The sequence below is a fragment of the Stieleria bergensis genome, from assembly GCA_007745635.1.
Taxonomy (GTDB): Bacteria; Planctomycetota; Planctomycetia; order Pirellulales; family Pirellulaceae; genus Stieleria; species Stieleria bergensis.
This window is the reverse complement of sequence record CP036272.1, coordinates 1,015,013-1,065,232: the sequence shown is the minus strand read 5'-3', so window position 1 is coordinate 1,065,232 and position 50,220 is coordinate 1,015,013. Positions and strand designations below refer to the sequence as shown.

39 protein-coding genes (1 of these 39 running past the window's edge) are annotated in these 50,220 nt (G+C 55.3%); 21 read left to right on the top strand and 18 right to left on the bottom strand.

The features are described 5' to 3' along the window. Positions 1-247 precede the first annotated feature (247 nt). Positions 248-1,639, bottom strand: coding sequence for a YdjY domain-containing protein (locus SV7mr_RS03450; protein ID WP_145269249.1), 1,392 nt, complete (start codon positions 1,637-1,639; stop codon positions 248-250). Positions 1,640-1,969: 330 nt separating this feature from the next. Between SV7mr_RS03450 and SV7mr_RS03445 the strand changes: the two genes are divergently transcribed. Together SV7mr_RS03445 and SV7mr_RS03440 are read left to right on the top strand one after the other, a co-directional pair. Continuing rightward, a complete protein-coding gene (locus SV7mr_RS03445) occupies positions 1,970-3,841 on the top strand; it encodes a hypothetical protein (RefSeq protein ID WP_145269247.1) in 1,872 nt (623 codons plus the stop codon). A 26-nt stretch (positions 3,842-3,867) separates the two neighbouring features. Then, positions 3,868-4,581, top strand: a complete 714-nt coding sequence (locus tag SV7mr_RS03440; RefSeq protein ID WP_145269245.1) for a YggS family pyridoxal phosphate-dependent enzyme — start codon at positions 3,868-3,870, stop codon at positions 4,579-4,581. A 131-nt stretch (positions 4,582-4,712) separates the two neighbouring features. Here SV7mr_RS03440 and SV7mr_RS03435 read toward each other — a convergent pair whose 3' ends face one another. Further along, on the bottom strand, positions 4,713-6,053 hold the full coding sequence (locus tag SV7mr_RS03435; RefSeq protein WP_145269243.1) for an ATPase, T2SS/T4P/T4SS family: 1,341 nt from the start codon (positions 6,051-6,053) through the stop codon (positions 4,713-4,715). 168 nt (positions 6,054-6,221) lie between these two features. Continuing rightward, positions 6,222-7,424 (bottom strand): type IV pilus twitching motility protein PilT, encoded by a 1,203-nt coding sequence (locus SV7mr_RS03430; RefSeq protein ID WP_145269241.1) that lies wholly within the window; start codon positions 7,422-7,424, stop codon positions 6,222-6,224. Positions 7,425-8,104: 680 nt separating this feature from the next. On the opposite strand from SV7mr_RS03430, the gene SV7mr_RS03425 reads away from it, so the two are divergent. The 3 genes from SV7mr_RS03425 to SV7mr_RS03415 all read left to right on the top strand — a co-directional run bounded on the left by SV7mr_RS03425 (position 8,105) and on the right by SV7mr_RS03415 (position 10,333). Continuing rightward, on the top strand, positions 8,105-9,109 hold the full coding sequence (locus SV7mr_RS03425) for a sugar phosphate isomerase/epimerase family protein (RefSeq protein WP_145269239.1): 1,005 nt from the start codon (positions 8,105-8,107) through the stop codon (positions 9,107-9,109). Positions 9,110-9,153: 44 nt separating this feature from the next. Then, complete coding sequence (gene thiS / locus SV7mr_RS03420; protein ID WP_145269237.1) at positions 9,154-9,357, top strand: sulfur carrier protein ThiS; 204 nt, start codon at positions 9,154-9,156, stop codon at positions 9,355-9,357. A 136-nt stretch (positions 9,358-9,493) separates the two neighbouring features. Beyond that, entirely contained in the window at positions 9,494-10,333 is an 840-nt protein-coding gene (locus SV7mr_RS03415) for a thiazole synthase (RefSeq protein ID WP_145269235.1), read from the top strand. An 80-nt stretch (positions 10,334-10,413) separates the two neighbouring features. Here SV7mr_RS03415 and SV7mr_RS03410 read toward each other — a convergent pair whose 3' ends face one another. The 3 genes from SV7mr_RS03410 to SV7mr_RS03400 form a co-directional block, all read right to left on the bottom strand. After that, the gene (locus SV7mr_RS03410; protein ID WP_145269233.1) at positions 10,414-11,679 is read right to left on the bottom strand and encodes a hypothetical protein; all 1,266 of its coding nucleotides are present in this window, start codon (positions 11,677-11,679) and stop codon (positions 10,414-10,416) included. Positions 11,680-12,167: 488 nt separating this feature from the next. Next, positions 12,168-12,407, bottom strand: coding sequence for a hypothetical protein (locus SV7mr_RS03405; protein WP_145269231.1), 240 nt, complete (start codon positions 12,405-12,407; stop codon positions 12,168-12,170). A gap of 1,229 nt (positions 12,408-13,636) precedes the next feature. Beyond that, positions 13,637-14,302: a hypothetical protein gene (locus SV7mr_RS03400; RefSeq protein WP_145269229.1), complete on the bottom strand. Its 666-nt coding sequence runs from the start codon at positions 14,300-14,302 to the stop codon at positions 13,637-13,639. A gap of 350 nt (positions 14,303-14,652) precedes the next feature. On the opposite strand from SV7mr_RS03400, the gene rpmB reads away from it, so the two are divergent. Beyond that, complete coding sequence (gene rpmB, locus SV7mr_RS03395; protein WP_145269227.1) at positions 14,653-14,919, top strand: 50S ribosomal protein L28; 267 nt, start codon at positions 14,653-14,655, stop codon at positions 14,917-14,919. 79 nt (positions 14,920-14,998) lie between these two features. Then, the gene (gene gatC / locus SV7mr_RS03390; RefSeq protein WP_145269225.1) at positions 14,999-15,286 is read left to right on the top strand and encodes an Asp-tRNA(Asn)/Glu-tRNA(Gln) amidotransferase subunit GatC; all 288 of its coding nucleotides are present in this window, start codon (positions 14,999-15,001) and stop codon (positions 15,284-15,286) included. A 68-nt stretch (positions 15,287-15,354) separates the two neighbouring features. Here the strand turns inward: gatC and SV7mr_RS03385 are convergent, their stop codons facing one another. Both SV7mr_RS03385 and SV7mr_RS03380 read right to left on the bottom strand, forming a co-directional pair. Then, a complete protein-coding gene (locus tag SV7mr_RS03385) occupies positions 15,355-17,082 on the bottom strand; it encodes a Na+/H+ antiporter NhaC family protein (RefSeq protein WP_145269223.1) in 1,728 nt (575 codons plus the stop codon). A 68-nt stretch (positions 17,083-17,150) separates the two neighbouring features. Next, on the bottom strand, positions 17,151-18,353 hold the full coding sequence (locus SV7mr_RS03380) for an anti-sigma factor family protein (RefSeq protein ID WP_145269221.1): 1,203 nt from the start codon (positions 18,351-18,353) through the stop codon (positions 17,151-17,153). Between the two features lie 532 nt (positions 18,354-18,885). Here SV7mr_RS03380 and SV7mr_RS03375 point away from each other — a divergent pair. Both SV7mr_RS03375 and SV7mr_RS03370 read left to right on the top strand, forming a co-directional pair. Beyond that, positions 18,886-21,684 carry a PSD1 and planctomycete cytochrome C domain-containing protein gene (locus SV7mr_RS03375; protein ID WP_419188040.1) on the top strand — a complete coding sequence of 933 codons (2,799 nt, stop codon included), beginning with the start codon at positions 18,886-18,888 and terminating at the stop codon, positions 21,682-21,684. A gap of 48 nt (positions 21,685-21,732) precedes the next feature. Then, positions 21,733-23,196, top strand: a complete 1,464-nt coding sequence (locus tag SV7mr_RS03370; protein ID WP_419188038.1) for a DUF1501 domain-containing protein — start codon at positions 21,733-21,735, stop codon at positions 23,194-23,196. 201 nt (positions 23,197-23,397) lie between these two features. On the opposite strand, the gene SV7mr_RS03365 is transcribed toward SV7mr_RS03370, so the two are convergent. Then, entirely contained in the window at positions 23,398-24,030 is a 633-nt protein-coding gene (locus tag SV7mr_RS03365) for an RNA polymerase sigma factor (protein WP_145269217.1), read from the bottom strand. A gap of 450 nt (positions 24,031-24,480) precedes the next feature. Between SV7mr_RS03365 and SV7mr_RS03360 the strand changes: the two genes are divergently transcribed. The 3 genes from SV7mr_RS03360 (at position 24,481) to SV7mr_RS03350 (ending at position 27,401) form a co-directional block, all read left to right on the top strand. Beyond that, positions 24,481-26,196, top strand: coding sequence for a permease (locus SV7mr_RS03360; protein WP_419188037.1), 1,716 nt, complete (start codon positions 24,481-24,483; stop codon positions 26,194-26,196). Further along, positions 26,196-26,570 (top strand): hypothetical protein, encoded by a 375-nt coding sequence (locus SV7mr_RS03355; RefSeq protein WP_145269215.1) that lies wholly within the window; start codon positions 26,196-26,198, stop codon positions 26,568-26,570. Before SV7mr_RS03360 ends, SV7mr_RS03355 begins: the two co-directional genes overlap by 1 nt. A gap of 87 nt (positions 26,571-26,657) precedes the next feature. Beyond that, positions 26,658-27,401, top strand: coding sequence for a class I SAM-dependent methyltransferase (locus SV7mr_RS03350; RefSeq protein WP_145269213.1), 744 nt, complete (start codon positions 26,658-26,660; stop codon positions 27,399-27,401). Positions 27,402-27,412: 11 nt separating this feature from the next. Here the strand turns inward: SV7mr_RS03350 and SV7mr_RS03345 are convergent, their stop codons facing one another. Further along, on the bottom strand, positions 27,413-28,123 hold the full coding sequence (locus SV7mr_RS03345; protein ID WP_145269211.1) for an SDR family NAD(P)-dependent oxidoreductase: 711 nt from the start codon (positions 28,121-28,123) through the stop codon (positions 27,413-27,415). A 686-nt stretch (positions 28,124-28,809) separates the two neighbouring features. Beyond that, entirely contained in the window at positions 28,810-30,486 is a 1,677-nt protein-coding gene (locus tag SV7mr_RS03340) for an RNA polymerase sigma factor RpoD/SigA (RefSeq protein ID WP_145269209.1), read from the bottom strand. 618 nt (positions 30,487-31,104) lie between these two features. On the opposite strand from SV7mr_RS03340, the gene SV7mr_RS03335 reads away from it, so the two are divergent. The 4 genes from SV7mr_RS03335 to SV7mr_RS03320 all read left to right on the top strand — a co-directional run bounded on the left by SV7mr_RS03335 (position 31,105) and on the right by SV7mr_RS03320 (position 38,437). Next, positions 31,105-34,179 (top strand): [protein-PII] uridylyltransferase family protein, encoded by a 3,075-nt coding sequence (locus SV7mr_RS03335; protein ID WP_145269207.1) that lies wholly within the window; start codon positions 31,105-31,107, stop codon positions 34,177-34,179. 62 nt (positions 34,180-34,241) lie between these two features. Next, positions 34,242-36,014: an L-arabinonate dehydratase gene (araD, locus tag SV7mr_RS03330; protein WP_145269205.1), complete on the top strand. Its 1,773-nt coding sequence runs from the start codon at positions 34,242-34,244 to the stop codon at positions 36,012-36,014. A 289-nt stretch (positions 36,015-36,303) separates the two neighbouring features. Next, complete coding sequence (locus SV7mr_RS03325) at positions 36,304-37,050, top strand: metallophosphoesterase (protein WP_145269203.1); 747 nt, start codon at positions 36,304-36,306, stop codon at positions 37,048-37,050. A 298-nt stretch (positions 37,051-37,348) separates the two neighbouring features. Continuing rightward, on the top strand, positions 37,349-38,437 hold the full coding sequence (locus SV7mr_RS03320; protein ID WP_145269201.1) for a potassium channel protein: 1,089 nt from the start codon (positions 37,349-37,351) through the stop codon (positions 38,435-38,437). 78 nt (positions 38,438-38,515) lie between these two features. Here SV7mr_RS03320 and SV7mr_RS03315 read toward each other — a convergent pair whose 3' ends face one another. After that, positions 38,516-39,079: a VanZ family protein gene (locus SV7mr_RS03315; protein ID WP_145269199.1), complete on the bottom strand. Its 564-nt coding sequence runs from the start codon at positions 39,077-39,079 to the stop codon at positions 38,516-38,518. A 166-nt stretch (positions 39,080-39,245) separates the two neighbouring features. Between SV7mr_RS03315 and SV7mr_RS03310 the strand changes: the two genes are divergently transcribed. The 3 genes from SV7mr_RS03310 (at position 39,246) to SV7mr_RS03300 (ending at position 42,340) form a co-directional block, all read left to right on the top strand. After that, positions 39,246-40,142: a 3-keto-alpha-glucoside-1,2-lyase-like domain-containing protein gene (locus tag SV7mr_RS03310; protein WP_145269197.1), complete on the top strand. Its 897-nt coding sequence runs from the start codon at positions 39,246-39,248 to the stop codon at positions 40,140-40,142. 27 nt (positions 40,143-40,169) lie between these two features. Continuing rightward, positions 40,170-40,649 carry a tRNA adenosine(34) deaminase TadA gene (gene tadA, locus SV7mr_RS03305; RefSeq protein ID WP_145269195.1) on the top strand — a complete coding sequence of 160 codons (480 nt, stop codon included), beginning with the start codon at positions 40,170-40,172 and terminating at the stop codon, positions 40,647-40,649. Positions 40,650-41,053: 404 nt separating this feature from the next. Next, a complete protein-coding gene (locus tag SV7mr_RS03300; RefSeq protein WP_145269193.1) occupies positions 41,054-42,340 on the top strand; it encodes a hypothetical protein in 1,287 nt (428 codons plus the stop codon). Positions 42,341-42,573: 233 nt separating this feature from the next. Here SV7mr_RS03300 and SV7mr_RS03295 read toward each other — a convergent pair whose 3' ends face one another. The 4 genes from SV7mr_RS03295 to SV7mr_RS03280 form a co-directional block, all read right to left on the bottom strand. After that, on the bottom strand, positions 42,574-42,759 hold the full coding sequence (locus SV7mr_RS03295; protein WP_145269191.1) for a hypothetical protein: 186 nt from the start codon (positions 42,757-42,759) through the stop codon (positions 42,574-42,576). Between the two features lie 282 nt (positions 42,760-43,041). Beyond that, positions 43,042-43,764, bottom strand: coding sequence for a TIGR04283 family arsenosugar biosynthesis glycosyltransferase (locus SV7mr_RS03290; RefSeq protein WP_145269189.1), 723 nt, complete (start codon positions 43,762-43,764; stop codon positions 43,042-43,044). Between the two features lie 38 nt (positions 43,765-43,802). Further along, positions 43,803-44,945 carry an LptF/LptG family permease gene (locus tag SV7mr_RS03285; protein ID WP_145269187.1) on the bottom strand — a complete coding sequence of 381 codons (1,143 nt, stop codon included), beginning with the start codon at positions 44,943-44,945 and terminating at the stop codon, positions 43,803-43,805. 2,023 nt (positions 44,946-46,968) lie between these two features. After that, entirely contained in the window at positions 46,969-47,172 is a 204-nt protein-coding gene (locus SV7mr_RS03280) for a hypothetical protein (RefSeq protein WP_145269184.1), read from the bottom strand. Positions 47,173-47,417: 245 nt separating this feature from the next. Between SV7mr_RS03280 and SV7mr_RS03275 the strand changes: the two genes are divergently transcribed. Further along, positions 47,418-48,626, top strand: a complete 1,209-nt coding sequence (locus SV7mr_RS03275) for an aminotransferase class V-fold PLP-dependent enzyme (protein WP_419188036.1) — start codon at positions 47,418-47,420, stop codon at positions 48,624-48,626. Positions 48,627-48,647: 21 nt separating this feature from the next. After that, the gene (gene coaD, locus SV7mr_RS03270) at positions 48,648-49,166 is read left to right on the top strand and encodes a pantetheine-phosphate adenylyltransferase (protein ID WP_145269182.1); all 519 of its coding nucleotides are present in this window, start codon (positions 48,648-48,650) and stop codon (positions 49,164-49,166) included. 77 nt (positions 49,167-49,243) lie between these two features. Here coaD and SV7mr_RS03265 read toward each other — a convergent pair whose 3' ends face one another. Together SV7mr_RS03265 and SV7mr_RS03260 are read right to left on the bottom strand one after the other, a co-directional pair. Continuing rightward, positions 49,244-50,089, bottom strand: a complete 846-nt coding sequence (locus tag SV7mr_RS03265) for a sugar phosphate isomerase/epimerase family protein (RefSeq protein ID WP_145269180.1) — start codon at positions 50,087-50,089, stop codon at positions 49,244-49,246. Positions 50,090-50,210: 121 nt separating this feature from the next. Then, positions 50,211-50,220, bottom strand: the 3' end of a protein-coding gene (locus tag SV7mr_RS03260) for a sugar phosphate isomerase/epimerase family protein (RefSeq protein ID WP_145269178.1). Its footprint extends 905 nt past the window's final position; the window shows 10 of its 915 coding nt (coding positions 906-915); its start codon lies off the right edge, out of view; it ends in the stop codon at positions 50,211-50,213.

The following is a 50,220-nucleotide window of genomic DNA, read 5'->3' as shown; positions in this document are numbered from 1 at the left end:
TCTGCCGTCGGCCGCAGTTGCTTTAGCCTCTTCGCTACGCTCAGAGGCTAAAGCAACTGCATCTGTAGTGTCCAACGAAACACCACTAGAATGTAACATACAAGGGTGTTGCTGAAAGAATTCGTTGACTGAACTCTCCCGCTGACGAGAGAGTGTTGCTGCAAGAACCGTGGCGACGCCAAAATGGCTGCTGGGGCCCGTGCTAACGGCCGGTCTGTTTCCATCTGATCGCGATTAAACCGGCGGCTTATTTCTCATCTGCCTCGGTGGCGTTGGCGGCCTCTTCGGCCTCCGCCAGAGCCTTGGCTTCCTTCAACTTTTTCTTACGCTCCGCGCGAGCCTCTTCCAGCCCCTTGGGATTGATGACCAATGTCTCGGCGGTTGGCTTTTGCAATTGATCTGCGGGCGTGGGATTTGGATCATCGGTTGGCTGAGGGACAGGGACCATGATCATTCGGATTGGAGTGTATCGCTCTGGGATCTGCTTGGACATGGGTTCAAACTGCAACAGATCCGTCTCCGCACTACTGGCCATGCTAATGTCCAGCATCGCGCTGGCAAAGTTTGAGACACAAATCATATCACCTGAATCAGCTAGGTAGCGTTCCTTGCCGGAATCTGGATCTTTCCAAAAGCCACTGCCGGCAAAAACCCACTCGGCGTCCAGTGCTTTTTGAGTCTTGGAATCCAGGACCCACTGCCTCGCATCCACGACTTGGAATGCGCCATCCTGATCGTACCAGCAGACCCAAATGCGGATGACTTGACCCGTTGGCGATTCAAACTGAGGTCGAAACTTAGCCGGTGTTCCAGGATTCGCGTCCGCAGCCAAGAGGGCCGCGTGCACATAACTGGGACGGGCCAGGACAGCAACCAACGATTCATGTTCCTTGGTGCCAACCGGGCAGGCAAACATCTCCAACGCACCTTCACGCAGTGCGACATAGCCGTCGACATAGACGCGGTGCTTGCCGGGGTCGACCCAAAGCCGACTGGTGCGTGACAAAGGCTTGGCACCAGCAGGCGGCATGAACGCTTTGGCAGCAATCTCATCGGGCGTCGGATCTTCGCTTTCCCAAGCGTAAATGATCTTGTTTGGTTGCCCGATACTGTTATCGCTTTCCTCTAACTTGCCATTGTCGGTGGTGTCCTCTGGTTGGGGCATCGACAATCCAGGCTTATCGGGTTCGTCTGCCTCAGGCGTCTCTGGCTTGTTTAGATCGGCCATGGTGGAATTGGTCTCGTTAGGATCCGATAAGGTGATCGGGCTGTCCTTGTCCTCAGCTGCTGGCATGTCAGCCGCAGTGTCAGTCGCCGCAGTGTCAGTCGCCGCAGTGTCATCGGGGGGCAGATCACTTGGCACGTCCGTTTCGGTCGCCGCTTCATCGCTGTCCGTCGCCGGATCGGCTGGGCTGGTGTCGCTTGCTGCATCCGTGTCGCTTGCTGCATCAGGCGCTGTGTCTGCCGCTGTGGTTTCCTTCCCCGGCGTCGACTCTGGCTTTTCAGCTGGCTGATTACAGGCAACGAGCGGCACCAGCAAGAACGCAACCAGCAAGGGCCAACCGCTGAACCGAGCGTGTGACATTCTGGTGGGCGACTTCGTGATGCGCGTCAAGTGATTCAATTCGACCTTGCTCATGGCCATGCATTCCCAATCCAGAGGTGATGTTCCAACACAATTCGCTGCCAAACAGCGTTGCGAGCTTGCATTGTCTAATAAATTGAAGTTCCTGTACACGACAATCCTGCTGTCATCGCAAGGGTTTTGGCTCATTTCCGGTCCTGTTTTCGCGACACTCAAGCGGTCGAAATCCACTGACGTTGAGGGAAACCAAACGACCCAGGGAACTTGGCAAAGCTATTCTTTTTCGGCATGATGCGTTAACCTTGCCAGCAGATGCTTGCGTGATGAACCCACCCCCTGTACTCAACCCACTGCCTGCCCGACTGAACTGATGAGCACCACTCGATGAGCACACCCTGGGAAAAGCTGATTCAACAAATTCAGATTGAGGTGCAATCAACGGGAGCTCGGCAAATTTTCGGCTCGGCGACTCAGGGTGCGGCAGCCTACCACTGGGGCACTTCGCTAGCCACCGCAGCATCGAATGCGTCGCTTGCGATGCCAGAGACAAGCCAGGCCCTCCCCAGTGATGCAGCCTTGAGCGGCCCTGAATTCGCAGTCTTAGCAAAACTAGCCTGTGACCAGACGCTTGACGAAGCGGAACGGCCGATTGATTTGGCGGCTCAGTTGCTCGAGTCTTTCCGACAAGCCGAATGGTCGAACTCGCCTCGATCGTCATGGCAACCACTGATCATGCACGTCGTCTTGGCCGGTGCGCTGGCTCAGCTAACCGACACCGAACAGGGACACTGGTGGGACTTGCTTGGCCTCTGCCATGAATGCGTCGAACAAACCCATGACCGCACTGACCACCCAGTGGATCGGCTGATTGGCGTCGGCGAGTTAGGGCTGACCTTGTCATGGCGACTCTCAGCCAGCCCCAGTTGCCAACGCCTACGTGCTGTAAGCATCGCAGTGATCACAGAGGCCTGTGATCACTGGGACCAACTGGTCACAGAAACAATTGCGCAGCCACATGAACTGCGATTGGTGCTGGCCTCGCTGTTGCGATGCCGCATGATTGCACAGGCACTCAACCTGACTGTCCAAAACCAACGGTTTGCCGATTGCCTCACTCCCGCACTGATTGAATTGTCAACCTGGGCAGCTGCATTAACGGGACAGGATGGCCGGCAAGCCTTCTACACCGGCGACAAGCTGACCGAAGATTCAGGCGCCAACGGACTGTTGATTCAGGCTGCTAATCTGGAACCGGAATCTCTGCTGCCGGCAATGCGTGCCTCATGCGGGCAAAGCAAGACCGGGGGAAAACTCGCCTGGCAGGTCAGTTTGCCGGAGTCAATGCTGCATGACGAGCACGCCAAGATCGCCTGCATGCTGCCTGAGTGGGATGTCCGTCGCGGCCGCTGCATTGTGCGTTATCGGGAACCGCAAACGCAGTGGGAATTGTCAGCAGGCAAGCGAGCGGTCTTTACTGGCGCCATTGAAACTCAGGTGATCATCGACGGCCAGCCGATGCAACTGGACCAGGACTGGGAAGCGACTTGCGAGTACAGCGATGACGACGTGCACTACCTCGAGATCGAGCAACCTCTGGGTGCAGACCACTTGCTGCAGCGGCAGTTTTGCCTGATTCGGGAAGAACAAGCCATCTATTTTGCCGATGCAATCGTGCATGCCGATCCGTCGCCAGCTGGTACATGTGATGCAGAGCGAAGCAAGATCGAGTACCAAACGCGGATCCCGCTGGCTCCTGAGATGTCCTGTCGATTCGATCCCGACACGACAGATGGACTGATCGGGACTTGGTCCGCAGCACCAACTCAGAAGGATGCCACCTTTCGCCCTCGCGCCTTGCTGTTGCCACTGTTTGCCGATGAGTGGCGACAGAGCTTTTCCAATGCTCCGGTCACCGGCACGATCCAACAGACCGAAGACGAGCACTTGCTGATTCAGTCAACCGGCCAAGGACAATTGTACACACCACTGTGGATCGACATGCGGCGAAAACGGTTTACCAAAGCGCGAACGTGGCGGCAACTGGATGTCTGCTACCAACTGGCGAGCGTTGGACCTGATCAAGCTGCAGGATTCCGAGTACAAATTGGTAAACAGCACTGGATCATGTATCGATCAATGGGCGAGGCTGTGCCGCGAACGTTTTTTGGTAAACAGATGATCGCGGACTTCTACCTGGCTCGCTTCAATCCGCGCGAGCGTTCCTATGAAGATCTAGTGACCGTTGATGACAGCTGACATTCTCCTTTACGGCCTGTTCTAAAATGACTTCGCAATCTCAGTCGCTTCAGCAGATCACTGATAATTGGCAACACGTTTCAGCAAACGTGAAGGCGGCCGCAAAAGCTGCTGGCCGTGACCCAGAATCCGTCACCCTTGTTGGCGTGACCAAGTATGTGGATGCCAGCTTAGCGGGTGACCTAGTGACTGCTGGATGCCATGACCTGGGTGAAAACCGGCCCCAGATGCTCTGGTCCAAAGCAGAAAGCCTTGCCGAATTGGGGCCAATCACCTGGCACATGATCGGCCACGTGCAAACCAACAAACTGCGCCGCATGCTGCGTTATCGCCCGTTGATTCACTCGGTGGATAGCCCGCGTCTGCTAGAAGCGATTGAACAAGAGTCCGAACATCAACAGTGCACGACCGATGTTCTGCTGGAAGTCAACATCAGTGGCGATGCCGCCAAAACGGGCTTGGCTCCCGAGACCGTCAAGGAACTGCTGAAGCAATCGCAGAGCCAATCGGTTCGCGTGATGGGACTGATGGCGATGTCAGGCCTGGGCAGCGACCAAAACGCCGCGTTGCAACAGTTTCAACAGGTCGCCCAGTTACGCGACGACCTGCAGCAGTCCACCGGGATTGAACTTCCCGAGCTATCGATGGGAATGAGTGGCGATTACGAGCAAGCGATTCAAGCCGGCGCAACGTTGGTGCGAATCGGATCGGCATTGTTTGCAGGATTGCTGGACCGCTAGCAATGTGCAAAAGCGGCATCCTGCAGTGGCTTGCAACAGCTGCCCGAGACTTGCGTTAGACAACACCGCGCTGTTCAGACGACCACACGTGTTCTACTTGCCGCCTGCAACTGGCTTGCCATTCCAACTCACTATCCCTTGGCAAACGCTCGTTTCAGTTCATCCAGCCCCGTTAAACCGCGAGCCACGGCCAAGACAGCTTCGGTCTGCACGTTGTGAAACCCTTCCGCTTTGGCGATGGCGGCCAGCTGTGCCAAGTTCTGTGTCTTGGTGATCGCATCACGGAGTTGCGGCCCGGGGAGCAGCAGCTCAAAGATTCCGACACGTCCCAGATAGCCTCTACCATGACAAATGTGACAGGGAGCGATCGGTGCGGGACGACCGTTCTCGTCCACTTGCTGCTCAATGGGTGGCGGCACAAAGGGCTGATACAGCATCGCCACGCGGCCTTGTGGAATGCCCAACTGATGCAACAACTGAGGCGTGGGCTGAAAGCCCATTTTGCAGTTATCGCAAAGCCGCCGCACCAAACGCTGGCCGAGCACGCAACTGATATTCTGAGCAATCTCCTGGCGCTGCTCGGGATAGGTTGCAATCAGTCGCACCAATCCTTCGATGGCGCTACTGGCAGCGGTTCGAGTGACAACCATCTTGTCGTCTTTGTCCAGCATGCTTAACGCCAGATCCATCGCATCAGCTGGAACCGGCTCGGGAAAGACAAACACATCAGGTTCTTTTAGAATCGATTTTCGCAACGATTCCCTGGCGTCGATCCCAGTATCACCTCCGAACAAGTTCGGATTGATGTTAATGATTTCTGGCTCTGGGTTGGCCTGATCTTCAAAGGACTGGAAGTCGCGCATCAACCGGTCTGCCGCGTTCATGCAAACGTTCCAGGTCGTCGTCAAACCTTCGCTCTTAGGCGCGGTGATCAGAATCACCTTGCCTTCATCATTCAATTGCTGCTTGAAGGAAGCGACCATTTTTTCCCGCATGCCGATGTCTTCCAACTTCTCGAACGGGACTTTCAGCGGATCCAGCCGAAGCAAGGCTCGCTCGCCGGTCGGCACACCCTGGGACTGCAGAATCAAATCGTATTTTTCCTTGCCCAACTTCACGCCCAATTTGCCCGTCTGTGCACTACGTCGATCGGCAGGATTCAACAGACAAAGCATTTTCAACGCATACAACATCGCGTCGCCAGTCTCGCGATCATAGGGCGGAATCTGCTCCCACTGGCCATCGACCATGTAACGAATGCTGCAGCCAGCGGCGGTGAAATCCATCAGCACCTGAGTGGCTCGAAACTGCAACGCATGTCCCAACTGCCCAGCGGCGATGAAATAGCCAGCCCCCTGACGAGCGCTCACCAAAAGCGCCTGCGATTGACTGGAATCACTGGCCTTAGGACTGAATTCGACCGGTGCAACGGTTTGCCAAAGTTGTTGTGGTTCGTCTGCTTGCTTGGCCATTTTGGAAATCTAAAAAACGGTATGGAACGATGCTGCAGGCACCGATCATTTAACGGGAAGTCCCGGCGACCAGTCGCTGACCGGCAAGGTCAGCTGTTGAACGAAGTCGCTGGACAATTTTGGAAGAAACAGCTCGCCTCAAACCGGCGGGCCAGAAAACAAAACAACCTAAAGAATCCCAGGAGCCTTCACATCGATCCCCTTGAGGGCCATCTTCAGAGCGTCCTTGTTCGGAGCGACGGCGAACGCGGTGGGACGATCAATCAATTCATCATCGATCAACCCCTTAAGGCTCATCGTAAAATCTTGCATGCCGTCTTCAGCACCAATTCGAATCGCATCGGGCAGCTTTTCGTCCGAGCCTTCCAGGACCAACTTTCGAATCGTTGGATTAAAGGTCATCACTTCACAAGTCGGCACACGCGAGACACCGGGCTTGATGCTACGCAACAGTTTTTGAGCCACGATGCCCTTCATGTTGAATGCAATCGCACTGCGGATCGCTCCGTGCATTTCTTCAGGGAACAAGTCCAAGATTCGTCCGATCGTGGTCGAAGCACTGGAGGCGTGAATGGTGCCAAACACCAAGTGCCCCGTTTCCGCTGCGTGGATCGCAGTCATGAAGGTCTCTTCGTCACGCAGCTCGCCAACTAGAATGATATCGGGATCTTCCCGAACAGCATGCTTCATCCCGATGTTAAAGTCCTTAACATCCTGTCCCATTTCACGTTGATTGATCAAGCACTTATCTTCAGTGAAGATAAATTCGATCGGATCTTCCAGCGTCAAAATGTGCTTTCGATAGATCGAGTTGATGTAGTTCAACATCGACCCAATGGTTGTACTTTTTCCTGACCCCGTCACACCCGCCAGCAGGACCATGCCTTGGTCATAGTGACACAATTTTTCAATCGAGTCAGGCAGGAAGAGGCCACGGAAGTCAGGAATGAAGTTATTGATCCGACGAGCGACCAGCCCGATGCTACCGAGGGCGGTCAACATGTTGATTCGGAACCGCCAATTCACACCGTCGACTTGGCATAGATAGGCGAAGTCAGCACCGCCTTCCTCTTCGAAGATTCGCAGGTTTCGCTCGTCCATCATGGGCAGCAGCAGATCTACCATCTCCTCGGCGTCGATGGGAGGTCGGTTCAAGGCCTTTAGCTCGCCACCCACTCGCACCATCGGCGGCTGACCGACCTTGAGGTGCAAGTCACTGCCTTCGAGCTTGACCAAGGCTCGGAAAATCTTATCCACCTCCAATTCCTGACGTTTTTTCAACAGGCTGCGTCGCAATCGATCAGCAATCGATTGCGCGGTGGTGGAGCGTGGTGTGGAGGCAGCAGCTGGCTTTGCGTTGGAATGAGCCATGGTGTTTTCTTAAATGAACGTGGTCGCCGTCAGGCCGAGATGATTGGAACGAGACAGTCGGTGAGAACGAATCGTCGCAGAAGCGACCTGAAAAGTGAAGTCAGAAGAGCGAATCTTGAAATGACAAGATTTTAGGATCAGGCAAGGTCTCTGCCGAGTCAATCACCTGCTCCATTGGCGAATATTGTAGATCAACACCGTCATCTCTCAACGGACTCTTGCCCCCCGAACTCAATGCTTTGACAAAGATTGCCGCCCATTGGCCTGAAAAACCGATCGTTTTGGCGGCAAAATGCCTCCGTCTGAAACCAGCACGCCAACCAGACGGCGTCGATCACGTCATTAGGCGTCAAGCGGCTTTCGAGGGGACCGTTGTGTTGACCAGGGTGGCATCCCCAAATCGGCAGGTGCTGGTGGGGGAACTGGCTGGCTGTGTGGCGGACTGGGGGCTTTTCTGGCCGGCCTAGCAGTGAGGACTGGCTGAGGTTTTCAGCAAGACGCCCCACGCTCGGCCGTCCCTATTGACTCATTCGGCACAGCTTCACGAGTGACTGAGCTGAGCCTTGGAATTCGCTGAGCGACGTTGATTTTCGGTCTACTCTGTTGCAGATGTCGGCGTTTGGACACACAATATCGGCTTTGATACTCCCTCCCCTCGATCATTTTCTTTGGAGACCTCCATGGCGCGTCCCGTCACGTTATTTACCGGGCAGTGGGCAGATTTACCCTTCACCGAGATGGTGGCCAAAACCAAGAGTTTTGGCTATGACGGCATCGAACTGGCGTGCTGGGGCGACCACTTCGAAGTTGACAAAGCCATCGCCGAAGCGGACTACTGCGACAACAAACGTCAAGCGTTGGATGACGCGGGGCTGCAATGCCACGCCATCAGTGCTCACTTGGCTGGGCAAGCTGTTTTGGACAACATCGACGAACGCCATCAAGCCATCCTGCCCGATTATGTGTGGGGCGATGGTGATCCAGCGGGCGTCAATCAGCGTGCGATCGAGGAACTGAAACAAACCGCTCGCGCGGCTCAGAAGTTTGGCGTCGAAGTTGTCAACGGATTCACTGGCAGCAGCATTTGGCATTTGCTGTATTCCTTTCCACCGGTTCCACCGTCGATGATTGACGCTGGATTTGACTTGTTCGCTGAGCGATTCAATCCGATCATGGACGTGTATGGCGAATGTGGCGTGCGGTTTGCTTTGGAAGTTCACCCGACTGAGATCGCGTTTGACATCTACACCGCTGAGCGTGCTTTGGAAGCATTGGACAACCGTCCCGAATTTGGATTTAACTTCGACCCCAGCCACTTGATCTGGCAGGGCATTGATCCGGTGAAGTTCATCCGTCGCTTCCCCGACCGCATTTACCACGTGCACATCAAGGATGCGATCGTGACTCTCGATGGTGCCACCGGCATCAACTGCAGCCACCTGAACTTTGGCGACGCTCGTCGTGGTTGGGACTTCCGCAGTCCCGGACGTGGTGGCGTGAACTTTGAAGAGATCATTCGAGCACTGAACGAGATCGACTACCAAGGTCCTCTCTCGATCGAATGGGAAGACAGTGGCATGGAACGCGAGTACGGCGCTGCCGAAGCGTGCGAGTTCACCAAGAAGCTGGACTTTTCGCCCAGCAACCGTGCCTTTGATGCCGCGTTCGACGAAGCGAACGACTGATTTTTGAACTTATTTGCTCCCTCGCCTTACTTCATTAGAGCCCTATGATTTCCATCACTGTCAATGGTCGCGATGTCAACATCGAACACCCGATGTCGGTGCGTGAACTGCTAGAGACGGTGGAAGTGCCACCGAACTACCTGGCCGTCGAGGTCAATGCGGAAGTGGTGGCTCGCGAAGCGTATGGCGAGCAAATGGTCAACGAAGGTGACGACGTCGAGGTCGTCACCTTGGTCGGTGGTGGTTGACGCTTGGAGCTGCCGCCGCTTTAGTTGCCGTGACTTGAAGCGGCAGAGCTGGATGACAGCTGTTCGATCTTCAGCATTGTGACTACAACAAAGCAGCTCCATCCAGACATCACCACAACATCTTGCAGCGACAACCATGACGCAATCTGAGGCACCTCTCGTCGTTGGCGGGCATACGCTAGCCAGTCGTTTGATCGTCGGCACTGGTCGCTATGACACGATGCAGCAAATGCGTGACTCGCTGGACGCCAGTGGAGCCGATTGTGTGACAGTGGCTGTTCGTCGTGAGCGTTTGTACGAGCGTGGCGGCCAGAACATCCTGGACTTTATCGACCTGGATCGCTACACCCTGCTGCCCAACACCGCGGGTTGCTACACCGCGGCCGATGCGATCCGGGCCGCCAAACTGGGGCGTGAAATCTTGCGAACCCTTGGCAACCCTGGTGCCGATTGGGTGAAGCTGGAAGTGCTTGGCGACAGCAAAACGTTGCTGCCCGATCCCACTGAAACCGTCACTGCTTGCCGGGCCTTGGCCGACGATGGCTTTCAAGTGCTGTGCTATACCAGTGACTGTCCCGTGACCGCACAGCGACTGAAAGCTGCTGGAGCTGCCAGCGTGATGCCAGCTGGAAGCCCCATTGGTAGCGGCCAAGGATTGCTGAACCCCAACAACCTGCAAATCATTCTGGAATACCTGAAAAACGATGATCCAGATTATCCAGTGATCATTGATGCCGGCGTTGGCACGGCTAGCGATGTGGCGCAGGCGTTCGAACTTGGTGGCGATGCCGTCTTGCTAAACACCGCGATCGCGCACGCGCGTGATCCAATTCAAATGGCACGTGCAATGAAACACGCAGCAATAGCGGGACGCGATGCCTATCTTGCCGGTCGCATTCCGAAGCGACTTTACGGGACCGCCTCTAGCCCCAGCGAAGGTGTGATCAGCACGCGCCCCTATGGAAGCGAAGCCTAAACACTGCGTGGTTGCAGTGGCAGACGCGACCGGGACGAAGCAGCTTGGACGTGACTTATGCGCGCGAGGGTGATCGCTTTTCAGCCATCGTCTTGGTCCTCGTCTTCCTTCGACTTCCCCAAAGGCTCAAAGTGAACGACGCTTTGAATGCCACGGGCGAGCCGACCAAGAAGCGTGAAGTAGACGAAAAAGACGGCCACGATGAGGCAGCCAAAAACCGCCATTCCGAACGAGGTGCCGCTAAGGTAAACCAACAATCCGATGGTCACCAACAGCATGAAAGCTGAAAGCAGATAGAACGTGCCCCAGTCCTCGCCGCGATGATTGATGGACTTGATCACCGTTGGTGACACGATGCCAGTCATGCTTTGAGCGTCAAGCATCGACAGCAGAACGATGGGAAACATAGAAAACATTGCCGCTAAGCTGAGCCCTAAGACCAGCGTGTTGCTGAATCCAAACAGGAATGCCAGCAGTCCAATCGGCGCCACGGTGACAGCCATCGCGCTCAACACCGCCCCCATCGTATCGAACCACTCGGATGGATCCATGGTCGGCCATTCATCAATCTGATCGTGCCCATTGGCGGTGGCCATCATAATGGCAAAGGATGCGACCAGGACGATCACCAAAATGACGAAAATGATTGGCAACGTGAACACCGTGATCAGCCAATGAATGGAGGTGGCGAGAAACGTGAACGCTCCCATCATCGCCCCCAGAAGGATCAAGTGTGCGATGACGCCTGGGTCTTTCATCCGTATGCCGATGGAGTGCATCCAGCCACCTTCAGGGTCTTCGTCAGCGGAGAGACTGACGAACTTGGTGCTTTCCGGCTTGGCGGCCTCCTCGAGGAGTTGGTCAGCATTCTTGACCCAGGGGTCATTCTCCGCGCCCCGACTGATCTGCGACTCAGGTGCCAGCGCGAACGATTCAAGTTCACTCGGCGAGGTTTCCTTTGCTTGCTTGATCGGCGGGGGCTTGGGGATTGTCAGGTCGCTGTGACAGTCACTGCAGCGCAGTTTGTCCCCTTCATTGGCGCGTTTGGCGGTGATTCGAGAATCACAAACGGGGCAAGAAAAAGTGAAATGCACTTCAGCCTGCGGACTGATCGCGGTCGGCGGTTCAGCGGAAGTCGATGGCAGCGAAGGAGAGGCGAAAGCTTCATCAAGCAATGGATCAGCTACCGGGGAGTTGACGGGTGTTGATCGCGGCGAAGCCACCTTGGGCGAGTCAGGCAAGGCTTGCAGTTGAATGTCATCAAGGTCAAATGGGTCCGCGCCAGTCTCTTCAGCAGTTGCCGAAGCCCAATCGCCAGACCCCTGAGCGGGGGACTCGACAGGCATAATGGGATCGATGGGCGGCAGATCGGCGAAGAGATTTGGTTCGCCGGGATTAGCGCCGAAAAGCAGAGGGGTGGGGGTATTTACGGCGGCCGCTGGAGAAGGATCCGTGATTGGCAGTTCGGCGTGTCGATCAGCCAACGCATGCTCACCCTGGGAGACAGACCCCGGCCTGGTGTCAGGATGCGAACCCTGGGGGCCGGTGGCAAGCGGCGCATTCTGGGAGAATTCATTTCCCATGGGGCCAGACCCCTCACCGCTTCCGTCATTTCCCGTGGGGCCAGACCCCTCACCGCTTCCAGATCCGGCGGGGACAGTCCCCGGTTTTGCGTCAGAATGCGAAGGCTGGGAGCCGGTGGCAAGCGACACATTCTGGGAGGAGACATTCCCCGTGGGGCCAGACCCCTCACCGCTTCCAGATCCGGCGGGGACAGTCCTCGGTTTTGCGGTCCCAGACCCCTCATCGCCTGTCCCTGGATCAGATTCGAAAATCAACCAGCCTTCATCATCCCCAGCACCATCCGCCCCAGATCCACCGGGGACAGTCCCCGGTCTTGCGTCAGAATGCGAAGGCTGGGAGTCGGTGGTAAGCGGCGAACTCTGGGAGGAGTCATTCCCCGTGGGGCCAGCCCCCTCATCGCTTCCAGATCCGGCGGGGACAGTCCCCGGTTTTGCGTCAGAATGCGAAAGCTGGGAGCCGGTGGTAAGCGGCGAACTCTGGGAGGAGTCATTCCCCGTGGGGCCAGACCCCTCATCGCTTCCCGACCTCGGTTTTGCGGTCCCAGACCCCTTATCGCCTGTCCCTGGATCAGATTCGAAAATCAACCAGTCTTCATCATCCCCAGCACCATCCGCCCCAGATCCACCGGGGACAGTCCCCGGTTTTGCGTCAGAATGCGAAGGCTGAGAATCGGTGGTAAGCGGCGAACTCTGGGAGAAGGCATTCCCCGTGGGGCCAGACCCCTCATCGCTTCCAAATCCGGCGGGGACAGTCCCCGGCTTTGCGTCAGAATGCGAAGGCTGGGAGTCGGTGGCAAGTGGCGAACTCTGGGAGGAGTCATTCCCCGTGGGGCCAGACCCCTCATCGCTTGACCCCTCATCGCTTCCAAATCCGGCGGGGACAGCCCCCGGTTTTGCGTCAGAATGGGAAGACTGGGAGCCGGTGGTAAGCGGCGAACCCTGGGGGAAGTTACTCCCCGTGGGGCCAGACCCCTGTTGAGATTTCAGCTTCGATTCGGTGGGGATAGCCCCCTTGGAATCCGATGCGGTGGAATCCGACGCGGATGGCGGGATTTGATCCGACCGCGGGCCAATCTCAAGATCGTCCAGAATCAACCAGTCGTCATCATCCCCTGCCGAGCCTGACGGCGGACCGCCTGCACCTAGCCGACTGGGCGCTAAAAAACTTTGCTGACACTTGGGGCACTGAACACGCGCCCCCGCCTGAGACACCGACACGCTCACTCGAACGAAACACTTCGGACAGGAAACAACTTGTGACATGCAATCGCCGTAAGGATGCTAATGAACGCTGCCGGATGAACAGACAAGGAATCAACGCGGTACGAAAAGTTCGGACTGGCCGAAAAACGAACGAGGCACCGTGTCGGTCACCGCTTCCCATTATGGCAGACTCTGGCGACATCGCTAGCAATCCATCTCTTAATCGGCCGGCAACCGCAGCGCCGCAAAGAAGTTCAGCTGCGGCAATCGATGCCAATCGACAACCCAAGTCACTAGACTGGCCAATCAACCCAAGGACCTCGCGGCCCTGACGACACCGCAACGTTCGTCGAACTTGCATGGAGGCAGATTAGCCATGCCAAATCAGGCAAGAAATGCCTAAGAAATGCTCGGAATTGGCCCGAAAACTAACAGAATTGACGCCTCAGCGTCAACCGAAATCCACTGCCCTGCCCGCTCGACAATTTGGAGCGGGAACGCTTTCCCCGTCGGCAGCCTATCGCTTCAGAATGAGCTGACGCACTGCTCGGAACGCTGACTTCTGTTTCTTACGCACTTCGATTCGATCTCCAGGCCGCAAACCGTAATCGGTGGTTGGAACGACTTTCCCATTGGAAAAGTCGACAGCCATCCGAACACCCTCAATGGCCCCGGGTGCCTTACGGAACAGGGCGACGTCCAGCATGCCCAAACGATTTTGAACACCCGTTTCCCGCAACAATTCGCTGACGAAGACGCTGCGTCCATCATCTGGCAGGGGCAACAAACGAAATGGAACCTCATCACCGTGAATCTGCAGCACGATGGAGTTCTGTGCCTCCGCCTGCTGAATCTTGGCATATGACTCCATCGACATCGATTCGCTGGTTGCCATTGACGGTGTCAACATGGCTCCATCGACATGCCGAAATGGCGACGTTTGAGCAGCTGTCTTGGGAAAAAGAATGTCATCGCTTGGCAAGATGTCTTGCATCGCAGGCAGCGTTAAATCGCCACTCGCTCCGGGCGTTTTCTCGACCAAGGACTGACAACCGGTGGACAAACAGAACAATCCGACCAGCAAGCCAGTCGCTGCCTGAGCGTGCAGGCGAAAACCACAAGCCGCGCGGGCAGCTGAATGTGGTGAAAAACTAAGCCAAGTCCATTTGGGTGTCCGAAACATCTCTTTTTCGCTCGGTGGGGAGGTACCGGAGGCTCGCTGATTCCGATTAGGAGCCCTAGGAAACCTTTTCGGGAGTCGGGTCAACAAACTTAAACCGATTCGCCAGATTTCCTAAAGAAAGATCTCATCGAGAATGCCCACAATTAGTTCTTCCGTGTTCGCCCCTTGGTTTGTATAGTCTTGGACCCTTCGCGCCGCGTTTTTGGCCCCGCCCTCGAAAAACACCCCAAACGGTGGTAAGCGAGCCAGAAACAAGAGCGTTCAATGAGCGAAGGCTAGAATCGAACAATATTACATCCAAGAATCAACTGATGTAGGAGCCCCGCAATTGTGCAGGCGGGGATGGTGCGATGGCACGTCAATGTGAAGTATGTCAAAAGAAGGTCCAAATGGGCAACCGCGTTGAAACTCGTGGTAAAGCCAAGTATTTGGGCGGCGTTGGTACCAAAATCACTGGTATCAGTCGTCGCAAGTTCGTGCCAAACCTGCAAAAGGTTCACGTCACCACTCCGGAAGGCGAAAACAAAACCATGCGAGTTTGCGTTCAGTGCATCCGCAGCGGAGCCATTCGCAAGACGGTCAAGATCAAGCCATTTGACGTTTCCGGCGCCAAATAAGTGACGGCCAGCGTCGTAAAGACGCCGGCTTGCTATCCCATCAGGCCATCGCGGAATTGATGGCGAAAAGGAATCCACTATGGCTCTGTCCACCGATGATGTGAAGAAACTCGCGCTGCTAGCGCGATTGGACATCTCGGATCTGCCGGTTGATCACCTGGCAGGCCAACTGGAAAGCATCCTGGACTTCGTACACCAGCTTTCTGAACTGGACACCGAAGACGTGGAGCCGATGACCACTGCGCTGGATGTCGACAACCGCTGGCGTCGTGACGAGGTCCTTCCAAGCCTTGATCGCCAAGACGTGCTGGCCAACGCACCCGCTGCGGACGACGAGTGCTTTCGCGTCCCTCCTGTTTTGGGCTAACCTGCTTTCCTGGGCTAACCTGCTTTCCTGGGCCAACCTGCTTTCCTGGGCTAACCTGCTTTCCTGGGCTAACCTGCTTTCGCGGGGCAGGCCTCATCGGTTGTTCGACCGATGAATCGCACCACCGCCCACAGGGCCACGCTGCCCAGCAACAAGAGCAACCAAGGTGAGACACCAAAGGCTGCTGGCACGGTCCCAAGCACAATACTAATCGCAGCCACCGTCAGTGCGTACGGTGCTTGAGTTCGCACATGCGCCACGTGATCGCAACCACTGGCGCGACTGCTAAGCACGGTGGTGTCGCTGATCGGCGAGCAATGATCACCAAAGATCGCTCCGGCCAAAACACTGCCCGCAGTCGCAACACAGATTGCACCGCTGGGATCTAATCCGGCACCTGCGACTTGCTGCATCTGAATTGCCAAACTCACCGAAAGCGGCGTCAAGATCGCCATGGTGCCCCAACTGGTTCCCGTCGAAAACGCCACCAAACCGGCGACCACGAAAACCACGCTCGGCAATAAAGTCGCATTGAGACTTTCATTCAAAAGAGAGGCCAAGTACCCGCCAGTATTCAAGAACTCTTTCTCGGTTAAATGGGACAGCGACCAAGCCAGCCACAAAATCGCCATTGCTGGCAGCATCTGGGCGGCACCACGCAAGGAACCAAATAACAACCGTTTCGCCGGACAACTCCACGCGGAAAGATGAGCCCCCAACGCGACCAACCAACCAGCACCACCACCAATCACTAACGCCAAGTAGGAATCGCATTCACCCAGCAATGCTCCGATGTAACGCAGCATTGACACCTCTTCTGACTGTGGTCCGACCTGTTGATAGCCCGTGTAAACCATGACCCCAATCACCGTCAGAATGCAAACGATCACGGGAATCAGTGTCGGCACCCAGGCCACCCCGGTTCCTTGATGAGCAATCAGTTGCTGAGGCCGCTCGGTCTGCACCACTTCGGCATAGATTTCGCCCAGCCCACGGCGCAACTCTGACGTCGACTGCGAATCGTCTGCTGAAGCCGTTGTCGATTTAAACTCCTGCTTGCCCCCATCTTGATCAGCTGGTTCATCCTGATCTGCACGACCACCAACGGCTTTTTCTTCCTCTGCTTTCATGGGCCCGTAATCGCGACCAGTGAGCGCAATTAAAAAGACCATGACCAAGGCCAGCCACGGATAGAAGCGATAGGGAATTGACTCCAAAAACAGCTGAAAACCAGCCGAAGCACCCTCCACGCCGGCATCTTTCAGCCCATCCTCCATGTACATGATTTCGGTCACAGCCCACGTGCTGATCAAGCTGAGCCCAGCAACTGGTGCCGCCGTCGAATCGACCAAGTAGGCTAACTTGCTGCGAGAAACCTTAAAGCGGTCAGTGGTTGAGCGCATCGTCCCGCCGACCAACAAGGTATTGGCATAATCATCAAAGAAGATCGCCAATCCTGATAATGCGACAAGCGACTGGGCCCCTCGGCGGCCCTTGATGCGTTTAGCCACCCCAGCGATAAACGACGCCATCGCTCCACCGATCTCAAGCACGCCAACCATCGCCCCGAGCAACAAACTAAACTGCAGCACACGCAGGTGACTTCCATCAGTGATCGTCCACTTGATGGTTTCGTAGAACGTGATCAGCGCCTGATACCACGGCTCGCCCTCTTTGACGACCAACAGACATCCCAAGGCAACTCCAGCGGTCAACGGCAAGAGCACTCGCCGCGTCGCCACTGCCAAAACGATCGCCAAAAGCGGCGGCAACAAAGACGTAAAAGTTGGTTCCATCTGCACAGCTCAGGACGAGGCAACGCGAAAAGCACCCTCAAGATGCTTCGGACACTGCGAACGTAGCGTTATCGCTGCACTGCGTCAACAAAGGGCGCTCGTGGAGAGCGAGAAAGACTGGCATCATCAACCGTGACACCCGCTTCATGCCTGCCTTCATGATTAAGAAAGGGATGATCGTCCATCGTCCCTAACAGAGCATGCAGCACAAACTCGACCCGCCCGTCTTCGTACAGGACATTGATGCCGCGATCACCATGCGGCAACAACAAGTGCGCCGACCCATTGGCTGGCAGCGTCGAAGTCAACGGCGCATCAGCTAGAATCGCAAAGTGCTGGCGGCCTTCAAATTTCGGTGCCGAATAGCCGGACGAGTTCATCACGCCAAGCGAATAAGCGAAGTCACCGCCGGAAACTCGCTGAACCCACTTCAGTTGATCAACAGTCAGTGACCGCAACTGATCGACAGTCGGCAAATCAAACGTGTCAAACGGAACCGACAGATCGGCAGCGGTCAAATCGGCGGGCACTGCTGGAACAGACTCGGCTCCAACAGCACCGTGTGATGACGGCAACGACGATTTCGGATAAGAAGCGAATTGCTGCGAGCTATCGGTCGACGGGCAATAGACTGACAAATCCGCTGGAATCAAACCACGATCTTCCAAACGCAATCGATAAACACCTGCGAAGGCTTCCGGTCCAGAATCCGCCACCGCGGGAAACTGACTTTTGGGATCACTGGACGCAAAAAGGGTCAGTGCACTGCCCAACTCTCGCAACTGATCTGCACACTGCATTCGCCGCGCTTCAAATCGACCCGCAGCTATCGCTGGCAACAACAACGCTAACAGCACCGCTAACAGCACCGCGACTGAAACCAGACCCACCACACAATCGTAGAGGTTCCAACGCTTCTGCCGAAAATCGTTCCCTCGAGATGCCACCGCATCAGCCATACGCGATGCAGGTGTGACGGAACCGGACTGAGTTTCCAGAATGGGATCTAACGCATCCAATGGATTGCCGGACAGATCATTCAATTCCGGATCTGGAGGCGCTCCGCTGGGCAATGCGTCCAAGGTGCGATCCAAAAGATCCGGTGGCGGTGGCTCAACCGCTTCGAACCCTTCGTCCAACGGTTCAAGCTGCTTCCGCAAGACCTCTAACTGACGCTGACCCTCAGGATTGTCCTTCAGCCACTGCGAAACTCGCTGCATTTCGTCCGGCTCGAGAGCGCCGAGCAAATATCCAAGCAAATCTTCGTACATGACAACTAAACAAAGCACCTAACTAGAGTGGACGAGCAACCGTCAACCGGTCAGAAAATCCGGCCGCCGAACGTTACAAAACACGCCACGAGTCGTCTCAAATGCATCTAAAAACGTCAGCAATTGCGATGTTTCAGGTGCCACTGATCCATTGTACGAAAAACCCTCCCCAAAGGTTCATCTTCCTGACCAGGATGCCATTCTTCACATTCCACGGCGCCCCCCCTGGTTCTGGTGGATGCCACCAACCATCAATAGCCTTACCGAGCCCATTGAGTTATGGTGTGACCATCACGATGGGGAAACGATTCCCGGCGACCTATCGCCCCCTGAGAATCGCTCCAATCTCACCTGCCCGTTTGCTCACCTGCCCGTTTGCTCACCTGAGCCCCCAAAACTCCCACCGCCCTGACCGAGTCAGGGCCGCAGTGGCCCCGGGGCGACGCTTGCAACCCCTTCCGCGCTCAATCCAATGCGACGCAGATTCCACAACCGACCGCCGACCCGCCCCGTTACTTTGGCAATCATTGAGGTGGCACTTCTTGCCAGCCTGGTCTTCACAGCCCACTCTTTGAAAGCAGCCGAACCGGTGTCTTATAACAAAGACGTTCGCGCGATCCTTTCCGACAACTGCTTTGCCTGCCATGGACCCGACCAAGAAACGCGCGAAGCAGACCTTCGGCTTGACCTGCCATCCAACGGCAGCCCAACAAACGCTGGTTCCATGGACAGACAAGTGGGACAGGACGTCATTGAGCGCATCTTCACGACGGATCCTGACCTACGCATGCCGCCGGCATCCGCCAATAAACCGCTAAGCAAGCGCGACCAACAGACGCTTCAGCGCTGGATCCAGCACGGTGGCAAGTATCAACGCCATTGGGCGTTTGAACCGATCAACAAGCCCCAGCCGCCCGCTGTCAGTCAAGAAAAATGGTGCCAGACGCCAATCGATCACTTCATCCTGAACAAACTACAGCAGCGAGGCCTCTCACCTGCTGAGCGCGCCGACCGAATCACATTGATTCGCCGCTTGTCCCTAGACTTGATTGGGTTACTGCCCACGCCGGACCAAGTCGATGCATTCGCAGCGGATGATTCTCCCAAGGCCTATGATCAGCTTATCGATTCCCTGTTAGCGAGCGATCATTACGGGGAACGCTGGGGAAGACACTGGCTGGACCAAGCTCGATACGCCGATTCCAACGGCTACACGTTTGATAACCCGCGCACGATGTGGCCTTATCGTGATTGGGTGATCAACGCCATCAATCAAGACATGCCGTTTGATCAATTCACGGTCGAGCAACTTGCCGGTGACTTACTGCCCGATGCCACGATCGAGCAACAGATCGCGACCGGATTTCATCGCAACACATTGATCAATGAAGAGGGCGGCACCGACGCAGAGCAATTCCGTGTTGAATCAGTGATCGACCGCACCAACACGACTGGCGAGGTTTGGCTGGGCCTAACAGTGGGCTGCGCGCAGTGCCACAACCATAAGTTTGATCCCATTAGCCAACAGGATTACTACGGCTTGTATGCCTTCTTCAATAGCACAGAGGATCGCAACAACCGAGGACCTGAAGTCACTGCGTCCAACCCCGGACAACAACGGATCAGTGAAATTGATCGCGAACTGGCGAGACTTGCACAAGAAGCCAAACTGGCAAAGCAGACTGCGGGAAAGGAAAACGAAACGCTAAAGTGGTCCGTGATCGATCCGATCCGGCAAAAGGCTGATTCGGGCGCGGACTTTAAACGGCTCGACGACCAGTCGCTGTTAGTCAGCGGTGCCAATGCAGTCGAAGAGTCCTACCATGTGACCTACCAGATTCCGGCAAGCAAAATCGCCGCGTTGCGTTTGGAAACGCTGGAACACGATTCGTTGCCCAGCAACGGCCCAGGACGCGCGGGCAACGGCAACTTTGTCCTTGCTGACGTTGTCCTGCGTGCCGCCGACGGTACTGAAATCCCCTTGAACAGCTTTGCTGTCGCCGAGCATTCCCAGTCTGGCCATCACATCTCACGAGCCGTCGACAACGATCCACACACCGGCTGGGCGATTAACGGCTCCCAAGGCAACATCGCCCGCTGGGCACACTTTACGTTGGAAACGCCCTACCAAGCTGAAAAAGCTACCGAACTCTCGTTGACCCTTCGCTTTTGGCAAGGCTCATCGCCATACAACTTGGGACGCTTTCGATTGCTGACTGCAGCCACCGTTCCCGCCAATGCCAACCTGACGAATCACAAGATTGAAGCGTTGAAGCAAGAAAAAAAGTCACTGGAGAGCAAACGCGTTCGAGCGATGGTGATGGGAGAACTTGCCAAGCCACGCCCCACACATCTGCTGATTCGCGGTGACTTCCTGCGTCCCGGAGACCCGGTCGCCCCCACATTGCCGCAGCATCTACTGTCATCAACAGCGCAAGAATCCAAGAATCGCCTGGACTTGGCAAAGTGGATCGTTGACCCCAACAATCCCTTGACTGCCCGCGTGTTCGTCAACCGAGTTTGGCAACAGTACTTCGGCAAAGGTCTGGTCGAAACCGTCGAGGACTTCGGCTCACAGGGCACCGCACCGACACACCCAGAACTGCTGGACTGGTTGGCCGCAGAGTTCATCGAAAGCGGCTGGTCGATGAAATCGCTGCACCGCATGATTGTTCGCTCCGCTGTTTATCAACAAGCTTCCAGCGACCGCCATGAAGTCAACGAAGTTGATCCGTTGAACCACTTGCTAGGCAGACAAAACCGTTTGCGGGTCGATGCCGAGATTGTTCGCGACCTGTCGCTTAGCGCCGCAGGGCGACTAACCCGAACCATTGGCGGTCCATCAGTGCATCCACCTCAGCCTGCGGGAGTGTATGCGTTTACCCAAAAGAAAAAGAGCTGGCCGACCAGCACCGGCCCGGATCGCTATCGGCGCACGATGTACACGTTTTTCTATCGTAGCTCTCCGCACCCACTGTTGTCGGTTTTTGACACGCCACGTTTTAATGTCACCTGCACGCGACGAAGTCGTTCCAACACGCCACTGCAATCGCTGATGGTCGCCAACGATCCAGGGTTGTATGAAATGCACGAGGCCTTGGCAGATCGCGTCATCAAAGAGAAAACCGACACCACAGCGAGAATCAAGCACGCCTTTCGATTGTGCCTATGCCGCCACCCCAGCGACGACGAAGTCGACTTCCTGACACACTTTCTGAACGAGCAAGAGGCTCAATTCAAGGCGGCGTCGGAAAGTGATTCGGAGCGTATGGCCTGGATTGCCCTGAGCCGCGTGCTAATGAACTTGGACGAATTCATCACTCGTGAATAGACGACTCTGCAACACATTGCTTGACCAACACGCTTTACTGCACCGCAAATGTTCTTCAGACAGCAGGCGAATGCCATGACTCCCGATGACTCTCTGACCCGACTCGCCACTCGGCGCCAGCTGTTTCAAAACTGCGGTGTCGGATTGGGCTCCATTGCACTTGGACATCTATTGCAGCAAGAGTCCGCCACGGCAGCAGAAAGCCAAGGCGAACTGCAAGTGCTGCACCACCCAGCAAAAGCCAAGAATGTGATCTTCTTGTTTCAAGCCGGTGGCCCCAGTCAGCTGGAAATGTTTTCGCATAAGCCCAAGCTGACGGAACTGAGCGGTAAAGCAACGCCCAGTGAATTCATTGAAGGCAAACGATTTTCGTTCTTGGGAAAAGACGCCAAACTTTTGGGCAGCAACCGCAAGTTCACGCCTGCTGGTGACTACGGCATGGCTCTTAGCGATCTATTGCCCCACCATCGTCGGATCGTTGACAAAGTCTGCTTCATCCGCAGCATGAACACCGACGTGTTTAATCATGGGCCAGCGAAGATCTTTATGAACTCCGGTTCGCCGCAACCGGGACGGCCCAGCATGGGATCATGGGTGACGTATGGAATCGGCAGCGAGTGCAAAGATTTACCCGGCTTTGTGGTCCTACAATCCGGCCCCCGCGGTCCACGCGCCGGAGCCGCGTTGTGGTCCAGTGGCTTTCTGCCATCGCGTCATCAAGGTGTGCCGTTTCGCAGCACTGGCGACCCCATCGTCAACCTCGCCAGCCCTCAGGCCTTTACCGGACAAAAGGGACGCGACTTTTACGATGCCGTTGCAGCGATGAATCAAAAACGTTTTGAGGCGACCGGCGACCAAGAAATCCAAACGCGCATTGCAGCCTATGAAATGGCGTTTCGGATGCAATCGAGCGCCCCAGAGTTGATGAACATCTCTGATGAAACTCAATCCACACTCGACCACTATGGTGCCGAAGTGGGCAAAGCCTCGTATGCCAATAATTGCTTGTTGGCGCGGCGAATGGTTGAACGCGGCGTACGTTTCATTCAGCTCTACCACACCGACTGGGACCATCACGGTGGACCGGGCCAAACGCTTGGCAAAGACCTTGAGCTTCGCTGCCAGCAAACAGACCAAGCCTCTGCAGCCTTGATCGAAGACCTCCACCAGCGTGGCCTGCTTGATGAAACCCTGGTCATCTGGAGCGGCGAGTTTGGTCGCACACCGATGGGCGAAACACGCAACAACAAGATCGGTGGCCGAGACCATTTCATCGATGCTTACACGTGCTGGGTTGCCGGTGGCGGCATTCAACCCGGCATTGCATATGGCCAGACGGACGAACTGGGACTATCAGTCGTCGAAAACCCCGTGCATGTCCGTGATCTACATGCCACCCTCTTGCATCAACTAGGCATCGACCACCATCGCTTTAGCGTTAAATTCCAAGGGCTCGACATGCGACTGACCGGCGTCAAAGAAGCTCACGTGATCAAAGAGATCTTGGCCTAAACTCAAGTCAATACGGGGTTAGCCCATCAGCAACCCACACGCCTGGCCAGCAGATGAACCAAGCGTCCCCTTATTCATCACATGCACGGGAGACTCACTCACGGGACACCCTGTCGACAGGGCAATAAAAAAACGCGGCGGGATGCCACGTTTTAAGGTTTCGTCATGATCGGCCATCTGCCGCAGTGGCCCGAGCTGAAGCTAAACTTCTTCGCCCTTGTGAGTCTGATCCCACATCACGCCCAAGCGCTGAATGGCTGCGTGCAAACGACTCTTGACGGTGCCAACGGGAATGCCAAGCACGTCAGCCGCTTCGCGATACTTGAGCCCTTGGTAATAAACCAACTGGATCACTTGCTGCATTGGATCGGCCAACGTACTGATGGCTTCTTTCATCCAGGCGCCGTTCTCTTCGATGGCAGCTGCCGCCAGAGGATCTTGATCACCACCGACCAACTTTTCAGCCCAGCTTGCATCACGCTGATCATTGTCAGCCGGGGTGCGGTCTAAACTGACCATCCGATGTCGTTTGTTGCGACGTTGAACGTCGATCGCTTGGTTGGTTGCGATCGCATAAAGCCAAGGACGAAAACGCCTTGAGCTGTCAAATTGCTTACACTTCAAATGCACCTGCAGGAAAGTGCCTTGAAACGCATCTTCGGCAATTTCAGAATTGCCAATGTAACGACGCAAGTAACTATAAATCTCGCGTTGATAACGCTGCATCAACTGCTTGAAAATCGCTCGATCACCAGTCTGGCAATAGCTTGCCAGCAGTGATTCATCACTGATTTCAATCGCTTCAGCAGCAAGAGAGCTTTGAACGGCAGTCATAATTTCGGAATGATGAAGAGAACGAACGGCTGTGGCCGCAGAAAAGTCACAAAGGCGATCGGAATCCCGATCCATCCAGATAAAGGGGGATAATAAAACACTATCTGGCAGTGGAAACCCGACCAGTATAGTCTTTTATACCGCAAACGCGAACAGCAGGATTCCGAATCGCGTTTGAATCACGGGATCTCGCCGGTAAAACCGGCCAATCCATCAGCCCCAATTCTATCACGCGTGCAATCAGCGCCAAAACCGCGATGATCACCGGCGGGAACGTTCCAGTTCTGAGCGGGCCGTCATTATGAATCTGTGCTGCGGTCGATCAAACGGTAATCTGGCGTTTTTTGATGCCACCAAGGCTGGTTACCGGCAAACAGGCTGCAGAATGCTGTTAAAACTGCGGCATTCACGGGACGAAACCTAGTTGTGTTGATTTGATGAGGAAAATCGGTGAGCGACACAAGCAGCCCTGATCAAGAAAACGGCAGCCCCCCAGGTGCCTCTTACAAATGGTGGGGTCCCGGGGACATCAATGCCTTCTTTGGCCTGATGCTGGATAACTTAACGGGCCTGCTGTTAGTGGTGGTGTTGCTCTCGGGCTTCGGATTCCCGACAGACTTTATCACCTCCAGCATGATTCCTGGAACCGCGATCGGAGTGCTGCTTGGCGACTTGGCGTTTGTCTACTTTGCCTTTCGCTTGGCCAAGACCTCGGGCAACCCAAATGTGACCGCGATGCCACTGGGCTTGGACACGCCCAGCGTGTTTGGAATCACGTTGCTGATCCTGGGGCCGTCCTATTTAGAAGGCATCAACAGCCTGGGATTGGACCAAACGGCAGCGGCCTATCGCACCTGGCACATTGGCATTTGGTGCATGGTTGTCAGTGGAATCTTTAAACTTGCACTGGCTCCGGCAACAGGTTGGTTGCAGCGTGTTGTTCCCCGAGCAGCGTTGCTGGGATCTCTGGCTGCGATCGCGTTGGCACTGATCAGTTTCTTGCCGATGTCGGAAATCTTAAAGCATCCCCTGCCCGGCTTGGTGGCACTCGCGATCGTCCTGGTAACGTTGATTGGCAAGATTCGCTTGCCGTCTAACCTTCCTGGCACGTTGGGTGCGTTAGTTGTCGGTGGCGGGCTGTATTACTTGATGTGTTTCTTGCAGATCAGCCACTATGAGCTTCCAGAGTTCCAAAACGCGTTGCAGTCTGTCCAGTGGCTGCCCACCCAGTGGACAGAAGCCTTGCAAGGAACATGGCTACGCGACTTACCGGCCGCATTAAGCTATCTCCCCATTGCCCTGCCCTTTGCGATTGCCACGGTGGTTGGCGGCATTGACTGTACCGAAAGCGCGGCCGCAGCGGGTGATCGCTATCACACTCCGACCGTGATCGGAGTCGAAGCGATCGCAACGCTGATCGCTGGATTTTGTGGTGGAGTGATTCAGACCACACCATACATCGGGCACCCAGCGTATAAAGCGATGGGCGGTCGATCAGGTTACACCTTTGGCACTGCGGTTGTGATTGGTTCAGCTGGTTTGCTGGGCTACTTTGCACTACTTAATGAATTGATTCCGCTGCCAGCGGTGATGCCAATTTTGGTCTTCATTGGTCTTGAGATCACGTCGCAGAGTTTTGCTGTGACCCCCAAACGTCACTACGCTGCGGTTGCGATTGCATGCTTGCCCGCCCTGGCTGCACTGGTTGTGAACCTTGTTTCTCAGGTCCTCAGTGATCCCGCATTAGCTGACGCCAATATTCACTTGAGTTCACTGACCGCTAGCTTTCAGAGCCGTTACGAACCGATCTCCATCCTGGCAAGTGGGTTCATTTTGACCAGTTTGTTTTGGGCCTGGACACTGGCAGCGGTGATCGACCGAAAACTAGCGACGGCCGGTACGATTTCCCTTCTCTGTGCGGGGCTTACTCTTTTTGGCCTCATTCACAGTCCACTTGCTGGCAATCGCATGTTCCTGCCGTTCGGACCTGAATCCTGGGGCGACTTAGTCTTGCAAAGCGAGTCTCGACGACTGGTGATGGAATATGTCGCGGCCTATGTTTCAGTAGGAGTTCTCTTTCTGCTCTGGAGCCGCCTGCCCACCGCGGCCAATCCACAGCAAGCCACCACATCTGATGAACACGATTCGCAACCTGACAACACTTAATGGCTAAATCCAACAAGCAAGCCGCTGCAACGACCACATCCCCGCTTGCTGAGTGGCGCCGCTATGCGTTGGGCTGTATCGGGCTGATGATGCTAGGCGCGGCATTGACGGTTTACCTGACATCCAGTGGCAGTGGTAGCAACTTTGCCGCCGCTGCGATGACGCGAGTGGGCTCGGTGCTGATCGCATTATGGGTCGCCTGGCCGTCGCTCAAACGACCGGCTCAGTGGTTGCCAGCCGGCGCGGCGATCATTTGCCTGGTGGCACTGATTGTCGTGGCCACTCAACCCAGATTGATCATCCCGGCAATCCCAGCGGTGGTGCTGCTGATCACCGTCAGCGGTTTTGTCAAAGCCTTTCGTGGCGGCAAGTAACCTCCGTACACTCGATGATCCGCTCGCTGAACGCGACCGGAACTGAATCGCCCCATCGAAGCTGGTCGTCTCCACCGTACCGATCTGATGACAACAGAATACGATCCACTTGCCGAAGCGTACATTGAGTCCAAACTGCTCCCGTTTCGACTCTACTCCGAAATCCCCAATCATCTGCAATTACTTGGTGATGTTAACGGTCAACGCGTCATCGACCTCGCCTGCGGAGATGGCTTTTACACGCGACTGATCAAGCAACAGGGCGCCCAAGAGGTTGTCGGTGTTGATGTGTCCGTTGAGATGATTCAAATTGCGGAGCAAAAAGAACTGCAAACTTCTCTTGGAGTTCAGTACCGCGCGGGGTCAGCGGTCGATCTTGGCTCGATGAACTTGGGCAGCTTTGACGTCGCCAGCACTGCCTTTCTGTTTAACTGTGCCCGCAGCCGTCAGGAACTGGACCAGATGTTCGCTGCAATCGCCGACTGCCTGCGCCCGGGCGGTCGACTGGTTGCCACCGTTGGCGAACTGGGCCATCGTCCCGGCATTGACTTTTCTCAGTACGGGATGATCTGCGACGCTACCGAATCGCTGGGCGAAGGCGAACCGTACAACATTGACTTCTTGCTGCACGAGCAAGCGTTCTCAATCACGGATTACAACCACAGCCTGGCAACCTACCAACAGGCTTGCGAAGATGCAGGAATGACCTTCAGCGAATGGCTGCCCTGCACAGTGACAGACGAAGGCCTACAAAAACTGGGACACTCGCACTGGGAGACCTGGCTATCGTCTCCCTGCCTGTATCGGTTCGAGGCATCAAAGCCGCGTTAACCGCTCTGGCATTAGCTGCGGACACGAGACAGTCCGCCATCAACTCCGACCACTTGCCCTGTGATCCAAGTCGCGTCACTGGAGAGTAAAAACGCAGCCAAAGACGCAATGTCGTCAACGGTTCCCAAGCGTTTTAGCGGATGTCGCTGACTGAGCGCCTCGCGTTTCTGCTCGGTCGACAACAGCGACTCCGCCAGCGGCGTGTCGACCAATGAGGGAGCGATACAGTTCACACGAATCTTGGGTGCCAGCTCGGCAGCCAATGCTCTTGTTAGACCTTCGACGGCGCCCTTGGCTGCGGCAACCGAAGCATGCATCGCCAACCCCTGCGACACGGCCACCGTGCTAAACATCAGCACGGACGCGTCCTTTGCCGCCTTGAGTGGCTTCAAACATGCTTGCAAGCACTTCACCGCGCCGATCACGTTGAGCTGATAGTCTTGCATCATCGCTGCGGGCTTTAGTCCACGAAGAGGCCCCAGGTTAATGGACCCAGGACAGTACACCAAACCGTGGATTTCGTCCGGTAACCAGTCAGGATTGATGTCGTCCGACAAGGCATCAAAGCGATGAAAATGGATGTTGGCAGAATCGGCGCAGTCGTCGGCCTCGTTGGTCCGCGACAAGAGATCCACGCGGTGCTGCTGTTGAGCGAGGCGAGCGACGATGCCCGCGCCGATGCCATAGCTTCCACCGATAACGACAAAATTCTTGACTGTCATGTGATGTCTGTTTGCTGTTCTTGGCTCGTTTGGCCTGACCTGATGGACTCCGCGCGAAGTTAGAACGGCGTTGCGTTGAAACTGCGCAATGAAAGGACGGGCTTCTTTTTCACCGCCTGCTATCGACAACTGCGGTTCTTGATCACAAGTTGCACCTTGATCTTTGCAACTCGCCCGATGTTTGAATCATAGAACGGTTGTCTAGCCCTCCTCCATTGCGTGCCATGATTGACAACCAAACGAGGGCCATGCCTGCCAGCCCGACTGGCCCGCCGTGGATGGTTGCGACAAACCCAACCTGTGCATCCAAGGCCTATGCATCCAAGATGCTGTGCGTCTAAGCCCAAACGTTGTCCGGTCCCATGAAGGGATCAGGTCGAAAAGTGCGCCTACAGATGCCGGTTGAACCCTGGCCAACAACCTGCATGAAACGTGACAGGATAGAGGCGAGCCGTCGGCTTGGGATGCGATTGACTCGACAGGAAACCGGAGCCCTTCCTGAAGCAACCACGGCAGTCAAAAGAGAAACCACCGCCGGCTTGGAGAGCAAACGGAGCGAACCATCGCAGTGTTAGCTCACCCGTGGTGACAAGAACATCCTGTCACCCATTCTCGACGCAAGCACCAAAGAGAACGAAATCTTGCGAAGCGTGATCACGCATCGGATGGAGCGTTCAATTGTGCGATCAAACGGTTTCGCCGTTTTCAGCCAGCATGAGCTCTGCACCATCTAAGAAACTTGCCAGGGACCGAGCGCGGTAGGGCTGCTGCAACTTACGCACAGCCTTGCTTTCGATCTGACGCACTCGTTCGCGTGTGACTTGAAAGATTCGCCCAACCTCTTCCAAGGTATAGGTGTAACCATCGGCCAACCCGTAACGCAAACGCAAGATCTCACGTTCGCGATAGTTCAGCGTCTCCATGGCCAAGTTAATTTGAGTCTTCAGTGCCTGGCGGTTGGTTTCCAGAAGCGGATCATCGTCGCGGTAATCCTGCAAGAATTCACCAAACACACTTTCGTCGTGATCGCCCACTGGCTGATCCAGGGACAGTGGCTGGCGACTCATCTTCAAAATAACACGCGTGTCTTCAAGACTCATTCCGCTGCGTTCACAAACCTCTTCGGCGGTTGGCTCACGACCGTTCTCTTGAACCAAATCACGAGTGATTTGACGAACCTTGTTCATCGTGTCGATCATGTGCACGGGCACACGAATGGTACGGCTTTGGTCAGCAATGGCGCGGGTGATCGCTTGGCGAATCCACCACGTTGCATAGGTGCTGAACTTATAGCCGCGAGCATGTTCAAATTTGTCCACCGCTCGCATCAAGCCAGTGTTGCCCTCCTGGATCAGATCCAAGAATGACAGGCCACGGTTGCGATACTTCTTGGCGATCGAAACCACCAGACGCAGGTTACCTGCGGAAAGAATTCGCTTGGCCGCCTCATAGTCGTCTCGGTAGACGTCACTGCGACGCACTCGCTTGGCCAATGTCACCGGCGACTCGTAAGTCATTCGCATCAGCTGATTGAGCTCGGATCGAATTTCCTCAGGCGAAGGCATTCCCGGAGCCCACTCGCTGGGATCTTTTGCCAATAATTGTTTGATTTCAATCATTCGTGCCGAGGCTTGCTTGAGCTTGTCGAAGATCGGCTGCAGCTTGCCGGTTCGAAGGTTCATTTCTTCGACCAAGCGAACCGCCTTGTTACGACGTACAACGAGGTTTTTCCAGGCAGCGCGGCGCTGACGCATGGGAAGCTGCTTGTTGATCGCCACGGCAAAATCAAGCTTGTTACGCTGCAGCAAACACTCCAGCGTGGCCACATTGGGAACAATCCGCTGCATGATGGCTTTTTTCTCAGCCGCGTTGGTCACGCTGACTTCAATCGTGCGATCGAGTCGCAACTGCTTGTCACGAACCTGTTGCAAGAGCTTGAGGGAAGCCTGCAACATGAAGTCGGTTGCCAGGATGCAGTGCCGATATCGATCTCGCGTTTGCTCGATTTGCTGAGCAGCAGCGACTTCTTGCTCACGTGTCAGCAATGGGATCTGCCCCATCTGCATCAGGTACATGCGAACCGGATCGTCCGTCGGATCCGCCTCTGGATCCATTTCGTCGGAAAGGCCGCGGAGATTGATGGCGCTGGGCTCTAAATGAGATTCAGCAAAATCTTCTCCCATCACGCGAGAGCGTCGGCTAACCGACTCATCGGCGTCAAACGAGTCGTCCTGCAAGCTGCGACCGTTAAGATTGTTGGACATCCGATTCTCCTGAGACATGAACTGCGAGTCTTCGTGGGGCTGGGTTTCCGAAACTGCATAGTCCATGCCGGTAGGAGCAGAAGAAAAGGCCTGTATCATCGCAAGTCCTTGTGGGGGTGGGGTTTGCGCGAAAAGTTTTTAGATGACCTGGGTTCCAGTGTGTTGCGAAAAAACACAATCATGTTGCTCCAATGCAACAGCTGAGTCCGCAGGGGGCTGCCATCCAACAACTCCGCTTACCTACAACGCACCAGCACTGGAAATGAACACGGGGGGAAATCACACCATTCCAAATCAGTACCCCCCAATGAAGCCACCATGCGAAAAGGGGAACAGTCATAAACTAGGTTACCACTGACGGGCTTAACGGAATTCCCTCAAACTTTTAGACTGGCACTGTGTTGTGTTGGTTCCAGTTCTCCGCTCGCATTGCACTAATCGTTGTATCACGAACTCCCGGTGCCCTCGGGACACCACTTCTGAGGATCGCTGAGCACACCCCTGTTGGAAATTCCAGGATCGCAGCTGCCGAGAAACTTTAAAAACGCAGCTCTTCAGGAGCCCCAGGAACAAGTGTTTTTCGGAAACCGTTTTCGGGAAAACCAGGAACCAGGAAACCCAAGAACACAGCGACTTAGACACGCCGCTCCTTCGGAGCACGGCCAGTTAGGAACGCTGCGACTCAGGAACACCGCCGCTTAGGAATAAAGAACAGTCATGAGCTTGGACGACTATTCATGGATTGACCACGACCGGTTCGATGATTGGCAAGCGGCACAACACCATCTTGCTGGCATCTGGTCCTGTGGTGCGCCGGCCGACCTGTTGGCGATGCTGCAGAGTCGATTGACTGAGTACCTCAACGAGCTGGTTGACCCGGACGCTGCGGTTGCCAATCTGGACCGTTTCATTGCCGCCAGTCGATCTCCTACTTCACTGCTGTCGCTGTTTGAGCGCGACCAAGAAGCTCTGTCGGCATTGATGCAGGTCTTCACCACCAGTCAAGCGCTTGCGAATCGCTTGATCGCGGACCCTGAAAGCTTTGACTTGATGCGTGCCAGTGACGGGCAGCCGGCCGAACGATCATTTCTGGTCGACGAATTGGTGGCCGAGATCGAGCCGTTTGAAAGCGCCAGTCGAGCTGCGTTGGCGATTCGCAAGTTCTCCAGTCGAGAGATCATTCGAATTGCCTACGGTGAATTTGTTCGCGACCTCAACCCAGCGCATGTCGGCCAACAATTGGCTTATGTAACCGATGCGATTCTAGAAGCAGCCTTGGCATTTTCGCTGCGTCGCCTTGCCAACACGATGGGCCTGCCCAACGACACCGACGGCAAACCAGTCCGCGTCAGCCTGATTGGCTTGGGGCACCTGGGCGGCTCGGAGATGGCCTATGGCGATCCATTTGAAGTCCTGTTCCTCTATCAAGGCATTGAATCCAAGAACGATTCGCACCAGGAATTTCTACAGAAACTGGTCCAGGAAGTCATCTCTCTGATCCAAACGGATGAATCCAGTGCCCTGGGCGTTTCGGTCGACACCTCGTTTCGCCCGCTGGGCGATCAAACGGTGATTCATGACAGCGAGCTGACCGCCAAGCAACTTGAATCGGACGGGCGAACGTGGCAGCGGATGAAGATGACCAAATCGCGTGTGGTGGCCGGTGACGCAGAGTTAGGCAGTGACTTTATTCAGCGTTTACAGCCCTGGATTTATCAACAGTTCATGAGCCGCCAAGACTTCACCAACATTCGCACCCTGCAAACCAAACTCAGACGTCGCTTTGAAGTCAAACAGGCGGATGCCGAAGACGTCAATCTAGCCCCAGGCGGACGGGCGGACATTGAACTGATGATTCAGTTCCTGCAATTGCTGCACGGCTGGAGCTGCCCCGCGGTGCGCGTCGGAAACACTTTTGAAGCCATCGCGCAGTTGGAATCTGCCGGCTGTCTGACCCATCAAGAATCCAGCCTGCTGCTGAAGGGGATTGCCAGACTTTGCCGCTTGGAACATCAATTGTCGATCATGACAGGTCGTTTGGTCAGCCAACTGCCCAGTGACCAGACGCGCCGGCGACGACTCGCTTGGCACCTTGGGATTCGCAACGACACCGGAACCAGCGGCGACCTGGATCGTTTCCAATCGCAATTAGATGACACGTTCAAATTGAATCGAAAGGTTCTCAACCACTTAATGGTCGAAGCACCTGATGGGCAGGACGACACAGGAAACGACAATCAAGAACCAGAGTTTGCCGTCGAAACTGAATTGGTCTTGGACCCTGACCCCGATCCCAAGCTGGTTCAATCAACGCTGCAGCGACACGGGCTACAAGATATCCCACGAGCAATGGAACACATCCATTCACTGGCAACTGAATCGGTTCGTTTCTTATCGCGTCGGCGTTGCCACCATTTCTTTGCTGCCGTTGCGCCACAATTGCTTGCGGAGATCGCGACCACACCGGACCCGGATCGCACGCTAAGCACTTTGTCCGAAGTTGCTGATTCGCTGGGCGGCAAATCCAGCTTATGGGAACTGCTGCGAAGCAATTCAGCGACTCTGCGATTAATGGTTCGGCTATGTGCCGCAACGCCTTACCTGAGCGACTTGCTGATTGCGACGCCAGGGATGATTGATGAATTGATTGATTCATTGTTGATGAACCGCCTGCCCAGCGCTGAACGTTGGGACGCTCGTTCGATCGATCTATGCCGACGAGCAACCGACATCGACGTGGTCATTCATGGTTTTAAAAACAGCGCCCACCTGATGATTGGTGTGCACGACATTCTGGGGAAAGAAACGGTTGAAACCACCCACCGCGCGCTCGCGGACTGCGCCGAAGCTTGCTTGCGACGCACGATTGAATGGGAACAAGAACAGCTTGCCATGCGTTTTGGTGACCCGGTCAATGCTCAGGGAGAACCAGCGGAACTGATTGCGGTCGCACTGGGCAAGTTTGGCGGTCGAGAACCCAACTATCACAGTGATTTAGATGTGGTGTTCTTGTATAGCGACCGGGGCGAAACTCAACGACGCGTCGGCGGTCCACGCAAGACCATTCCGAACGCTCAATTCTTCAACCAGCTCGCCGGCGCGGTTGTCAATCGCATCAATCACAGCGAAGAGTTCGGAAGACTGTATGAACTCGATGGCAAACTACGGCCTGCGGGCGAAGAAGGTGTGATCGCGGTCGAGCAACAGCAATTCATCCAACGCTTCCGACGGGGTCTGGCCCCGTTATGGCAACGCTTGGCGCTCTGCAAAGCACGAGTGGTCTCTGGCAGTCGCTTTGTACGCGCGAACCTGACCGAACAGTTACAAGAAACCCAGGTGGCCACGCAGTTCCATCGCTCCATGATCGACGAGACCTGCCAGTTGCGACTGAGAATCCAACAAACAGCGAGCGAAGAAAACCTGAAACGCGGCGTCGGCGGGACCGTGGATGTGGAAATGATCGCTCAGATGATGACCCTGAAGCACATCCATGAGCACCCCAGCTTGTCTGTTCCTGGTACGATTGACTCACTGAACCGACTCGCAGATCTGGGCCTGCTACCTGAGGCTGAAGTCCGGCAACTGATCGACAACTACCGAACGCTACGACGTGTCGAGGCGAACCTGTGTTTGATGAACACCAAAGCGCGCCATGAACTTCCCGAATCAGAGGCTCAACTGAACGACTTGGCATTTTTGATGAACCGCAACGACCCCGGATCGATTCGTGATCAAGTTCATCAATGTCGCGTGGAAAACCGCCAACTCTTTCAGCAGATCTTTGATCGCTGATCCCTCCTGCCTGCCTTCCCCACCCGCCACGCGATTCAACAACCACCGAAACTGATTTCATCATGAGCAACGCCTCCCCGTCCAGCCAGAGTCATCAACCTGCAAACCGCGACAACGATCGAGACCCCAGTCGCCTGCGTTCGTCTCGTTGGTTTGGTCCCGACGACATGCGTTCCTTCGGTCATCGATCGCGTTTGAAAGCGATGGGCTTTGACGATGTCGATTATCAAGATCGACCCGTGGTGGCGATTCTGAATACTTGGAGTGAACTGAACACCTGCCATTCGCATTTTCGCGAACGCAGCGATTCTGTTCGCCGCGGCATCCTACAAAGCGGCGGCTTTCCCGTCGAAGTCCCGGTGATGTCGCTGGGCGAAATGATGATGAAGCCCACGACGATGCTCTATCGCAATTTGCTGGCGATGGAAGTCGAAGAAGTGCTGCGTTGTCATCCGATTGATGCCGCTGTGCTGATGGGTGGCTGTGATAAGACGGTGCCCGCGATGCTGATGGGCGCCATTAGCGCCGACATCCCGTCCGTCTTTTTCCCAGCCGGGCCGATGCTCAAGGGACTCTGGAAAACAGAGACTCTCGGCAGTGGCAGTGATGTTTGGAAATACTGGGACGAACGGATGGCGGGCAATCTGTGTGACGCAGACTGGAAGTGCATTGAAAATTGCATCGCCCGTTCGGCTGGAACCTGCATGACCATGGGCACCGCCAGCACCATGGCCTGCGTTGCCGAGGCCATGGGAATGACGCTGCCTGGCGCGGCTTGTATCCCTGCCGTCATGGCCGACCATCAACGCCTCGCCGTGCAAACTGGACGGACGGCCGTGGAGATGGCCTGGGCCAACCGCAAACCATCTGACGTGCTGAATCAGCAGTCGGTTGAAAACGGGGTCAAGGCGTCACTTGCCATTGGAGGCAGCACCAATGCGATTGTTCACCTGATCGCCATCGCGGGTCGATTGGGAGTCTCATTAACGCTGGATGACTTTGACTCCTTCTCCCGAACCACGCCTGTGCTAGCCGACATTCGTCCCGGTGGCCAGTTCTTGATGGAGGATTTCTACGAAGCCGGTGGATTGCCTGCACTCCTGTCACAAATGACGGACCTGCTTCACACGGACTGCAAGACCATCACCGGCGGGACGCTGGCGGATCAAATTCAAGATCAAGAAGTCATCAATGACCAAGTGATTCGCAGCCGGGACAATCCCGTGTCAGACATTGGCGGCACCTGTGTTCTGAAAGGCAACTTGGCTCCCAGCGGCTGCGTTATCAAGTCCATCGCAGCAGATCCCAAGTTGCTGCATCATCGAGGTCCAGCACTGGTGTTTGACAACTATCCAGAAATGAAAGCCAAGCTGCACGACGAAGACCTCCAAGTCGATGAAAACAGCGTGCTGGTTTTGCGCAGTGCCGGCCCCTTGGGCGCACCGGGCTTTCCAGAATGGGGCATGCTGCCGCTGCCAAAGAAACTGCTGCAGAAAGGCGTCCGAGACATGGTCCGGATCAGCGATGCTCGGATGAGCGGCACAAGCTATGGCACCTGCGTGTTGCACATTGCCCCTGAAAGCGCCGTCGGCGGCCCGTTAGCCTGGATCGAAACCGGCGATATGATTGAGATCAATGTGCAGCAACGCACCATCCACTGGGACATCAGTGACGAAGAGCGGCAGCGTCGACAAGCAGCCAAACCAGTCAACCCGCCGGTCCCCAGTCGTGGCTATGGGCAGCTGTACGCCAAACATGTTACCCAGGCGGACCAAGGCTGCGATTTTGACTTCCTGGTCGGTCGCTCCCCCGGACTGGAACCCGGGATTCACTGATCTTCCAGGGAAACGCAACGATTCGCTGGCCAATTGGTCCAGGATTTGCCTTTCAATTGATGCTGTGCCGTTTTTGCAGCGCTGTGTTTGCAGCCTCATGCTTGGCGGTTTGCCTGGCTGACGGTTTGCCTGGCTGACGGTTTGCCTGGGCGATGCCAGCGATTGGCCGGATCAATTGGCAACAGCAAGCGTGGTAGGTTAAAGTCTAACCGTTGGCTGCTGCCGCGCTTGGACAGCATTCACTTTAGACCGCTTTGTCAGCAGACTGTGTTTCCCAAAGTAGACCGCGATGACCACTTCTGATTCGTCGACCTGCCGATTTGTCTCCGACCTGCATCTTTTTTCAAGTCGCTCAACCGGTCCGCAGTGGATGGAGGCGATCAACCAATCCGTTCGCGACAGCCAGACGTTTGTGTTGGGAGGTGACATTTTTGATTTTAAGTGGAGCACCCTTCAGTGCGACAAACGGAGCACTGAAATGGCAGAGCGTTGGATTGTCGACCTGATGCAGCACAATCCTGAGTGCAACATGCACTTTGTCCTGGGCAACCATGATTCACACCCGATCTTTGTTGATCGTTTAGAATCCATCGCACAGCGACACACGAACTTTCATTGGCATCGTTACTTCGTGCGAATGGATCAGTGTTTGTTTTTACATGGCGACGTTGCAGATGGAAAACTGGCGCACGATCAACTCGATCGTCGCCGTCAAAAGATTGAGGCCAAGAAGCCCCGACGCAAGCACTGGCACGTTGCCTACGATCTTGCGATCAAAGCCAAACTCCACCATCTGGCGATGATGTCGATCCGTGAACTGAAGGTCCTGAAATGCATCCGTCAGTATGCCGATCAGATTCAGCACAGCACGGCCGAAGGCGTCACCGATGTATTTTTTGGCCATACTCATATCGATCTTGATGGCGTCGAATATCGCGGAATGAAATTTCATAATGGCGGCGCCGCCATCCAAGGGCTGCCATTCCGGATCTTACAAGCAGATTTGGGGCAGCCACAATTGGTGCAAGGCCACTAACGATTGGGTGGAGGAATCGGGTCGTGGAAAGCCTTGATCCAACGCTGTCACTGGCATTTAGCTGAATCTGCTTTCACGAACGCCCTGCCCGCCTTAGGATGGTGCCTAACTAATATTGTCTAGTGAGCACAGAGCGACTGGTGGGAAGACTCCTTTTACCCGCAAGCCCCCCCTGTTGCCCGCAAGCACCCTTTGTTAACCGCGAGCCCCTTTGTTGCCCGCAAGCACCCTTTGTTAACCGCGAGCCCCTTTGTTGCCCGCGAGCCCCCATGGTCATGAATCACCTTGGAGACAGACCATGAAGAACCAAATCATCAAAAAAGCTTGGCTACGTTGGATTGCCGAACGAAGTGAAGCGTTGATGTTTTCACTGGCCGTGGCTTATTTGGCATGCTTGGCCGTCTTGGTGGTGCTGTGGGTCGATGTTCCAGGCTTAGAAACGCGTTCCCAGCTGTTCGACAAAGACAGCGAACGCGTCGAGATGTTGGCTGGCAGTTTTGATGACAACTCACTGCGGGTCATCGAGCATCTGGAAACCTTGGTCTTGGTCACGATGGGCTTGGTTTGGATTGTGGTGATCGGCGAAGCCATCTGGCATGTGCTGACACGTGCTCCAGATCGAACGAATAAACACTATCACATTGCGAGCTTGGTCTTCTGCTGCTGCCCGTTTCTGCGGATGTGCGCTCGCAGTCCCGAGATGCGCGATCGCATTTGGCTGCCAGGCCTGGGGTGGCGGCGAGGCGGCGCCAGCTTGCAGCGACAACTCGAACGCTCCTTTAGTGTTCCCATGATGATCGTGGCACTGTTAATCATGCCGATCTTGATCACCGAGTTTTTCCTCAAGGACCAGGTCGCGGCATACCTTTGGCTGCGTGTGCTCCTGCACATTGGCACGGGCGTGATCTGGTTTGCCTTTGCCCTTGAGTTTGTCTTAATGGTGTCGATTGCAGAGAAGAAAATCGACTACTGCAAACATCACTGGATTGATTTGGCGATCATCCTGCTGCCGCTGGTGGCCTTCTTGCGTTCGCTTTCCTTGGCCAGGACACTGCGACTGACAAACGTCATGCGTGTTCAGCAGCTGTCGAATCTGGCCCGTGCTTATCGCTTACGCGGCACGGCAATCAAAGCCTTCCGAGTCTTGATTTTGTTTGACTTGACAGAGCGTTTGTTCAACTTAAATAAAGAGAAACGCTTGGCCAAAATGCAAACACAGCTTCGTGAATTAGAAAAACAAACTCGCATGCTGCGTCATCGCATGGCACGATTGAAGCGTCAGATAGGAGAAGACAGCGAGGCCGTCAATCCAACCGATCAAACGCCTCAGCCAAAGCATGCTTCGCAAAGCTTCACAACGACTCCAACGGTCACCGCCGACGAATAAGTTCTGGATGACCAATCGGTTCCAGATGACGCGTCTCGGCCCTCCGATCCCCAAGCATGCGTTGCCTTTGATCTCCGGCTAATCCAGCGGCACGGACGCCGGGGGCTGACGGTTTTCTGTGTCGCCCTGACATTTCTGTTCCGGCTTGGCAAAGCAGGACACCAAGCCAATGCAGAGGGAACAGACGCAGAAACAAACTAAAAGTCCGCTGATTACGCCCAAGGCATCGGCCAGAAAATCACCCCACTCCGGACTGCGACCGGGCGAGAAAGCCTGCGTGATTTCATCAATCGCACCATAGCTAATCAACACCACGCTGATCAGCCATGACGATCGCCAGAGGGAACCTTGGAACCAGCGACGGAGCGACTTCATCGGGCTCGGGCGGTTTGGCTCGCCAGGCGATTGGTTCTGCTGGGCTAGAGATGGCTGGGCTGCGAAGGGGCTCGGCCAAATCACCAGGCTGCATAGCACTGCCAATCCGAAGTAAGCCAGGAAGTGCTGAACCTTGTCGTGATGGCCGGTGCTGGGAACAGAATCCCCTGGCAAGTGTGTGCCAGTGAACAGCGCCAGCCAGTACAGGCACAAAATGATGAATCCCAGCCGAATATTGAACAGCTTATGGTCTAAGATATGTCGCATCGCTATGATGGTCTGGCGTGTCAAAATACACTAGTTGCAACAGATTCCGGGTCAGAGCACCGCCAGACTCGTTTGCTTTTGCCGATCCGCAGTTTCATCTTAATAGGCGTCCTCTGCACCAACAGAGCCCATTCATCTTCAACGATTCGATTGTCGGGATTTAGTCATGCATCGTCTTCTTTGTTCAATCTACGACACGTTTAGCCCACCAGCTGATGCTGCACCTGGATTGAGAACCAGACTGCCCGCTACAGCAGGCAAGCAACATGCTCTGTTGGTCGCTGCGATCTCCATCGCGATGACATTGTGTTCAGCCGGCAGCCATCCTGCCGGGGCGCAAGCACCAGCAGACCCTGGAAACAACAGCCAGGCGAAACCGACGTCAAAACCGGTCGCCAAGCAGCAGTGGATCGCACTGAAGGACCACTGGAAGCAATGCGAGTTCGGTGGGGACGGCGAAGTAAAGATCAAGGACGGCGTGGTCAAACTCGATTTCGGTCAGCCGATCACAGGTGTTCGTTGGCTGGGCAGTTTTGAAGGCGATAAAGCGGTTGGCAGTGACAGCAATGATCCCAAGCTTCTTGATGCAATCAAGGCTGCGAAGAAGGCTCCCAAGCTTGCACGTGACCATTACGAAATTCGCTGGGAATGCCGACGCAATGGCGGCGATGACTTTCTCTGTGCAATGACCATGCCCATTGGCAAGAACTACATCAGCCTGGTGATGGGTGGCTGGGGTGGCGGGATCACCGGCATCAGCAGCATCGATGGCTACGACGCAAGCGATAACGAAACGACCACGTACAAGGCCTATGACAACGGCACTTGGTACAAAGCTCGAGTGCGAGTGGACGCCGCGAAAATCACCGTCTGGATCGATGAGATTGAAATGTTTGATGTGCCTCGTGAGGGTCACACCTTTGACATCCGCTTTGAAATGGAGCCCTGCGCCCCGCTGGGAATTGCCAACTTTGAATGCGATTCAAGCATTCGCAACATCCACTGGCGTGCATTGACTCAAGCCGAAAAGCGAGCCGCGGCACGTCAGAAGTCTGAACAGTAATCGCTTAGCGAGAATGGGTGACAGGTCATGTCTCTGGATCAAATCGATATCGATCAGCACTATATGCAGCGTGCCTATGAGCTTGCCATGCAAGCGGCTGCTGCAGATGAAGTGCCTGTTGGTGCACTGATCCTTCATCAGCAACAGATCATTGCTGCCGCACACAATAGCCGGGAAACCTTGAAGGACCCCACCGCTCATGCCGAGATGCTCGCCATCACGCAAGCGGCTTCAGCAATCGGTGACTGGCGTCTAGAAGACACCACGCTCTATGTCACGCTGGAACCCTGTGTGATGTGTGCTGGTGCAATTTTGCAATCGCGAATTCCTCGGGTGGTTTATGGAGCGACCGATCCGAAGGGTGGCGCAACAGATAGTCTGTACCAATTATTGCAAGATCAGCGTTTGAATCATCGTTCGCAGGTCACTCAAGGTGTACTAGCTGAGCAATGTGGGAACATTTTGACGGATTTCTTTTCTGCGAAACGTGCGCTGGGTAAAAAGTGACGGCGAGGTTGACTTGCCCGTTCGTCACGACATGAAAAAGCCCGAGTGTGATCGGCTGCCGGGGTGAAGTTTCACAGGCTTGACCTATCGGCTGCTTGACCGAGACGCATCAAAACCCCTGGTTTTCGTACCCTGAGCATCATCTCGCTGCCTCAACACCAACCCGTGAAACACCGCCTCTGGAGGCTCTGACGGCGAAGGCTTGCTGTGGGAACGCGAGATCAATTTTGGCTTCGCGATGGAGGCTGGCGGCCTGTCAAACTGTGCCGGTTTGACAGATTCTCGGACTTTTGCAATTTCTGTTACCAAAGAAACTAAGCCATCACCGGAGGAATGTCCGATAAGACCGTCACGACCGAATCTGTAATGCGAAACCGCGTAACAGATTCGGCATGCACCTTGGCGTGGCCGTAGAACTTAGGGGGCTGGAAACAGCAGCCTGCGGCCGAGACGACGACTTCAAATATGACGGTGGAACAGCAATGTCGGTACGGACGCTGACGGCTAAATTAATTGGCTCTCTGGTTATTCTGTGTGGAATGACCAGTGTTCAGGCACAGGAATCTCCCTTTGCCGACCCTCTTGACTTCGATCCCGACTTCCGTTGGTTCGAACCTATTTACGATATCGACATTGCGGAAACTCATCCGCGACGACGACCGAACAATGGTTGGTTCGCCAGCTATGACCGGACCTACATGTATGGTTCACGGCCAGAGCTGGAGGTTCCCCAATCAGATAACGAATTCATTTTCGATGATGGCTGGGGCCACCGTTGGGAAATGGGCTTCATGCTTCCCGAGGAGCACACCGGTTGGTTGTTCAGCTATGTGCAACAGAAAATCGCCGGAGCGAACGTCACTCGCCACACCCGTGGCAACGTGTTCAATGAAGACGAGCTCGATGGCGAAGCGACGAACCCTGCACCACCCTTCGGCTGGGAAGCGGTTCCAGGCATCAGCAACAACGTTGGCTATAGCTATCGGTTCTTTGATGAAACCGACATGCTGAACAACATTCAGCTTGACAGCTACGAACTGATGAAGACCTGGCGAATGGCCCCGCTTCGTAAAGGCGGCATCATCGAACCGTGGCTTGGTTTCCGCTGGATGCGTGTTCGCGACATCAACAGCGACCAAGACTGGGATTCATCAAACCTTCCAAGTGACTGGTCGGGCACTGGTGTTGGCGACGGTGACTCATCCATCGAAACCCTCTATGGCTCCGGTGGTGAAATCGTCACCACTCGCCAGGCGATCACTAATAACGAAGGGTTGCTGGCACAGTTCGGTGGCCGGTACTACACCTACCGCAATCGATTCAAGTTCAGTAGCGATCTGCGATGCTTCTGCGGTCTTAACTTGCAAGACAGCATCAGCCAGACCACGCAAGCGATCACATTGTACGATGGTGCTCCAATCGCCGAAGGAGATGAAGTCAGCGGCCTTCTCTCGACGACCACCACACCGATCAGCGTTCGCAACGACGAGTTCATGTTTGGCTACGATGTACGCGGTGAAGTGGGCTACCAGCTGACCAAAGCGATCTTCGTTCGCGGCGGGGTCCAAGTCATCGACATGTGGGGAGTCTGGCGAGGCGGTGACACTGCCAACGCGCCGGTCAATGGTGGCTACACGAATCAAGACCTGTTCTTGTTCGGCGGAACCTTTGGCTTGGAACTGAATCGCTAACCGGCGACCGCCCGAACGGAACTGTTCGGGCAACTTGGCTTCCCCAGTCAAGCTCACCAGTCAAGCATCCATGGTGCAATCAGAAAGCCGCGGCGGAAAGGATTCCGTCGCGGCTTTCTGCATGAATGATCAAACTGTTTTGTTGGCAAAAAAGAAAGCGGCATCAACGCCGCTGGTTGCCAATTCGAAATGATAAATTGATCCCGTGTGCCTGCCCCATCGACAGACCAAGATCAGTCTTCTTTTACAGCAAGCTTTCGCAGCTCTTCTAGTTCCGTCGTTAAACGATGACGCAACGGGCTTTCAGGTCGAAGCTCCTCGTCGAGCAAATCTTCGGCTCGCTCGAACACTTCTTCGCTCCCATTTGCATCGCGAATGATCTTGCGAAACATTTCTTCAACAGTGGCTTCGGTAAGCAAAGCAATTCCTCTTTAATTCAGTGGCTTTCAATGGATGGTTCAAGGAACACGGCTAATCAGCCGCCACGCATCTCTCATTGGTAAGTGGATTCAGAGACTAGGTGATTGAGGAACAACTGCAAAGACATTTGAGAGAATAAATTTGCCAACTCGTTCAAATCACGTTCGCTTGCTTCGTTCTATTGATTCTACGACAGTCCCAACAAGCTGCAAGACGATTCCTGCCTGGCGGCTGGCCCCTGAGCAACTTTGCTGGATCGCGGACCGTCAGAGTTCAGACGCTTAACGATACCAACTGCTAAGCGTTGATTCAGAGACACCCAAAAGATGGGCCAATTGAATCACCCAGTTGCGTAGCGTTTGCTTGATCACGCCACGGGCTTGCCAACGCCGCGCGTCGACAATCACCACCTCGCGACGCAGAATGGGCCAGCGTCGGCGACGCAGTCGCTGAGATAACCCCACATCCTCCATCAAGGGAACCTGCGGAAACCCACCAACCTGCTGGAAACTGACTCGATCGACGAACATCGCTTGATCGCCAAAGGGCATTCCCCGCCAGCGGATACGGAGCGCGTTGCCGCGTTCCAACAACCGGAACCGCCAGCGGGAATCGTTGATCCGCTGTTCAAACGCCCCCCAGTAGACGTGGTGCACTGGCTGCTTCGCTGGCTTCTTCGCTGGCGACTCGGTCATGTGTTTGAGAAAATCCGCCTTAAGAGACTCCCAGGCGTCGGCTTCAAAACGGCAATCGGCATGCAGGAAAAGCAGCAGGTCAGCATCGGCCAAGTCTGCTCCCTGCTGCAGCTGATTGCCTCGACCAGTGGTTCCTAGGACCACCAGGGCGCCTGCTTTTTCGGCCAGCCTCACCGTTGCATCATCGCTGCCACCATCGCTGACGATGATCTGGCTTGCGCCCGCCGCCCGGGCAGCTTTGACCGCCGATTCAATGTTTGCACCCTCATTTAGCGTGGGGATGATCACGCTGATTTGAACCGTCGCCATCACGCTATGCCCTGATCTGCAGGCGATCAATTCGACGACTAAAGAGAGTAGGATTCACGGAACCACATATAGGTTAATGGCCCGAAGGCAAGCAAAGGGATCCAGGCCGCCCAGGCAGGTGAAACCCAGAGCCCGCTGGCCCCCAGTCCCGTGGCCACGGTCTTTAGAACGAAAAACGCCAAGACCAAACACAAAGCCGCTCCGATTGTCATCATCATTTGCCGGTTGCGGCGATTGACGGCCAAAGGGATCCCCAGGAGGAACAAAGCAAAATCCACAGGCACGCGAATCAAACGTTCATGGAACATCAAATGGGTTGAAGCCGGGCTGTGAACAGCCGGGTTGCTTAGTCGCTTGCCTAGGACCCAGCTACCGCTGATCTTTGTCGTTGATTGCGAGGCTTGCAGGATTTCAGGATCGATCGGAGTGGCGACGAAGCAGTCACCGGCTGCGATCCAGTCTTGGTCCGCTGACGTCATCAAGATCAGCCGATCAGCCATGGAAGCACTGGGCAGGCGATCGATCTTTTTGGGCACGCTGACATGCTTCAGGAGGTAACCCGCTTCGTGATCCTCGTTCGCGGGCTCCCAGCGGGCGACCTCAGCTTGCAGCAGCTCACCAAAAGCGCCGTAGTCGCCTTCGAGCTGGAAATCAGGCCGGTTGATCATTCGGCTGCGTGGCAAGACCTGCGCGCCATCAACTAAGATTCCCGCCAGCTCATCGTAGCTTGGCAGAACGGGTGCTGGGGCATCCCCAGACAAGTGCTTATTTTTTAGATTCAGCGAATCACGAACGTGCGGCAACAGCATTTCTCGGTTTGCCATCTGCAGCAAGAGTATCGCCAGCCCACCGACCATGATTGGACGCAAGATTTGGCCATGCGAGACCCCTGCAGCCAACAGGGCGGTGATTTCTCTGGTTTTGTGCAGCCAGCCGACGGTAAATAAGAATGCCATCAGCGCCAGGACGGCTCCGGTCATATCAAACACCAGCAGGATGTAGGGAGAATAGCACTCCAGCATCGTCATGATCATGCTGGCGTTATTCTGCTCAGCGAGATCATTCAGATCTTCGATATTCGAGAAAACGTGGAACACCACGAAGATCGCCGCGATGGACGTGAAGATCAACACATAGGTTTGCGAGAAGAGTCTCAGAATATAGCGTTCGATTCGTGTCACGTTAGCATCAGTGCGAAAGCGGCAAACAGCTTCAAGCGAAGACAGGGCGAAACGCTCATGCGTTCATTCCAGCGGCACAGCATCCCAGCCAGCGGGCCTTGGAATCAAGATCGATTCCAAGGCACAGGCCAGCGACTTTTGGGTCCCACTCGCAACGCTCGAACTGGTAGCAACCGTCTCTTCGCGGGCATAAACATCGATCACAGGGATCGAAAGCAGGCAACCTTCCGACCAACAGTGAGAGCGACAGTGCCCCATAGTCCGCTGACAGTGTCACAGCCGTTGAATCCTCGGCGGCCGTCCCACTCGCATTCAAATCCCCCAGAACCGCATTATTCCACCCAAACCCCGCACGCACCCATCCCACCAATCGGTCACAACAAACCGGGGACCAATAAACCGGAAGAAACCGGGGACTGAAACCGGGGACCGTCCCCTGCGAGACACGAGCCCAAGCACCTCGTTCAATCAGCCCCCCCAAACCCAGCAAGCCTCCCAGCCCAACAAGCACCGGGGACAACAAGCACCGGGGACTGTCCCCTGCGAAGGGACAACCCAAAATCGTCTGCGCCGGGGACTGTCCCCTGCGAAAAATGTCTTGATCAGAGGGGACTGTCCCCAGGAAAACACAGATCAGAGGGGACAGATCAGAGGGGACAGATCAGAGGGAGATCAGAGGGGACTGTCCCCTGGAAACACAAAGCCAATCACCCTATCCACCCAAAACACACCAATCCAGGCAAATCACCCAGGCTCGCATTTGGCAGGGACCATTTGGCAGGGACTGTCCCCACGGTGAAATGTCATCAGACGGGACCATTCGCCGGGGACTGTCCCCGCCGAAAAATGTCTTGTTCAGAGGGGACTGTCCCCTGGAAGAGGCAGTCCCCTGGAAGAGGCAAAGCCAAACATCCCAGTCGCCCAAAACGCGCCAGCCTCGGCATTCCACCCAAGCTCACCTGCATCGGGGACTGATCAGCGGGGACTGATCAGCGGGGACTGATCAGCGGGGACCAATCGGACCAATCAGAGGGGACTGTCCCCAGGAAAACACAAAGCCAATCACCCTATCCACCCAAAACACACCAATCCAGGCAAATCACCCAGGCTCGCATTTGGCAGGGACCATTTGGCAGGGACTGTCCCCACGGTGAAATGTCATCAGACGGGACCATTCGNCGGGGACTGTCCCCGCCGAAAAATGTCTTGTTCAGAGGGGACTGTCCCCTGGAAGAGGCAGTCCCCTGGAAGAGGCAAAGCCAAACATCCCAGTCGCCCAAAACGCGCCAGCCTCGGCATTCCACCCAAGCTCACCTGCAGCGGGGACTGATCAGCGGGGACTGTCCCCTGGAAAACAGTCCCCTGGAAAACACAAGGAAGAGGCAAATCAAAACGCCCCATCCACCCCAAGCTCTCCATCCCAGGCATTCCGCCCAAACTCACATTCCTAGGGGACTGTCCCCTGCGAAAAACGACTTAATCAGAGGGGACTGTCCCCAGGAAGAGGCGAAGCCAAACATCCCAGCCAAACATCCCAGCCAAACATCCCAGCCAAACATCCCAGCCAAACATCCCAGCCAAACATCCCAGCCAAACATCCCAGCCACCCAAAGCACGCCATCCCCAGCATTCCACCCAAACCCACATTCAGAAGGGACTGTCCCCGGAGAGAGGAGAAACCAAACAGCCTAGACACCCAAAACGCACCAATCCTGGCAAACCACCCAGGCTCACATTCGGCGGGGACTGTCCCCACGGTGAAGTCCCCACGGTGAAGTCCCCACGGTGAAGTCCCCGCGGTGAAATGGTCACCGAACAGGCTCGCCACCAGCATCGGATTGGAGGTGGCAAACTTACCACCAATTGAAAAGAAGTGCTTCGAATAGGCTGCACAGATGGTGACGCCGATAAACATCACCAGCGGAGAAAGGACCCTAGCTGGTCAGAACGAAGGAGTGATAGGGGACCCGCTAGCGATCATAGATCCAAGAAGGTGCTCGCAGGGGCAATGACCAAATGACGACTAACGCTGCTGTTTATAGGTCAGCCAGCTCAAAAACGCCATGATTCCAGCTAGCACGATGAACGTGATGTCCATCAACAAGCTTACGCCACCTAAAATCGCTAATCCGGTTTGGCCAAGCATTGCTGCTAAAGCATCCAGCAGAAACAAACTGGCCACCAGGATCGACGCAACAAGGCTGAAAAGACAAAGGGCCTTGGGCATCAAAAATTCCTCGGTAAATTCGTGGGGTCAGGTCTAGAAGAGGAACCGGGAAGTCACTTCGCAACGCGGTCGTCGCCGTAGTATAGTTACAAATTCATGATTTTCCCAAGCCTACGCCGGTTTCCTTACAGGCTTAGCGTCGCCTAGTTTACCAAATCGTCGCCTGAGTGCGATGAGGTCAGTTTTTCCGCCAATTCCAATTGATACGGGCGTCCAACGCCCATTGCCTGCGGAGTATTCCCGACATGCCTTCTGACCGATCCCGTCCAATTAGCCCCGGGGACGCCCCACGGCTGCAATCCGATCCCTGGTCTTGGTGGCGGCAACAGATGCCAGTGGCCAAACGCTGGTCGTACCTCGATCACGCAGCGGTCGGCCCATTATCGGCCCCTGCGGTCGAGTCGATGGCGGAATACGCCAATCAATGCAGCTCTGACGGCGATATTCACTGGCCCAAGTGGAATGCCCGACTCGGTGAATTGCGACATCTCGCCGCCGACTGGCTAGGCGCTGATCGAGACGAAATCTGCTTGATCCCCAACACCTCAACCGGAATCAACTTGGTCGCCGAAGGCTTCCCCTGGAAACCAGGTGACAACATTGTCATTCCCGACGGCGAATTCCCGAGCAACCGCTACCCTTGGGAAAACCAACGCTCTCGCGGCGTTGAACTGCGAATCGTCCCCCATAACAACGGTGCCATCGACCTCGATGACCTCTTCGAGCATGTGGATCAATCCACTCGCATCATCGCCACCTCATGGGTGGGCTACGCCAGCGGGTTTCGCATTGACTTGGCCGAACTAGTACAACGAGCTCATCAACGCGGTGTCCTCGTGTTTCTGGATGCCATCCAAGGCCTGGGAATCTTCGACCTGGACTTACGGACAATCGATGTGGACTTTCTTGCTGCCGACGGCCACAAATGGCTGCTCGGCCCGGAGGGCTTCGGCGTCGCCATGATTCGCAAACGTCACCTCGACCTGCTACGCTGCGGCAACGTGGGCTGGAACAGCGCCCAACAAGCGTTCAGCTACGACACGCCCAATCTAGTCCTCCGTGACAGCGCCGTTCGCTTCGAACCGGGCTCAGGAAACATGGTCGGCGCCGCGGCGCTGCTGGCGAGCTGGAAAATTTTTCAGGCCGTGCGTGAAGCTCACGGCAGCCGTGCGATCGGCGATCGCGTGATTGAATTAGCCACCGAGCTCGATCGACGCTTGCAAACAGCAGGCGCAATCACCCGAGTCCCCACATCACCCAATCATCAATCCGGAATCGTCACCTTCGAAGTCCCCGGCATCGAACCGGCTGCGATACGCAGCGCTGCCGCTGAGCGAAACTGTGTCGTTAGCTGCCGCGGCGGAGGCGTGCGAGCGAGCATTCACGCTTACAATAACGTTGCGGATTTCCAACCCTTGCTGGACGCAATCGATGACGCACGTCAAGCAAGCTAGCATCCTTTTCAAAGACTCATCATGCACTCTTCGACCAGCACGCACCCCGACGACCGGATCGCAGTCTACACGGGATCGTTCGATCCGATCACACTGGGACACCTGCACATTATCGAGCGTGCCAGTCGACTGTTCGACACGCTCGTCATTGGCATCGGCGTCAATGCTGACAAGCGATCGCTGTTTACGCCACAGCAACGACGTGACTTGGTCTCCCAAGTCACCAGCGGCCTGAACAACGTCAAAGTCGAGTTCTTTGACGGACTGGCGGTCGACTTCGTCCACTCACTGGGATCGCGAGTCATGGTGCGAGGCATTCGACCGCTGACCGATACCGCAGGCGAGTTCACCATGATGATGGCCAACCGCCAATTGAATCCAGAAATTGAAACGGTCTTTCTGATGGCTGACGAACGCTTCGCGCACGTCAGCAGCTCGCTACTGAAACAGATTGCCGGCATCAGCGACGATGACCAACAGCTGGAAAAGTTTGTCCCAGCTTCGGTCATTCCCGCATTGCGTCAACAGTTGCGTTCTTGATGAACGACTCACTGCTGCTGATTCGACTCAACAGGAAGATCAGCGGTGACCTGACCGCGGTAATCCGAGCAATGTTTTCAGCCCAGGATTTCGGCCTTCAGGCGATTAAGCAATTCAATCGCGCCACCAATTTCAACCTTCTGACGCTCGGGATCTTCTGGGATCTCACGCTCGATGGTCAGAGGACCTTCGTACCCAATCTCTTTGAGCGTCTGCAGGTACTTGCGAATGTCGACATCACCTTCACCGAGCGCCACCTCTTGCCCCCAGGTCTGACCGGGCTGATCACTCCAGGTACCATCCTTGCAGTGCACGCTGCGAACGTGCGGAGCGACGGCTTTCAGAGCTTCAATCGGCTGGCCTGTTCCGTACAGAATCATGTTTGCCGGATCAAAGTTGATCTTTAGATTGTCACGGCCAACGGCGGCAATAAAGTCCATCAAGCCCGCAGCTGTTTCCTGCCCGGTTTCTAAATGCAAGTACTGGCCATTGGCTTTGCAGTGGTCACACAACTGCGCCGTGACCGCAACGACTTCTTTGAATAACGACGCCTCGGGGTCGTGCGGGATAAACCCTAAGTGCAGCGCCACGGTGTCACAGCCCAGGTGCTTTGCAAAATCAGAGATGTCGCGCATTTCAGCAAGACGCGACTCCCGAGTGTCTTCAGGAACCAAACCGATGGTGCGTTCCACCGTGGGGATATCGGCGTAGCTTTCACCATCGAAGCCACCAAAAACAGCCGTACAACGCACGTTCATGCTTTCCAACTGAGCCCGCAATTGCTCAGCAGTCGCTTGATCTCGCTGGTCACCATGTGGGGCGTGCAACTGAATCGTCGGCAATCCCAACTCTTTGATCACATCCCATTTGACACCAAGTCCAGCATCGACAGATGCGAACACTCCGATTGGCCATTGATCCATTGCGTCTACTCGTCCGGTTAAAGTTCAAAATAGAAATGCAGCTCGACGGCTCGTTTCACCGCGATCACCGCCTTGCTTGAGAAGTGGTTATTGATAAAGACAGCGCACGAAGCGGCAATAGCTAAACCACA

Excerpts from the sequence above, each read along its gene's own strand:
- SV7mr_RS03450 (WP_145269249.1), bottom strand. The coding sequence starts at position 1,639 with ATGAGCAAGGTCGAATTGAATCACTTGACGCGCATCACGAAGTCGCCC.
- SV7mr_RS03445 (WP_145269247.1), top strand. The coding sequence starts at position 1,970 with ATGAGCACACCCTGGGAAAAGCTGATTCAACAAATTCAGATTGAGGTG.
- SV7mr_RS03440 (WP_145269245.1), top strand. The coding sequence starts at position 3,868 with ATGACTTCGCAATCTCAGTCGCTTCAGCAGATCACTGATAATTGGCAA.
- SV7mr_RS03435 (WP_145269243.1), bottom strand. The coding sequence starts at position 6,053 with ATGGCCAAGCAAGCAGACGAACCACAACAACTTTGGCAAACCGTTGCA.
- SV7mr_RS03430 (WP_145269241.1), bottom strand. The coding sequence starts at position 7,424 with ATGGCTCATTCCAACGCAAAGCCAGCTGCTGCCTCCACACCACGCTCC.
- SV7mr_RS03425 (WP_145269239.1), top strand. The coding sequence starts at position 8,105 with ATGGCGCGTCCCGTCACGTTATTTACCGGGCAGTGGGCAGATTTACCC.
- thiS (WP_145269237.1), top strand. The coding sequence starts at position 9,154 with ATGATTTCCATCACTGTCAATGGTCGCGATGTCAACATCGAACACCCG.
- SV7mr_RS03415 (WP_145269235.1), top strand. The coding sequence starts at position 9,494 with ATGACGCAATCTGAGGCACCTCTCGTCGTTGGCGGGCATACGCTAGCC.
- SV7mr_RS03410 (WP_145269233.1), bottom strand. The coding sequence starts at position 11,679 with ATGCCTGTCGAGTCCCCCGCTCAGGGGTCTGGCGATTGGGCTTCGGCA.
- SV7mr_RS03405 (WP_145269231.1), bottom strand. The coding sequence starts at position 12,407 with ATGACTCCTCCCAGAGTTCGCCGCTTACCACCGGCTCCCAGCTTTCGC.
- SV7mr_RS03400 (WP_145269229.1), bottom strand. The coding sequence starts at position 14,302 with ATGTTTCGGACACCCAAATGGACTTGGCTTAGTTTTTCACCACATTCA.
- rpmB (WP_145269227.1), top strand. The coding sequence starts at position 14,653 with ATGGCACGTCAATGTGAAGTATGTCAAAAGAAGGTCCAAATGGGCAAC.
- gatC (WP_145269225.1), top strand. The coding sequence starts at position 14,999 with ATGGCTCTGTCCACCGATGATGTGAAGAAACTCGCGCTGCTAGCGCGA.
- SV7mr_RS03385 (WP_145269223.1), bottom strand. The coding sequence starts at position 17,082 with ATGGAACCAACTTTTACGTCTTTGTTGCCGCCGCTTTTGGCGATCGTT.
- SV7mr_RS03380 (WP_145269221.1), bottom strand. The coding sequence starts at position 18,353 with ATGTACGAAGATTTGCTTGGATATTTGCTCGGCGCTCTCGAGCCGGAC.
- SV7mr_RS03370 (WP_419188038.1), top strand. The coding sequence starts at position 21,733 with ATGTTCTTCAGACAGCAGGCGAATGCCATGACTCCCGATGACTCTCTG.
- SV7mr_RS03365 (WP_145269217.1), bottom strand. The coding sequence starts at position 24,030 with ATGACTGCCGTTCAAAGCTCTCTTGCTGCTGAAGCGATTGAAATCAGT.
- SV7mr_RS03355 (WP_145269215.1), top strand. The coding sequence starts at position 26,196 with ATGGCTAAATCCAACAAGCAAGCCGCTGCAACGACCACATCCCCGCTT.
- SV7mr_RS03350 (WP_145269213.1), top strand. The coding sequence starts at position 26,658 with ATGACAACAGAATACGATCCACTTGCCGAAGCGTACATTGAGTCCAAA.
- SV7mr_RS03345 (WP_145269211.1), bottom strand. The coding sequence starts at position 28,123 with ATGACAGTCAAGAATTTTGTCGTTATCGGTGGAAGCTATGGCATCGGC.
- SV7mr_RS03340 (WP_145269209.1), bottom strand. The coding sequence starts at position 30,486 with ATGATACAGGCCTTTTCTTCTGCTCCTACCGGCATGGACTATGCAGTT.
- SV7mr_RS03335 (WP_145269207.1), top strand. The coding sequence starts at position 31,105 with ATGAGCTTGGACGACTATTCATGGATTGACCACGACCGGTTCGATGAT.
- araD (WP_145269205.1), top strand. The coding sequence starts at position 34,242 with ATGAGCAACGCCTCCCCGTCCAGCCAGAGTCATCAACCTGCAAACCGC.
- SV7mr_RS03325 (WP_145269203.1), top strand. The coding sequence starts at position 36,304 with ATGACCACTTCTGATTCGTCGACCTGCCGATTTGTCTCCGACCTGCAT.
- SV7mr_RS03320 (WP_145269201.1), top strand. The coding sequence starts at position 37,349 with ATGAAGAACCAAATCATCAAAAAAGCTTGGCTACGTTGGATTGCCGAA.
- SV7mr_RS03315 (WP_145269199.1), bottom strand. The coding sequence starts at position 39,079 with ATGCGACATATCTTAGACCATAAGCTGTTCAATATTCGGCTGGGATTC.
- SV7mr_RS03310 (WP_145269197.1), top strand. The coding sequence starts at position 39,246 with ATGCATCGTCTTCTTTGTTCAATCTACGACACGTTTAGCCCACCAGCT.
- tadA (WP_145269195.1), top strand. The coding sequence starts at position 40,170 with ATGTCTCTGGATCAAATCGATATCGATCAGCACTATATGCAGCGTGCC.
- SV7mr_RS03290 (WP_145269189.1), bottom strand. The coding sequence starts at position 43,764 with ATGGCGACGGTTCAAATCAGCGTGATCATCCCCACGCTAAATGAGGGT.
- SV7mr_RS03280 (WP_145269184.1), bottom strand. The coding sequence starts at position 47,172 with ATGCCCAAGGCCCTTTGTCTTTTCAGCCTTGTTGCGTCGATCCTGGTG.
- SV7mr_RS03275 (WP_419188036.1), top strand. The coding sequence starts at position 47,418 with ATGCCTTCTGACCGATCCCGTCCAATTAGCCCCGGGGACGCCCCACGG.
- coaD (WP_145269182.1), top strand. The coding sequence starts at position 48,648 with ATGCACTCTTCGACCAGCACGCACCCCGACGACCGGATCGCAGTCTAC.
- SV7mr_RS03265 (WP_145269180.1), bottom strand. The coding sequence starts at position 50,089 with ATGGATCAATGGCCAATCGGAGTGTTCGCATCTGTCGATGCTGGACTT.